This window comes from Fibrobacter sp. UWR3 (genome assembly GCF_900143055.1).
Taxonomy (GTDB): domain Bacteria; phylum Fibrobacterota; class Fibrobacteria; order Fibrobacterales; family Fibrobacteraceae; genus Fibrobacter.
The window spans coordinates 1-57,671 of sequence record NZ_FRCW01000013.1 but is presented as its reverse complement, the minus strand read 5'-3'; the positions used below and the strand labels follow the sequence as shown (position 1 = coordinate 57,671).

General features: G+C 56.7%; 46 protein-coding genes, 1 tRNA gene and 1 pseudogene (1 of these 48 running past the window's edge). 27 read left to right on the top strand and 21 right to left on the bottom strand.

The window, feature by feature from the left end:
- The 3 genes from BUA44_RS14015 to BUA44_RS14005 all read left to right on the top strand — a co-directional run.
- Positions 1–736 carry the 3' portion of a hypothetical protein gene (locus tag BUA44_RS14015; RefSeq protein ID WP_072813282.1) on the top strand. Its footprint begins 188 nt before the window's first position, so the window shows 736 of its 924 coding nt (coding positions 189–924); the start codon falls outside the window, past its left edge; the stop codon is at positions 734–736.
- Between the two features lie 71 nt (positions 737–807).
- Entirely contained in the window at positions 808–2,538 is a 1,731-nt protein-coding gene (locus BUA44_RS14010) for a maltotransferase domain-containing protein (RefSeq protein WP_072813281.1), read from the top strand.
- 90 nt (positions 2,539–2,628) lie between these two features.
- Complete coding sequence (locus BUA44_RS14005) at positions 2,629–3,384, top strand: acyl-[acyl-carrier-protein] thioesterase (RefSeq protein WP_072813280.1); 756 nt, start codon at positions 2,629–2,631, stop codon at positions 3,382–3,384.
- Between the two features lie 68 nt (positions 3,385–3,452).
- On the opposite strand, the gene BUA44_RS14000 is transcribed toward BUA44_RS14005, so the two are convergent.
- The 4 genes from BUA44_RS14000 to BUA44_RS13985 all read right to left on the bottom strand — a co-directional run bounded on the left by BUA44_RS14000 (position 3,453) and on the right by BUA44_RS13985 (position 9,551).
- Positions 3,453–4,253, bottom strand: coding sequence for a hypothetical protein (locus BUA44_RS14000; RefSeq protein ID WP_143152019.1), 801 nt, complete (start codon positions 4,251–4,253; stop codon positions 3,453–3,455).
- 90 nt (positions 4,254–4,343) lie between these two features.
- The gene (locus BUA44_RS13995) at positions 4,344–6,866 is read right to left on the bottom strand and encodes a hypothetical protein (protein WP_072813278.1); all 2,523 of its coding nucleotides are present in this window, start codon (positions 6,864–6,866) and stop codon (positions 4,344–4,346) included.
- A gap of 1 nt (position 6,867) precedes the next feature.
- The gene (locus BUA44_RS13990) at positions 6,868–8,136 is read right to left on the bottom strand and encodes a hypothetical protein (RefSeq protein WP_072813277.1); all 1,269 of its coding nucleotides are present in this window, start codon (positions 8,134–8,136) and stop codon (positions 6,868–6,870) included.
- 212 nt (positions 8,137–8,348) lie between these two features.
- On the bottom strand, positions 8,349–9,551 hold the full coding sequence (locus BUA44_RS13985) for a sensor histidine kinase (RefSeq protein WP_072813276.1): 1,203 nt from the start codon (positions 9,549–9,551) through the stop codon (positions 8,349–8,351).
- A 191-nt stretch (positions 9,552–9,742) separates the two neighbouring features.
- Here BUA44_RS13985 and BUA44_RS13980 point away from each other — a divergent pair, with 191 nt between their 5' ends.
- From BUA44_RS13980 to BUA44_RS13955, 6 genes are all read left to right on the top strand, one after another.
- Entirely contained in the window at positions 9,743–10,606 is an 864-nt protein-coding gene (locus BUA44_RS13980) for a sigma-70 family RNA polymerase sigma factor (RefSeq protein ID WP_072813275.1), read from the top strand.
- A gap of 103 nt (positions 10,607–10,709) precedes the next feature.
- Complete coding sequence (locus tag BUA44_RS13975) at positions 10,710–12,497, top strand: S41 family peptidase (RefSeq protein ID WP_072813274.1); 1,788 nt, start codon at positions 10,710–10,712, stop codon at positions 12,495–12,497.
- Between the two features lie 7 nt (positions 12,498–12,504).
- On the top strand, positions 12,505–13,287 hold the full coding sequence (locus BUA44_RS13970; RefSeq protein WP_072813273.1) for an MlaE family ABC transporter permease: 783 nt from the start codon (positions 12,505–12,507) through the stop codon (positions 13,285–13,287).
- Between the two features lie 5 nt (positions 13,288–13,292).
- The gene (locus tag BUA44_RS13965) at positions 13,293–13,613 is read left to right on the top strand and encodes a DciA family protein (protein ID WP_072813272.1); all 321 of its coding nucleotides are present in this window, start codon (positions 13,293–13,295) and stop codon (positions 13,611–13,613) included.
- Positions 13,614–13,658: 45 nt separating this feature from the next.
- Positions 13,659–15,599 carry a DNA topoisomerase (ATP-hydrolyzing) subunit B gene (gene gyrB, locus BUA44_RS13960; RefSeq protein WP_072813271.1) on the top strand — a complete coding sequence of 647 codons (1,941 nt, stop codon included), beginning with the start codon at positions 13,659–13,661 and terminating at the stop codon, positions 15,597–15,599.
- A 4-nt stretch (positions 15,600–15,603) separates the two neighbouring features.
- Positions 15,604–16,608, top strand: coding sequence for a polyprenyl synthetase family protein (locus tag BUA44_RS13955; protein WP_072813312.1), 1,005 nt, complete (start codon positions 15,604–15,606; stop codon positions 16,606–16,608).
- Between the two features lie 103 nt (positions 16,609–16,711).
- Here the strand turns inward: BUA44_RS13955 and BUA44_RS13950 are convergent, their stop codons facing one another.
- The 5 genes from BUA44_RS13950 to BUA44_RS13930 all read right to left on the bottom strand — a co-directional run bounded on the left by BUA44_RS13950 (position 16,712) and on the right by BUA44_RS13930 (position 25,475).
- Positions 16,712–17,644 (bottom strand): magnesium transporter CorA family protein, encoded by a 933-nt coding sequence (locus BUA44_RS13950; RefSeq protein WP_072813311.1) that lies wholly within the window; start codon positions 17,642–17,644, stop codon positions 16,712–16,714.
- Between the two features lie 160 nt (positions 17,645–17,804).
- Positions 17,805–20,447: a protein translocase subunit SecDF gene (locus tag BUA44_RS13945; protein WP_072813270.1), complete on the bottom strand. Its 2,643-nt coding sequence runs from the start codon at positions 20,445–20,447 to the stop codon at positions 17,805–17,807.
- Between the two features lie 741 nt (positions 20,448–21,188).
- Positions 21,189–22,220, bottom strand: a complete 1,032-nt coding sequence (locus BUA44_RS13940) for an FISUMP domain-containing protein (RefSeq protein ID WP_143152018.1) — start codon at positions 22,218–22,220, stop codon at positions 21,189–21,191.
- A gap of 8 nt (positions 22,221–22,228) precedes the next feature.
- Positions 22,229–23,488 (bottom strand): glycoside hydrolase family 13 protein, encoded by a 1,260-nt coding sequence (locus tag BUA44_RS13935; RefSeq protein WP_072813268.1) that lies wholly within the window; start codon positions 23,486–23,488, stop codon positions 22,229–22,231.
- 13 nt (positions 23,489–23,501) lie between these two features.
- Positions 23,502–25,475, bottom strand: a complete 1,974-nt coding sequence (locus tag BUA44_RS13930) for a 4-alpha-glucanotransferase (protein ID WP_072813267.1) — start codon at positions 25,473–25,475, stop codon at positions 23,502–23,504.
- Between the two features lie 60 nt (positions 25,476–25,535).
- Between BUA44_RS13930 and BUA44_RS13925 the strand changes: the two genes are divergently transcribed.
- The 5 genes from BUA44_RS13925 (at position 25,536) to BUA44_RS13905 (ending at position 29,048) form a co-directional block, all read left to right on the top strand.
- Positions 25,536–26,036 carry a hypothetical protein gene (locus BUA44_RS13925; protein WP_097034781.1) on the top strand — a complete coding sequence of 167 codons (501 nt, stop codon included), beginning with the start codon at positions 25,536–25,538 and terminating at the stop codon, positions 26,034–26,036.
- Position 26,037: 1 nt separating this feature from the next.
- Entirely contained in the window at positions 26,038–26,769 is a 732-nt protein-coding gene (locus BUA44_RS13920) for a hypothetical protein (RefSeq protein ID WP_072813265.1), read from the top strand.
- Positions 26,753–27,517, top strand: a complete 765-nt coding sequence (locus BUA44_RS13915) for a hypothetical protein (RefSeq protein WP_143152017.1) — start codon at positions 26,753–26,755, stop codon at positions 27,515–27,517. Before BUA44_RS13920 ends, BUA44_RS13915 begins: the two co-directional genes overlap by 17 nt.
- Positions 27,510–28,637, top strand: a complete 1,128-nt coding sequence (locus BUA44_RS13910) for an AI-2E family transporter (RefSeq protein WP_072813262.1) — start codon at positions 27,510–27,512, stop codon at positions 28,635–28,637. Before BUA44_RS13915 ends, BUA44_RS13910 begins: the two co-directional genes overlap by 8 nt.
- Positions 28,638–28,748: 111 nt before the next feature.
- Complete coding sequence (locus tag BUA44_RS13905; RefSeq protein WP_072813260.1) at positions 28,749–29,048, top strand: HU family DNA-binding protein; 300 nt, start codon at positions 28,749–28,751, stop codon at positions 29,046–29,048.
- 180 nt (positions 29,049–29,228) lie between these two features.
- Here BUA44_RS13905 and BUA44_RS13900 read toward each other — a convergent pair.
- The 4 genes from BUA44_RS13900 to BUA44_RS13885 all read right to left on the bottom strand — a co-directional run bounded on the left by BUA44_RS13900 (position 29,229) and on the right by BUA44_RS13885 (position 35,639).
- Positions 29,229–29,302 (bottom strand) — tRNA-Val (locus BUA44_RS13900).
- Between the two features lie 71 nt (positions 29,303–29,373).
- Positions 29,374–29,889: a hypothetical protein gene (locus tag BUA44_RS13895; RefSeq protein WP_143152016.1), complete on the bottom strand. Its 516-nt coding sequence runs from the start codon at positions 29,887–29,889 to the stop codon at positions 29,374–29,376.
- Between the two features lie 7 nt (positions 29,890–29,896).
- Positions 29,897–30,343, bottom strand: coding sequence for a DUF6941 family protein (locus BUA44_RS13890; protein WP_072813255.1), 447 nt, complete (start codon positions 30,341–30,343; stop codon positions 29,897–29,899).
- 25 nt (positions 30,344–30,368) lie between these two features.
- Entirely contained in the window at positions 30,369–35,639 is a 5,271-nt protein-coding gene (locus BUA44_RS13885; RefSeq protein WP_072813252.1) for a hypothetical protein, read from the bottom strand.
- A gap of 140 nt (positions 35,640–35,779) precedes the next feature.
- Here BUA44_RS13885 and BUA44_RS13880 point away from each other — a divergent pair, with 140 nt between their 5' ends.
- Positions 35,780–36,688 carry a prepilin peptidase gene (locus BUA44_RS13880; protein ID WP_072813308.1) on the top strand — a complete coding sequence of 303 codons (909 nt, stop codon included), beginning with the start codon at positions 35,780–35,782 and terminating at the stop codon, positions 36,686–36,688.
- Between the two features lie 41 nt (positions 36,689–36,729).
- Here the strand turns inward: BUA44_RS13880 and BUA44_RS13875 are convergent, their stop codons facing one another.
- Together BUA44_RS13875 and pelA are read right to left on the bottom strand one after the other, a co-directional pair.
- Entirely contained in the window at positions 36,730–38,829 is a 2,100-nt protein-coding gene (locus BUA44_RS13875) for a pectinesterase family protein (RefSeq protein WP_255370578.1), read from the bottom strand.
- Positions 38,830–38,892: 63 nt separating this feature from the next.
- On the bottom strand, positions 38,893–40,659 hold the full coding sequence (gene pelA, locus BUA44_RS13870) for a pectate lyase (RefSeq protein WP_255370577.1): 1,767 nt from the start codon (positions 40,657–40,659) through the stop codon (positions 38,893–38,895).
- Between the two features lie 59 nt (positions 40,660–40,718).
- Here pelA and BUA44_RS16165 point away from each other — a divergent pair.
- Both BUA44_RS16165 and BUA44_RS16160 read left to right on the top strand, forming a co-directional pair.
- Positions 40,719–41,318, top strand: a pseudogene (locus tag BUA44_RS16165) (Gfo/Idh/MocA family protein); the annotation flags it as partial.
- 834 nt (positions 41,319–42,152) lie between these two features.
- Positions 42,153–42,977, top strand: a complete 825-nt coding sequence (locus BUA44_RS16160; RefSeq protein WP_369806421.1) for a TolB family protein — start codon at positions 42,153–42,155, stop codon at positions 42,975–42,977.
- Positions 42,978–43,065: 88 nt separating this feature from the next.
- Here BUA44_RS16160 and BUA44_RS13860 read toward each other — a convergent pair whose 3' ends face one another.
- Positions 43,066–44,421, bottom strand: coding sequence for an efflux RND transporter periplasmic adaptor subunit (locus tag BUA44_RS13860; protein WP_072813243.1), 1,356 nt, complete (start codon positions 44,419–44,421; stop codon positions 43,066–43,068).
- A gap of 130 nt (positions 44,422–44,551) precedes the next feature.
- Between BUA44_RS13860 and BUA44_RS13855 the strand changes: the two genes are divergently transcribed.
- The 4 genes from BUA44_RS13855 to BUA44_RS13840 all read left to right on the top strand — a co-directional run bounded on the left by BUA44_RS13855 (position 44,552) and on the right by BUA44_RS13840 (position 48,364).
- On the top strand, positions 44,552–45,481 hold the full coding sequence (locus tag BUA44_RS13855; RefSeq protein WP_072813240.1) for a cation diffusion facilitator family transporter: 930 nt from the start codon (positions 44,552–44,554) through the stop codon (positions 45,479–45,481).
- 157 nt (positions 45,482–45,638) lie between these two features.
- Positions 45,639–46,439, top strand: coding sequence for a hypothetical protein (locus BUA44_RS13850; RefSeq protein WP_072813237.1), 801 nt, complete (start codon positions 45,639–45,641; stop codon positions 46,437–46,439).
- 8 nt (positions 46,440–46,447) lie between these two features.
- A complete protein-coding gene (locus BUA44_RS13845) occupies positions 46,448–46,849 on the top strand; it encodes an HIRAN domain-containing protein (RefSeq protein ID WP_083535420.1) in 402 nt (133 codons plus the stop codon).
- Positions 46,850–46,885: 36 nt separating this feature from the next.
- The gene (locus BUA44_RS13840; RefSeq protein ID WP_083579645.1) at positions 46,886–48,364 is read left to right on the top strand and encodes a M16 family metallopeptidase; all 1,479 of its coding nucleotides are present in this window, start codon (positions 46,886–46,888) and stop codon (positions 48,362–48,364) included.
- Here the strand turns inward: BUA44_RS13840 and BUA44_RS13835 are convergent.
- Positions 48,361–48,585, bottom strand: a complete 225-nt coding sequence (locus BUA44_RS13835; RefSeq protein ID WP_072813235.1) for a DUF167 domain-containing protein — start codon at positions 48,583–48,585, stop codon at positions 48,361–48,363. The genes BUA44_RS13840 and BUA44_RS13835 overlap by 4 nt on opposite strands.
- A 16-nt stretch (positions 48,586–48,601) precedes the next feature.
- Positions 48,602–49,141 carry a DivIVA domain-containing protein gene (locus BUA44_RS13830; protein ID WP_072813232.1) on the bottom strand — a complete coding sequence of 180 codons (540 nt, stop codon included), beginning with the start codon at positions 49,139–49,141 and terminating at the stop codon, positions 48,602–48,604.
- A gap of 110 nt (positions 49,142–49,251) precedes the next feature.
- Here BUA44_RS13830 and BUA44_RS13825 point away from each other — a divergent pair, with 110 nt between their 5' ends.
- From BUA44_RS13825 to yidC, 5 genes are all read left to right on the top strand, one after another.
- On the top strand, positions 49,252–50,343 hold the full coding sequence (locus tag BUA44_RS13825; RefSeq protein WP_072813229.1) for a GGDEF domain-containing protein: 1,092 nt from the start codon (positions 49,252–49,254) through the stop codon (positions 50,341–50,343).
- A 185-nt stretch (positions 50,344–50,528) separates the two neighbouring features.
- Positions 50,529–50,684: a 50S ribosomal protein L34 gene (gene rpmH, locus BUA44_RS13820; protein WP_072813226.1), complete on the top strand. Its 156-nt coding sequence runs from the start codon at positions 50,529–50,531 to the stop codon at positions 50,682–50,684.
- Positions 50,685–50,699: 15 nt separating this feature from the next.
- Complete coding sequence (locus BUA44_RS13815; RefSeq protein ID WP_072813224.1) at positions 50,700–51,071, top strand: ribonuclease P protein component; 372 nt, start codon at positions 50,700–50,702, stop codon at positions 51,069–51,071.
- A complete protein-coding gene (gene yidD, locus BUA44_RS13810) occupies positions 51,058–51,306 on the top strand; it encodes a membrane protein insertion efficiency factor YidD (protein ID WP_072813221.1) in 249 nt (82 codons plus the stop codon). Before BUA44_RS13815 ends, yidD begins: the two co-directional genes overlap by 14 nt.
- Positions 51,303–53,171: a membrane protein insertase YidC gene (gene yidC / locus BUA44_RS13805; protein WP_072813218.1), complete on the top strand. Its 1,869-nt coding sequence runs from the start codon at positions 51,303–51,305 to the stop codon at positions 53,169–53,171. Before yidD ends, yidC begins: the two co-directional genes overlap by 4 nt.
- 140 nt (positions 53,172–53,311) lie before the next feature.
- On the opposite strand, the gene BUA44_RS13800 is transcribed toward yidC, so the two are convergent.
- The 3 genes from BUA44_RS13800 to BUA44_RS13790 are packed head-to-tail and all read right to left on the bottom strand — an operon-like array spanning position 53,312 to position 57,350.
- Positions 53,312–54,253, bottom strand: a complete 942-nt coding sequence (locus BUA44_RS13800) for a rhamnan synthesis F family protein (protein WP_072813216.1) — start codon at positions 54,251–54,253, stop codon at positions 53,312–53,314.
- A gap of 12 nt (positions 54,254–54,265) precedes the next feature.
- Positions 54,266–56,581, bottom strand: coding sequence for a ribonuclease R family protein (locus tag BUA44_RS13795; protein WP_072813214.1), 2,316 nt, complete (start codon positions 56,579–56,581; stop codon positions 54,266–54,268).
- A gap of 1 nt (position 56,582) precedes the next feature.
- Positions 56,583–57,350: a lysophospholipid acyltransferase family protein gene (locus tag BUA44_RS13790; RefSeq protein WP_072813212.1), complete on the bottom strand. Its 768-nt coding sequence runs from the start codon at positions 57,348–57,350 to the stop codon at positions 56,583–56,585.
- A gap of 105 nt (positions 57,351–57,455) precedes the next feature.
- Here BUA44_RS13790 and BUA44_RS16020 point away from each other — a divergent pair, with 105 nt between their 5' ends.
- Positions 57,456–57,587, top strand: coding sequence for a hypothetical protein (locus tag BUA44_RS16020; RefSeq protein ID WP_255370576.1), 132 nt, complete (start codon positions 57,456–57,458; stop codon positions 57,585–57,587).
- Positions 57,588–57,671 lie beyond the last annotated feature (84 nt).

The window sequence follows — 57,671 nt, the reverse complement described above, 5'->3', positions numbered from 1 at the left end:
TGCTGCGCAGAAGCAGGACATGGAAGCCCGCAAGAAGTTCGAAGAGGAACAGCGCCAGGACGAATACGCGAACTCGCTCCGCCGTCGTAACTGGCTCAAGGACCGCTTGGTTTTCCAGGTCGGTATGGGTTCCCGCTACCCGTTCATGGGTGAAACCGGTATGGGCATGGGCTTCGGTATCGGTGCCGAGTACATTACCCGCTGGGGACTTGCTCTCTATGGTTCGGGCGGTATGCTTTTCAAGGGTGACGACAACGACTTCGAGGGCATTGAACTCGAAGGTGGTTACGGCTACAAGGTGGGTCTCAACTACTACCTGTTCCCCAAGAACCCGCTTCACCTGGGTGTTTCCGCCTCCTACGGTACGGTCTACTTCGACCACAGCGTGGAACCGGATGCCGATGGCGTTCGCCCGATTATCACGGTCAACGGTTTCCAGTTCGATGTCCTGATTACCTACCTCACGAACGAATGGTACTACCTGCAGTTCTCCGTGGGTATGTACTACGCTCCGGAACTCGCGAAGGATACTCCGGAAGAAAACCCGAGCCTGCGCTACCAGTCTGCGGGTAGTTCGAAGATTATCTCTTCCGTCGTTAACGAGGACGGTATGAACAAGACGGGTATCGTGTTCGGCATTGCCATCGGTTATGCCCTGCCGGAATTTTTCCCGGACGATACCGAAAAGCGTCGCCGCCAACGCGAGAAGGAACGCGAACGCGCTTCCCGCCGTTAATCGTGGCATGAAACCGGATTTTCAAGGGACCGCACTCGCGGCCCTTTTTTATTGCTATTTTTTCACTCACTATGGCTACAATCCCTACACGTAAAGACAATCTCGTCATTGAAAACATCCGCCCCCAGATTGAAGGTGGGCGTTTTATGCTCAAGCGTGAACCGGGCGATACCGTCACGCTCACCGCGGACATCTTCCGCCACAGTCACGAAAAGTACGACGCCGCGATTTTCTACCGCCACGTGAGCAAGAAGAAGTGGGAGAAGGCTCCCATGCACTTCGTGGACAACGACCAGTGGGAAGGCTCCTTCACGGTCAACAACATCGGCTACTACGAATACAAGATTTGCGCGTGGACAATAGCCCCGAAGGACGTGCCGACCGAAAGCCCGGTGATGATGCTCCGCGTGGACCCGACCTACAGCCGCATCGGCACGTGGTACGAGATGTGGCCCAAGAGCCAGGGCACCGACCCCAAGAAGAGTGCCACCTGGAAGGACTGCGAAAAGCAACTCGACTACATCGCGGGTCTCGGGTTCGATACCGTTTATCTAGTTCCTATCCACCCGATTGGCGTCACGAACCGCAAGGGTGCGAACAACGCCCTGCATGCAAAGACCGACAAGAAGGGTAAGCCGATTGAACCGGGATGCCCGTATGCCGTGGGTAACAAGAACGGCGGCCACTACGACGTGGACCCGGAACTCGGCAGCATGAAGGACTTCGAGCATTTCGCGAAGACCGCCCGCAGCAAGGGACTCCGCCTCGCGCTCGACATTGCGCTCAACTGCAGCCCCGACCACCCGTATGTGAAGAGCCACCCGGAATGGTTCTACCACGAACCGGACGGCAGCATCAAGTTTGCGGAAAACCCGCCCAAGAAGTACGAGGACATCTACCCGTTCGACTACTACAACGACAACTACAAGGCGCTGTGGCAGGAAATCGAGAACATTATCTTGTTCTGGGCCGACAAGGGCATCGAGATTTTCCGTATCGACAACCCGCACACCAAGCCGTTCCCGTTCTGGGAATGGCTCATCGCCGACGTGAAGGAAAAGCGCCCGGAACTCGTTTTCCTCGCCGAGGCCTTTACCCGCCCGAAGATGATGCACCGCCTTGCAAAGTCGGGTTTCGACATGAGCTACACGTATTTCGCCTGGCGTAGCGCCAAGTGGGAATTCGAGCAGTACCTCAAGGAACTCACGCAGAGCGATGCGAAGGAATACATGCGCGGAATCTTCTTCCCGACGACGCCGGATATTTTCCCGAAGTACCTCGCGTACAAGGGTCCGAACGCGTTCAAGCAGCGCTATTTCCTCGCGGGTACGCTTTCGAGCCTCACCGGCATGTACAACGGCTACGAGCTGTGCGAAAACATCCCCTCGCCGGTCAAGGAAGAACTTGCCGACAGCGAAAAGTACCAGTACAAGGTCCACAACTGGAAGGGCCCGGGTATCCAGGACTTTGTGCGCCGCGTGAACACCGCCCGCCAGGAACACGTTGCCCTGCAGGAATACGACAACCTGGACTTCCACTACTGCGCGAACGACCAGCTGATGGTCTATTCCAAGAAGACTGGTGACGACGTTATCTTGTGCGTATGCAACATGGACATGGACAACGCGCAGGAAGGCATGGTGGAACTCGACATGGCAAAGCTCGGTCTTTCGCAGGATTCGTTCTTCTTCTTGAAGGACCTGATTACCGACGAGAGCTTCGTATGGCGCGGCAACAGGAACTTCGTGCGTCTTGACCCCGCGAAGGCGCCCGGCCACCTGCTCGTGCTCAAGAAAATCTAGCGTAAATTTGCGTGTTATTGCGAGGTCCAAGGTCACGTAAAGTAAGCCCGCGTGCCGTTGCGCTCGGGCTTTATTTTATATATTCAAGATATGATTGATATTTACGCACTTGCAAAGAATCCGCTGGTTTTCCAGAAACAGCGCACTATCACGTCGGCATACATCGACGTCTCGGGCAAGATGGGCATCGCGCAGACGGTGCTCATGGTGCAGGACAACTTCACCGAGAATTTCGGCGCCATCAGGCAGGATAACTTCTGTGTTCACGAGAAGGGCGCCTACTGGGTTATCTACAAGGCGAAATTCAAGTTCTTCCAGCGCCCGTTCTGGCGCGACAAGGTGGTTACCACGTCGTTCCCCGCCGATAACGCGCCTATCCGCACATACGAGAATACGGCCATTACCACGCTGGAAGGCGAACCGATTATCCTCGCCGTGCAGGAAGCGTGCTGCCTGGATTTGCAGCGCCACCGCCCCGTGAAACTTTCTGCGGTCGGTTTCCCGACGGAAGGCGCCCCGGAGCCGTTCATGGACAACAAGTTCACGAAGTTCCCGGTGGAACCCGCGGAATACGTGGAGGTTTACCGCCAGAAGGTGCTGCCCCAGCATATCGACATGTCGCACCACATGAACAACATCGAGTACGTAAAGCTCGCGCTGAACGTGTTCTCTTCGGAAGATCTGGAACTCTGCATTCCTTCGATGCTCGAGGTGCACTTTATGGGAGAGACGCACGAGGGTCAGGAAGTGCGCATTTTCCGTGCCGACAAGATGGGTGCGACCTACATGAAGATTGAGGACGATGAAGGCCGCCAGGTCTTCGAGATGAAAATCAAGATGAAGTAATTGACTTGATGATATGAAAAAACTGCACGGTACAAACCATGCAGTTTTTTTGTTTTGTAGGAGTGATTCTAGAACTGGAACGACTTCCCGAGCGATACCGCGAAGGAGGTGTTGGTGTTCGTGTAGACGGTGCCGTGGAATCCGCTCGGGTGGAAATACGAGATTCCGAGCGTCGTGTTCCATTCCTTCACCTTGTCCGCGAAGGTGACGCCGTACTCGATGGCGAGCGAGCCTGCGCTTTCACCGAGGCGCGGGCCGAACCACAGGGAAGCGGTGGGCCTCCAGTCGGCCCTCTCGTCCAGGTTTTCCACGAGCCTTGCGTCTTCCAGGCGTTCGCGCTTGCTTTCGTAATCGCCTCCGCCCTGGTAGAACTGGATACCGCCCGCGGCTCCCAGGAACAGGTGGTTCCCGAGGTTGAATTCTGCACCCGCGACAATGCGTTCCTGCAGGTTCCAGAACGTATAGTCCTCGTCGCCGTCCTTGGAATCGAGCCAGGCGTTGTAGCCGTCAAAGTTGCAGGGAACGTCGTTGCACCCGAACTGGAGCGTGCCCGCGATTCCCGCGACGCTCGCGTTCACGAACAGCGGGGAAATCGCCCCCGCGGGGTGGAACTCGAAGCTGAGCGCTCCGCCGCCCGCGTTCACCTGCTCCACGTTGAATCCGGAAGCCGCGAAGGTCCCGTAGGCGTCGGCAGAAAGGGTAATCTGCTTTTCGCCATCCGGAGTGGATTTCGGCTGGTGGTATGCGGGGAGCGGCGCTGCCCCCATCGACTGCATCTGGGGCGGAATGCACCCGGTCAGCGCGAAGGCGGCGGCGATACCTGCCGCGAGTTTGCTTGCCGCAAGCATGAATGTCTTGTTTGTTCTCATTGTAACATCCCTTGGCCGGGGTCGCCCCCGGCGCTGTATGTATGTGTTTTCTGAAAGTTATCTTATTTGATGTTACTCGTCAATAGCCGCTTATTGCAGTTTTATGGCGCGGATGACGCAGGTCTCGTTCGCCCTCAGGGCTTGCAAGGTCAAGCGCGACGCGGAATAGCCGTTACCTGCGGTAACGCGCGTGTTGACGATTTCAGGTAGGGGTAAAACTTTGGTAACAAACGCATTTTGCACCGAGTTGTTACCAAGATTCGCCTTTCCGTGCGAATTTGTACCGAAATAGACCTCGCTGTTCTGGCAGGTGCCGCCCAGGTACTCGACGCTCAGTTCCTTGTAGTTGTCAAACGAGAACGTTCCACCGAAATCAAGATGGATGCCTGCGTAGCGTTCCTTGAAGGTAAATGTCGTTGCGTCGACGTTCAGGACCTTGCCGGTCTCGATGCCGGTAGATTCGTTCCAGTTCACGAGCGGGTAGATTGCCGGGAACATGTCGGCGCCCCTGATTGCCGCAGGCTTTTCGCCAAACACCCTGGCCGAGGTAATCAGCCTTGCGTTCCTGAGGGTAACATCGCCCCCGTTGCTGTTGAGCACCAGGCGAAACCAGCGGTACTTTGCCATCGCGCCCTTTGCGGTAGGCATCTGCCAGCGAATCGCGTGGAAGTTGCCGTCCTGCTTTACATTCAGTTCGTCGAGTTGCACCTGTCCACCGCCGCTCTTGTTCGGTGTCAGCAAAAGTTCCGCCTTCATCCAGTTGCTCTTCGGGTTATTCACCCTGATTTCGACCTCGAAGATCGCCCCCTCGGGTACGTCCTTCGCATTGTCGATGGTCATTACCCGCTGCCAGCCGGAGGGGAGCCGGAACTGTACTTCCTCGTCGCTCTCGGTGGCATCGGCGTTGTAGTCGTATCGCATGTAGCCGAACCGCTTTGTCTGCAGAATTCCACCGTTCGCGATAATCTCGGGCATCTTGGAATTGTCCATGCAGCTTGTAGCGGGCGAGAAGATTCCGGTGAGTTTCGCGTTGCGGAACTGCTTTTGCGTGGTGTCGTAGTCGAGTTTTGCCACCTCGCAGAGCAGGCGCCACACGTCGGTCTGCATTCCCTTGAGCACGGTGCTGTCAATCTTGCCGTCCGAATTTACCGGCGGCTCAATATGGCGCCCGCTGATGGGCTCGCCAAACCGCGGGTGGCTTGCATCTACCGCGTACACGGAACCGGCGGTGGACTGTGCTCCGGGCGCCTCGAACGGGAAACCTTCATGCGACTTGCTGAACGCGCAGTCGCTGCGGATGGCAAGGTCGCCGTCGCATTGCAGGTCGATGGCGCTCGCCGTCGGGATAAACGTGCTGCTCGCCTGGTAGAGCGTGTCGGCATCCCACACGTTGTCGAACTCGATGGTATACCCGATGTTGGATATGCCTATGGTGAATTTCATGTCGTCGGGAATGGCATCCAGCATGCCTTCGCGGAGCGCCTTGTAGATGGTGCGCGCGAAGGGGTAGGTGCTGCCCTGGATAAAGTCGTGGCTCGCGGTTCCCTTCGGGCCTGCCGTCTTGTTCTGGTCAAGGAATTTGTACACGTGATTGTGCGAGAATTCCTCGCTTTCGGAGGTGCTGGCCATCATGCGGCTTTCTGCCCTGCCCCAGGGCTCGCTGCCCCTCTTTGCGGCCCTGTTGAGGCTGTAGTACGTTTTTGCGTGCTCGGGCGACTTGCCCTTCATTTGCCCCTGCGCGATGAGTACCGCGGGGAACCCCTTGTAGTTTGCCGCCTTGCGGTATTCGCCGAACAGGAACCTGTCCGTGCTCGTCTTTACCTCGTAGGTGCCGTTGCCCGCTTCGGTATCGTAGAGCAGCAGGTCGCGCGCGCCCGGCGAGGTAATGAGGTCGTTGAACGCCTCTGCCGCAGGCACGGCCGCCTTGTTCGCCCAGAAGTCGAGCGTGGAGATGAGCCCGCGGGGCATTACCGCACCCTGGTGGGGCGAATCGAGCGAGGCGTACAGGCGCACGGGTGCATCGCCCGGCTTGCGCCTGGAATCGTACAGGTACGAAGCGTAGCGCCCGAGGATTCCGCCCTGGCTAATCCCGAGCACGATGAATCCGTCCTCGGTCTTGTTCAAGAAGGGAATGTTCGCGTTGCTGTTCAGGTAGCCGAAGAGGTCGGCGAGGAAGGTCGCGTTCGTCTGGAGCGGCGCGCGCACCGTCTCCTGGAACTGAACCAGTACGGGCGTGTAGCCGAGTGCAGTGAGGATTCCCGGAATGCCGAACGCCTCGGTCTCTTCGTGCAGCTGGTCGAGGGTGCGTGCCTCGTCGGTACTCAGGTGGATGCCGTCGATAATGAAGAACGGGCGGCTGAGCGCAATCTTGAAGCGGGCCGACTCGTCGACGACCGGGTCGATGACGCGGAAGCGCACCATCGGGACCGTGTTGGTGGAAACCTTCTCGCCAGCGGAATCGTAGCACTTCGAGAATACGGGCGAGGGCGACTTCGAAATGCAATTGCCGGAGGCCTTTTCAAAGAAGTGAAAATCCGTGTGCGTTGCGCTGGCGGTGCCTGCGGAGGCAAGCGCGAAGGCGATTGCAGATGCGATGCGGTAGAGCTTGTTCATGTTACTTTACCTCCAGTTTGAGAGTCTGGTTTACGTTCAGGTTTCCGGAACGCATCTTTACCGTGATTTCTTGCATGCCCGCCGTGGCGAATTCGATTTCGGTTTCGCTGCCGGGCTGTACCGCGTTGCACTTGCCCGCGGCGCAAATCTCGACGCTCGGGAGCGTGTTGCGGGTAGTTGCCGTGAAGAACGGGTCGTAGGCAACCTTTACCTTCGACGAGCGCACTTCGGTAACGGGGAGGCCGGCGAGCAGCAGGTGGTAATCCTGGAGCCTGTAGTTCACGAGGGTCGAGTCGGTAAAGTACTTGATGGCATAATCCAGGTCGGCAACGAGCAGCGGGATGCTCCTGTTCCCGCTGGCGGCTGCGATTTCGCCTGCTTCGAGGAAGAGGTTCTTGGGGCTTGCGATTACGCTGTCCTTCAGGCGGTTGCGCTCCACGAGGAACATGCTGTTGTACCAGCCGTCGCGGGACTGCTTTGCGGTAAGCGCCTTCGATTCCTGGAAGCGCACAATCTGGCGGTGTTCCTGCTCGCCGAGTACGAACAGGCTTTGCGTTTTTTGCCGGAGGGCGCTGCGTTCGCCCGCGGTGTACGCGCCTGCGGGGGCGGCCAGCGGGTCACCGCTGAATTCGCGTGCGGGCGAATTCGGCACCACGTCGCGGAAGTAGTAGGGGGTGTTTTCGCCGTCGGTATCCGCCGAGGTGGCGCCGGAGCCGCTCCCCGCATTACCCGCAGCGCAGGTGAATTTTACGTTGTCGATAAACAGCGTGGTGTACTGGTATGCGGGTACACCGAACAGCCCGATGCCCACCTTGCTTGCGGTAACGTCGCCCGCGCCGAGCAGGCTTGCCACGGGCACCTCGATTGCCTTCGTGCTGTTTGCCTGCAGGTTGTAGAACGCGACGTTTCCGCTCCCGGAATTTCCGGTAAGCCAGATTCCGAATTTCACGTTCTGCGTCGCGCGTGCCGTAATCTTGAGCGAACCGCCGTTCAGGCGGAGCGGCAGCTTGTCGAACACGAGGTTTCCCGTCCAATCGGCCTTCGCGCCCTTCTGGCCCGAAAGCCTGATGTAGGGCGGGTTCATGTTGTCGAGGTTTCCCCAGTTCGCGTTCCATTCGGGCGCCTCGGGGAACGTGCGGCCGGTTTCTTCCATCCGCCCGTTTGCACCGGAGCCGTCGTAGAGTACGGTTTCCTTGCAGTTTTCGGCATGCCCGCAGATAGCCATACACAGCCCTGCGATAGCAATGCCCTTCAGAGTCCTATTCTTCATAGGATAGCTCCCATCGTCGATGTATATAAAGTAAATGGCCCGAGGGCCACAGCCTAAGCCCCGGCAGAAACGTTTCCTATTCGCGTTAATCCGCCGTGCCTCATTGTTGGGTCAAAAAAACTACATAAACAAAAAACTCCTGTAAAGGAGTCTTTCAAAAATTTTTTTAGAAAAAATGTCGTAATTTGCGATTAATCGCGTGGCTAGAATGATTAATCGGTGATTATCTCGAGTTTTGCTCTGTAGATGTCGCCTTCAACACCCGTTTCGTAGGTGTATCGCAAGGTGTAGAGCAGGTCAAGGCGCTTCTTGAAGGTCGCGAGCCCGAGCCCGCCCGCGTTCGATTTCGCCTTCCGCGGGTAGTTGGAGTTCTCCGTCTCGAAGGTAATCTTGTTCCCCGTCTGGGTAATCGAAATGTGTGCGAAACTCTTGCCGTCCGGGTTTACGCTGTGCTTGATGGCGTTTTCCACAAGCGGCATGGCGATAAGCGGTGCAATCTGGAAGTTTTCGTCTTCGAGATTTATGTTGAATTTCAGGTCGTAGCTTTCGTCGAGCCTGAGTTTTTCGAGTTCCGCATATTTCTGCAAGATGTCGATGTCTTCCTTGATGGTTATGGTCGCGTCGCTTGTCTGGTAGAGCATCACGCGCAGGAGTTTCGAGAGTTTCGCCATCGATTCTTCGGCACGTTTCGGGTCGATGGTGATGAGCGCCGATATGTTGTTCAGCGTGTTGAAGAGGAAGTGCGGACTCAGCTGGTTCTTGAGGAAGTCCAGTTCGTACTGCAGTTCCACGTTCTTCTTTTCGCGCTGCAAGAACGCCTTGAGTGTCTGGCGTAAGATGATGTTGTAGAAAACGCTCGTGACGCAGACAAACGAAACCATCAATGCGAACGAGATGACGGTGCGGATGCTAAAGTGCCCCTTGATGGTGGAGAAGCAGTATGTCGAGAAGAACTCCGCGATGCCTTCGCCTGCAGAACGGTCGGTCAGGAATAGCGCCACCTCGCGCAACAGGAGCAGGGCGATAAGCAGGAAACTGTTATAGATAAAGTAACGAACATAGTGCTTCTTGAAGATGCAGCTGCGTACGAGGGCTTTTTGGTTGATGAAGAAGATGAGGGCCGTCGCGAGCAGCGGGAGGTAGAACCCGATAATCTTCCGGGAGCTCATGTCGAGCGAGGTGGTGAATGACGGGTCCAGGATGAACGCGAGCGGGAACAGGATAATGAATATCCAGGCGAGGGCTATGGGCACGAAAGGCGGGAACGGGTAGTTGATGGTCCCTACCTTTTCCTTCAGCACGTCGACGAGGAGTTTTTCGCTGCGCTGGAAACTGGCTTCCTGGATTTCCTCGAACGTTTCTCGCTTGGTTTCGAAGAACTTTGTAACGGCTTTTTTCGTCTTTTTTACGGTCATAAGGTAAAATTAAGTCAAATTTGGGCTTTTTGCACCCCCTCTGTGACAATTTCATGACGAAAATGCAGAAAAAAACGACAGAAAGCCGATTTAACTTTTGCGAAGGGCTTTCCCGATAATGACACAGTAAAGAGGAATCGGAGGTAAATTTGAAGATGTAAAGAGATAGGACACGAACAACGAGGTTCATCATGACTAACAACGCTTACACAACCGCTCGCTCGAATGAAAGGGATGTCTACTTCCAGTACCTGAACGATATTTCCAAGTACCCGCTTCTCTCTCGGGAACAGGAAACGCTTCTGCTGAAGAAGATCAGGCAGGGAAGCCGTGAAGCGATGGATTTGCTCGTGAAGTCGAACCTCCGCTTCGTGGTGAACATCGCCAATCTGTACAAGGGTCAGGGGCTCGACGTGTGCGAGCTCATCAGCGAGGGCAACATGGGCCTCATGGAGGCTGCACGTCGCTTTGACCAGAACCAGAAAATCAAGTTCATCAGCTATGCCGTGTGGTGGGTCCGCCAGAACATCACCCGCGCCATTGCCGAGAAGGGCCGTATGGTCCGCATCAGCGCCGAGAAGGAACTCGTGCTCCGCCGCTTCAACAAGAAGGGGGGCAAGTTCCGCCAGGTGGTGGGCGGTACCTACGTTCTCGATACCGAAAGCCTTGCCGGGGTTTCCAAGTACAAGGGCGACGCCATCGAGAAGGTGCTCATGATGGACAACCGTGCCTCTTCGCTCGATGCTCCCGTGGGCGAATCCGGCGAAATGACCCTTGGCGATACTCTCGCATCCGATACTCCCGCGACGGACAACGTTGCCTGCGATAACGAGCGCAAGGACATCTTCGAGAAGGTGCTCCGCGACAATCTCAGCGAGCAGGAACTGGACGTCGTCAAGCTCTACTTTGGGCTTTCGATGGACGCCGACCTCAACCTGAAGGAAGTCGCCCCGATGGTCGGGTTCTCCAAGGAACGCGTCCGCCAGCTCAAGGAATCCGCTTTGGCTAAGCTCAAGAACGACCAGATTCACCGAATCTTGACTGAAGCCGCCTGATTTTTCATTCTCTCTCTCCTTTTTTTTGAAACCGGCCTGTTTGGGCCGGTTTTTTCCGTTTTTGAGCCCTCGCGCCCGCCGTGAAATTGTATCTTTTCGCTATATGGATTTTAATATGAAGTTTTTCCGCAATTCCTTTATGGTCGCCCTGTCGGCGATGTCGCTCTCGTTTGCCGCGGGCGATACCAAGACCCCTCCCGGGGATTTTTACGATGAAGTTTCCCGCCTCAACAAGGTGCTCTCTGAAGTGAACCGCAAGTACGTGGAGGATGTGAACCCCACGGAACTGACCGATGCCGCCCTGAACGGCATCCGCGATATCCTCGACCCGCACACGACGGTGTTTACCCCGAAGGACTACGAGGGCCTCAAGGTCTCGATGGAGGGCAAGTTCGGCGGCGTGGGCATTACGATTAGCCTGCGTGACAATATCCTCACGGTTATTTCCCCGCTTTCCGGCACTCCGGCGTTCAGGCTCGGTATCCGTGCGGGCGACCGAATCAGGAAGATTGACGGCAAGGACACGAAGGGCCTTTCGCTCGACGATGCCGTGAGCAAGCTGCGCGGCAAGATCGGGACCGATGTTACCGTTTCCATCGAGCGCGAAGGCGTTGCCGACCTGATGGAGTTCACGATTACGCGTGCCGAAATCGTGGTGCACGCCGTGCCTTACTTCGGGATGGTCTCGAAGGATATCGGCTACATCAAGCTCGCCACCTTCAGCGACAAGACCAGGAGCGACGTGGAGAACGCCATCCGCGGGCTCAAGAAGCAGGGCATGAAGAAGCTTATCCTCGACATGCGCTACAACCCGGGCGGACTCCTGAACCAGGCTATCGAGATTAGCGAACTGTTCCTCAAGCAGGGGAACGTGATTGTATCGACGCTCGGCCGCACCCAGCGGACCGAAAGCCGTGCCCGCCGTGACGGCATCCTTGGCGCCGACGTGCCGATGGCCGTGCTCGTGAACCAGGGTTCCGCGAGTGCCGCCGAAATCGTCTCGGGCGCATTGCAGGACTGGGACCGCGCCCTCGTGGTCGGCAAGACGAGCTTCGGCAAGGGCTCCGTGCAGACGATTTTCCCGCTCGACAACCAGGGCAACGCCCTCAAGCTCACTACCGCATTCTACTACCTGCCCTTCGGCCGCTGCATCAACAAGCCCGAAAACGGCATCAAGGGCCTCAAGCTGCAAGAAGAGGAGGCCGCCTCCGAAGAAGAGGAGGGCGCAGCCGCCGATACCGTGAAGAAGGATTCCGTGGTGCGTGACACGTTCTACACGAACAACGGCCGCATGATGTTCGGCGGTGGCGGCATTACGCCCGACGTTGACGTGGAACTTTCCCCGATGCCCTGGGTGGTGCAGGTGCAGGAACGCATGGCGATGTACTTCAAGTTCGCCGTGAAGGTGCGCCCCTCGCTCGATGCCGCCAACGTGAAGATTGACGCGAACTGGGTGGTGCCCGATTCCCTGTACACGCAGTTCAAGGAATTCTGCATGAAGGACACGAACTTCGTGAAGGTGAAGAGCAATGCTCTCGTGGGCGTGGACCAGCTCGAGAAGAGCATCGTGCATGAGCAGAACTACATGGGCGACAGCTCTAAGACCGTGACGGATACGACGCTTGCGAACAGGCTTGCCGACATGCGCAAGGCCCTCGAGGCAAAGCGCGACGCGCAGTTCGACGAGAACAAGGACTACATCAAGGACGGCATCAAGCGTGAACTCTTGACCGCGATGGTGAACGACTCCGTGAGCACGGCGTTCTCGCTCAAGCGCGACGAGCAGCTGAAGGAAGCCATCAAGTACCTCTCCGATACGGGCCTCTACAAGAAGACCATTTCGGGCCCGGGCAAGCGCCCCGCCGACAAGCCCAAGCAGAAGAAGAAGTAGGCCTTAGGTGGGATTGCTGAACGGCATAGCGGAAGCGCTCGGTAGGTTTGTTCGTAGGTTCCTGCGGACCGTGCTGAATTACTTCAAGTTCGTGTGGGAACTGTTCAAGAACATTCCCGGCGCGTTCACGAACTTCCATACGACCGTGGAGCAGATGCATCGCGTGGGCGTCACGAGCTTGCCCGTGGTGTTTGCTGCGTCGATGGCTACGGGCGCCATCATGTCGTGGCAGCTTGCCTACCAGTTCGGTGACATGATCCCGATGATGTTCGTGGGCATGGCCGTGGGCAAGTCCGTGATGGTGGAACTCTGCCCCATCCTTACCGCGATGGTGCTTGCTGGCCGCATTGGCGCCTCCATGTGTTCGGAACTCGGCACGATGGCGGTGACCGAACAGCTCGATGCGTATAAAGTATTGGGCCTGAGCCCCTACAAGTTCCTGCTTGCGCCGCGCCTTATCGCGACGGTCATCATGCTCCCGACGCTTACCGTGATAAGCATCTTTATCGGCATCGCCGGCGGCTACGAGGTGGCCCACCTGTACAAGGAAGTCTCGTGGTCGGTGTTCTTTTACGGCGTGCGCATGTTCTACCACAACTGGGACCTTGTCGTGGGCCTTATCAAGGCTACACTCTACGGCTACTTTATTGCAAGCTACGCATGCTTTTTCGGGTTCTTCACCCATAGCGGTGCCGAGGGCGTGGGCAAGAGCACCAAGGCCACCGTGGTGGCCGGCATGACAAGCATCCTCATCGGCGGTTTCACGCTTTCTAAGCTGTTGCTCGTGTAGGTCAAATGCCACCGTTTGTCCGTAGAAAAAAGGGTGTGACGGGAGAGGGCGCTGTCGATATCAGCGTGCTCATTGCGAAGGTTCTCGACAAGGCGCATGTCTCCGAAAGTATGGACTTCAAGACCCTTTCGGACCGCTTTGAGGAAGTGGTCGGGAAGGCTGTTTGCGCGCACGTGCAACCCGTGAAATTGGACAAGCATACGCTTGTGCTGAAAGCGGCTTCTGCGGCCTGGAAAAGCGAACTTTTCATGCAAAAAAATGCTATTATTGACAGGTGCAATGCGCTGCTCGGAAAGCCTGTGGTTAAGGCGATTCGCTTCGTTTGAACCGGCTCCCGAGGCTCGCTCCTGTGAAATGTTTTTAGAGGAAATATGGCAGAAGAATCTGAAGAATTGAAGAAGGCCGAGGAAGATTACAGCGGTTCGAGCATTACCGTTCTTGAGGGCTTGGAGGCGGTACGTGTCCGCCCCGCCATGTACATCGGCTCGACCGACATCCGCGGGCTTCACCATCTGGTATGGGAAGTCGTCGACAACTCCGTGGACGAGGCTCTGGCCGGATTCTGCAACCACATTGAAATTTCCATTTTGCCGGGTAACGGCATCCGCGTGACCGATAACGGGCGCGGCATCCCGACCGACATTCACCCGAAGGAACACGTGGGCACCATCGAGGTGGTGATGACCAAGCTCCATGCGGGCGGCAAGTTCGACAGCAATTCTTACAAGGTTTCTGCCGGCCTGCACGGCGTGGGCGTGAGCTGCGTGAACGCACTTTCGAACAAGCTTATCGTGACGGTGCGTCGCAACGGCCGCGTGGTGCGCCAGGAATTCTCGAAGGGTATTCCCTGCGGCCCGCAGGTGGATATCGGCGAGAGCGACGGCACGACCGGCACGAGTGTCGAGTTCTACCCCGACGATACGATTTTTACCGAGACCGTCTACGTGTACGACACGCTGGCTACGCGCTTCCGCGAACTTGCGTTCCTCATGAGCGGGCTCAGGCTCACGCTTACCGACGAGCGCGACTCCGAGAACCAACGCTCCGAGACGTTCTGCTACCCGGGTGGCGTTTCCGAGTTCGTGCGCTACGTGGACGAACACCGCACTCCGCTCTTTAACGAGCCTATCCACCTGGTGCTCCCTGATGGCCAGTACCCGCTCGAAGTCGCCATGTGGTACAACGACGGCTACCAGGAAAACTTCTTCAGCTTCGTGAACAACGTGAACACCTACGACGGCGGTACGCACGTTACGGGCTTCAAGACGGCACTTACCCGCGTCATCAACAAGTTCGCGGCGGAGATGCCCAAGGGCAAGAAGGATGCGCAGATTACGAGCGACGACATTCGCGAAGGCCTTACTGCGGTTATCGCCATCAAGGTTTCGCAGCCGCAGTTCGAAGGCCAGACCAAGCGCAAGCTCGGCAACTCCGAAATTGCAAGCTACGTGAATAGCGCGTTCGGCGCAAAGCTCGAGGAATTCTTCCAGGAGAACCCGGCCGCCATCAAGGTGATTCTCGACAAGGTGTACAACGCGGCTCTGGCCCGCGAGGCGGCGCACCGTGCACGCAATCTCGCACGCCGCAAGAACGTTCTTGAAAGCGGCGGCCTTCCCGGCAAGCTCGCGGACTGCAGTAGCCGCGACCCGAAGGAATGCGAACTGTTTATTGTCGAGGGTGACTCTGCAGGCGGTTCCGCGAAGAGCGGACGCAACCGCGAATTCCAGGCTATTCTCCCGCTGCGCGGTAAGATTCTGAACGTGGAAAAGGCAAGCCTCCACCGCGTGCTCGATACCGAGGAAATCCAGAACCTGGTGAACGCCATCGGTACGGGTATCGGTACGGAGTTCAAGATTGAAAAGCTCCGCTACGACAAGATTATCATCATGACCGATGCCGATGTGGACGGCTCTCACATCCAGACGCTCCTCCTCACGTTCTTCTTCCGCTACATGCGCCCGCTTATCGATGCAGGCCACATATTCCTTGCAATGCCCCCGCTGTTCAAACTGAAGGTGGGCACGAAGGACCGCTACCTGTTCGACGAGAACGAGAAGGACAAGGCGATGGCCGAAGTCGAGGACAAGAAGAACGTGACCATCACGCGATTCAAGGGCCTTGGCGAAATGTCTGCCGAGCAGCTGAACGACACGACCATGGACCCGAAGAGCCGCTTCCTCAAGCAGTGCTACGTGGAAGATGCCGTGCTCGCCGACCAGATTTTCAGCATGCTCATGGGCGAAGACGTGGAACCGCGCCGCAAGTTCATCGAAAGCAACGCCTACAAGGTGTTGAACGACCTGGATGTCTAGCGAGATGAGCCCGTCGAAAGCCGATTTTCAGGTAGTGCTGGGCCAGGCCCGCGAACTGGTGAAGGACCAGCTCGCCATGACCGAACAGGTGATTATGCAGGTGGCCGAGAACGCCCCCGCGGGTATATCTGATAGGCTGGTTTCGCTGTTTGGCCGCAAGGGCAAGCGCATACGCTCGACGCTCCTGTGCCTTATCGCGAACTGCGGGGCAAATGCGCCCGACAAGGCCCGCGTGGCCCATGCCTGCGCGAGCGTGGAACTCCTGCACCTTGCAAGCCTCGTACACGACGATATCATTGACGGTACGGAACTCCGCCGCGGGCAGATTACCGCCCACAAGGAATGGGGTACGCAGATTGCCGTGCTGGTGGGCGACTACGTGCTTTCGCAGTCCATGCGCTGCGTGATTGACGAAGAGGCGAGGAACATTCCGGTAATCATCTCCGATGCTGCCGACAAGCTTATCGTGGGCGAAATCATGGAACTCGACCACTGTGGCGAGATGACGCTTTCGCGCGGGATGTACAACGAGATTATTGACCGCAAGACTGCCGCGCTCATCGAGGCTGCGGCACGCATCGGCGGCATCATGGCGGGTTTCGACAAGCCGCTCGTGGATGACTGTGCCAGGATGGGCGCGCACTTCGGGCTTGCGTTCCAGATTATCGACGACCTGCTCGATTACGGGTTCGGCTCGAAGAACCTGGACAAGGCGAAGTTCACCGACCTCTCCAACGGGCTCATAACGCTCCCGCTGCTGTACTACTTCGAGGACTGCAGTGCGGAAGAACGTGCCGAGATGGAATCGCTTATCAAGCGTGTCGCGACAGACGATGTCGCGGGCGAGATAATTGCATGCCTGAACGCGAAGAAGAGTTTCGAGAAGGCGAAGGCCGAAGCCCAGGAACACCTGGAGCAGGCGTTGCAGATTGCGGACAAGTTCCCGAAGAACAACTTTACCGACGAGATTGTCGCCATGTTTTCGAGCATGAGCGACCGCGGGAACTAAGCGCCTGCGGCGCAATTAGTGAAACATTGTAGATAAGGCGCGCTTGATGTGAAGTGTGAAATGAGAGATTGTTCATTTCACATTACACATTCCACATTTCACATTATTTTCTGCGCATCCAGAAGGCGAGGAACACAATCACAGAAAGGATACAGACGGCGATGATGCCCCAGAAGGCTATGCCCGAGCCGGTGAGCGCGTCGCCGTTCATGCCGAAGGGCAACTTCACGTTCATTCCGAACAAACTAGCGAAGAACGTCGGGAGCGATATCGAGATCGTCACGATGGTCAAGTTCTTCATCAGCTGGTTCACGTTGTTGTTGATGACGCTTGCGCGCGCATCCATCATGGATGTCAAGATGTTTGCGTAGATGTTTGCCTGCTGCAGGCTCTGGCCGTTCTCAATCTGGATATCTTCGAGCAGCTCACGTTCGGCTTCGGTCCAGTTGAGGCTCCTGCCCATCTGGAGTTTCTTCAGGAGCGTGTCGTTGCTGTTGAGTGCGCTCACGTAGTAAATCAAGCCCTTGTTCAGGCTGAACATGCTGAGCAGGTACTTGTTTTCCATCGAGGTGTTGAGGCGCAGTTCCAAATCGTCGTTGATGCGGTTGATAATGCGCAGGTGTTCGTTAAAGTGAGATATCGCGAAACTCAGTACGCGGAGCACGAACGTGTTGAGGCTGTCGATTTTCGAGAAGCGGCGTTCGTCCATCACGGGGATGTCGCTGTCGGTAAGGAGCAGCACCCAGTCCTTGAAGATGAATATGCCGAAGGATTCCACGCGGAACTGAAAGTTGTCCTCGGCGGAATAGTTCTTCGGCTTCTTGAACACGATGGTCGTGAAGTCGTCGTCGTACTCGATACGGGAAAGCTCGTCGGAGTCGAATGCGGAGGCGATGGTATGCTCGGTTATCTCGTATTCCTTGACCAGGACGCTGCGCTGTTCCTGGCTGAGGGAGCCCATGATGACGATGTCAGCCGCATCTTCGTTCGGGGCGCCAACAATGCGGCCCGATTCGATTTTGTAATACTTGAGCATACCGCCCCCTTTGATCGAACGCACGCCAATATAGAAAAAACTCGCGGAAACCGCAAGTTTTGTAATAAAGAAAAAAGCCCCGGCATGGTGCCGAGGTTTTTTAGATCCTCGCCTTGGTTCGACTACGCTCACCACAGGTCGCGAGGATGACAATCGGGTATTACACGCCCTTCTTGAAGCGGTTGGACCACCACAGAACAATCGGAGAGCAGATGCACACGGAGGAGTAGGTACCGATGAGGATACCGAAGCACTGCACGAGGCCGAAGTCGCGGATGGAGGAACCGCCCATCACGGCGAGGATCACGCACACGAACAAAGTCGTGAGGGAGGTCACCATGGTACGGCTGAAGCACTGGTTCAAGGAGCGGTTGATGGTTTCGCCGAAGTTCGCGGAACCGTAGACGCTCGTGTTTTCACGGATACGGTCGAAGTTCACGATGGTATCGTTCACGGAGTAACCAATCATTGTCAGGAGCGATGCGATGAGGGCGCCGTCGAAGGAGAGGCTGAATGCCGAGATGAAGCCGAGCGTGATGATGGTATCGTGCACGAGGCCGAGCACTGCGGCCACGCCGAAGCCAAGACCGAACTTGCCGAAACGGAACCACACGTAGAGCAGGATTCCGAGCCAGGCGAGGATTACGGACAAGATAGCGTTGAAGCGGAGTTCTGCACCGATGGTCGGACCCACGGTGTCCTTGGCAACGATTTCGCACTTCTGGCCGGCGGCCTCGAAGGCCTTGGCCATGGTGGTTTCGAAGTTAGCGTCGTCGGTACGGAGGCTCACCTGGTAGGAGTTCGCGGAAGTACCGCCCAGAGAACGGACCTTCGTGCCGGAGATGCCTGCCGCGGAGAGGGCCTTGTTCAGGTCGGTCTCGTGCTTGGCGTTGTCCTGGTACTGGATGGTGTAGACCTGGCCGCCGGTGAAGTCGATGCTGAAGTCGAATCCCTTGATGGCGATGCATGCGATGGAAGCGATGATGAGAATGGTCGAAATGAGGCCGAAACGCTTGCGGTGCGGGATAATCTGGAGGTTCGCCTCGTTGATGGCCTTGATGCCGTTACCGATGGAGAGCGTGGTGGCGTCGCGCTTGGCGAGTTTCCAGTCGAGCACTGCACGGGTCACGGTGATGGCGCAGAAGAGCGAGGTGAGGATACCGATAGTAAGCGTAAGACCGAAACCCTTCACGGAGCCGGTACCAATCTTGTAGAGGATAAGGCCGGTAAGCACGGTGGTGAGGTTGGAGTCGAGAATCGCGGTAAATGCACGTTCGTAACCCTTCGCCACGGCAGCGCGGGCGGTAAGGCCGTTCTTGAGTTCTTCACGGATGCGTTCGTAGATAATCACGTTCGCGTCGAGAGACATACCCACGACGAGGATGAAGCCTGCGATACCGGGGAGCGTGAGGGTCGCGTTGAAGAGCGACATCACGGCGGCGGTCACGAGCGTGTTGATAATCATACCGAGGCTTGCGATAAGGCCGCCCAGGCGGTAGTAGGCCACCATGAAGAGCAAGCAGATGATGAGACCGATAGCGCCGGAACCGAAGCCCTGGGAGATGTTCTCTTCACCGAGGGTGGCACCCACGCTGCGGCTTTCGATAATCTTCATCGGGGCCTTGAGGGCACCCGCGCGGAGCACGACGGCGAGGCGGTTGGCTTCGGCCATGTCGTCGAGGCCGGTAATCTGGGCGTCGCCGTTCGGGATGCGATCCCTGATGACCGGGGCGCTAATGACCTGGTTGTCGAGCACGATGGCCATCTGCTTGTTGATGTTCGCGGCCGTAACGGCGGAGAACTTCTTGGGGCCGATGCCGCCGAAGCGGAGCTTGACGGCAACTTCACCGGCGCTCACACCGTCAGCAACACGTTCCGGGCGGGCATCGACGATGTCGTCGCCACCCATTTCTGCACGACGCTTGAGGAGGTAGAGGCGCTTGGCCTTGACCGGGGAATCGCGGTTAATCTTTTCGAGGCCGCTACCGAAGGCAAAGGCGACGTCACGCGGGATGAGCTTCTTGACGCCTTCGAGTTCAAGAATCTTCTTGACCTTCTCGATGTTCTCTTCGGCGATGAACCCGCCGTTGCCGAACTGGAGGTAGTAATCGCTGAAAGCCTTGCCGACCTCGGATGCCGGTACGGTTTCGGCGGCGGAGTCAGAAACGGTGGAATCTTCAGCCTTTGCCGTCTGGACGGAACCGCCGAGCAGTTCTTCGTCGGAGAGGGCCTTGGCGGTATCCTTGGCAGAATCGACCTTGGCGACCGTAGAATCCGCGGCGGCGGAGTCGGCAACCGTAGAATCGCTGGCCACGTCGGTGGTCTGGCGGGTCAGGTACTGGTTCAGGAGCGTCGTTACCGTATTGAACTTTTCCGCCTCGGCGAGAATCTTGAATTCAAGCTTTGCGGTGGAACCCACGAGGGCCTTTGCGGTAGAATCGTCTACGCCGGCAAGTTCGACCAAAATACGGTCGTCGCCGGAGGGCGAAATCTGCGGTTCGGAAAGACCGTACTGGTCAACGCGGTTACGGATGATTTCGAGGGACTGCTTCTGGATGTCCTGGATATCGTCGTCTTCCTTGAGACCGGACTTGTCGATCTGGAGCGTAATGCTCGTACCGCCGGCGAGGTCGAGGCCGAAATTGATGGACCTGGAAGAAAGTTTCGGATTTTCCTTGAGGAAGGCCTTCTTTTCGTCACCCTTCTTGGAGTGAACCTGAATAGAGGGCCAAACCGTGTAGGCCGAGAGTGCAATGACGAGGAGAATGAAGAATTCTCGCATGCCGAATTTATGTTTGTTCATCTGTAATCCCTTAATAAGGCATTAATACGCATTTAGTTGCGGGTCAAATGTAGAAAAATAGTAGGCAGAACTTAGAACTTAGAACTTAGAAAAGTATGCTATTATAGAGTAAAAGGGGGGGGGGGAGGCCTCCCCCGCGACCCTTCTCGTCATCCCCGGGACCCATCTCGTCATCCCCGCGACCCTTCTCGTCATCCCCGCGCAGGCGGGGATCTTTTCAACGCGTCCAAGTCGTCTTCCAGTGCCCCCTCGCCTAAGGGGTTCCACCCCCTAAAACCCCCAGAAGTGAGTGCCGCAGCCAATGCACTTGTGCAATTGGCTATGGCCGAACGCACGGGGGTTCTGCAACCCCCCGTAAGTGAATATTGTTTGCTTCGAGGGGCATTTCGCACGCAAACAAAATCACTTCGTTCCATTGTTTGCTTTGCAAAACGCCCTCTCTCCGCAAAAAAACACGAGTGTGTTTTTGGAACGGGACCGCTTATTGCAGGAACATGCAAGAATCAGGCGCTGCGAAAGCCTTGTGATTGTTAATCACTGCGGCCTTCGCGAACCGCGGGTATCTTATTAAACTGCAAGGAGATGTTTCTAGGCATCCATCATCAGGCGCGGTTCAAGCGATTCGATTTTGTAGTTGTTACGAGTGTTTTTTTTCTTGTTGACCTTTTTGGACATACGAACCCCAATGGGCTGTTCAAGACAGCCTTGTTTATTTGTTAAAAATTTTGTTTAGATTAACGGTTATTCAACCATCACGCAACGAACAGAGAAACCATAAGTTTTATACTGATTTTCCATAGAAAATCCCGCAGAGGACTTTCCTTGAGATCCAGCGAAAGCGCCCTCATCAGGATAATCAAACGACTCTTCTGGATAAAACCAATATGTAGATTCTTCTACACTTGTAAACTTATAACCCCAATTGTATCCAGCCCCAATCAAGCTGTATCCGCTATAGTTGTACCCGCCAAATCCCATGGCACGCACATCCTCAACCCCATGCCTATTTCCATCTGCATGAACTACAATGTAAAAATCATCGTAAGTCAGCAAACGCCAGCCTTCCGGGCAGATTCCCCGGTGGTTCGGCTTAATCTGGTCAACGCAGCTCTTGGTGTTGCATTCGCTCGGCAGTTGCATCGCCTCCGCCCACTGGTAGAGGCCACCATATTCCTCACAATTTGATTCATCATTTTCATAGCAATAGCGTTCAATCTTGGAGTCATTTGATTGGTCCTTGTCTCCAGAGACCATTTCCCCGATGTTCAGATTTTCCACCATTACCGTTACAGAAGCGGCTTCACCGTCCTTATTTGTTCCATTGATGGTCAAATAAAAGTAAGAGCGTCCGTTTCTTCTGTCCGTAAACTTTCTATAGGCGCCCGCTTGTAAACTATCAGCACCAAGAGACCGATTGCAATAAGCATATCCTGGAGTACAAAGTCTCGCAGTATCAAGTACAAAAGACGAACTAGACTTTGCACTAGACGAAGATTTCGCAGAACTACTAGACGCAACGCTGGAAGAGGACTTGACGGAGCTGCTGGATAGATCCTCGACCGGAGCCGAGGATGACGAGCGCACGCTGCTACTCGACAGATCCTCGACCGGAGCCGAGGATGACGACTGCGCGGAACTGCTACTAGACGACTCCTCGTCACGCGGGGCGAAACTGCTGTCGTCGTCGCCGCAGGCGGCAAGTGCAAATGCCATGGTCAAAAGCAGGATGCCGGCAAGAGATTGTTTGTTGATTGTCATACTCCTATTCCTCAATGCTAATATTACTTTATCTTAAATTTGGGCTCGCTCCCGGTGAGCGTTACGGCTAGCGCCATCTTCTTTTTGCCGAGGGTGCGCGTGACGGTAAAGCCCGCCTTGTCGCTCTCGATTTGCACCTTCCCGTCGCGGAGTACGGGGTTTTCGCGGCGCATGCGGGTGAGCTCGCGGATAAACTTGTAGATGGGCAGCGCCTTGCGGGCCTTCAGCTGGTCCCACGGGAATGCTCGCCTGCAGTCGGGGTCCTTGCCGCCTTCCATGCCGATTTCGTCGCCGTAGTAGATGCAGGGGGCTCCGGGCATAAAGAACAGCAGGGCGAGCGCGAGCCTAATGCGTTCGGGGCTCGTGCGGGGTTGCGATGCGATGCGGGTGGTGTCGTGGCTCCCGAGCAGGTTCATCGGGGTACCGAAGCGGTTCTCGGGGAACGCGCTGCGCACCTTCTCGCAGAATTCCCCTGTGGAAATGGGATTCTCGTCGAAGAGGTACTGCATTACCGCCTTGCGGAACGGGTAGTTCATGACGCCGTCGAACTGGTCGCCTTTGAGCCAGCGCTCGGGATTGTCCCAGATTTCGCCCACGATGTAGGCCTCTGGGTTTATCGCCTTCACGCGCCTGCGGAATTCCTGCCAAAAACTATCGTCGTCGATTTCGTTCGGTACGTCGAGCCGCCAGCCGTCTATGCCGCGCTTTGTCCAGTATTCGGCGACGCTGAACAGGTATTCGCGCACGTCCGCGCAGTCCGTATTGAATTTCGGGAGGGCGGGGTAGTTCCACCAGCATTCGTAATTCGGCTTGCCCGAGTAGGCGTGTATGGGCCAGCTGTGCACGTGGAACCAGTCGACGTAGGGGGAGTCTTCCCCGAGTTCCATGAGGCTGTTGAACTGGAAGAACCCGCGGGAGCAATGGTTGAACACTCCGTCCAGGATGACACGGAGCCCGAGGGCGTGCGCCTTCTTTACAAGGTTGTCGAAATCCTTGAGCGTGCCGAGGACCGGGTCTATCTCAAAGTAGTCCACCGTATGGTAGCGGTGGTTGGAATTGCTCTTGAAAATCGGGCACAGGTAAATCGCCGTCGCGCCGAGATCTGCGATGTACTTTAGTTTGTCGGTAATGCCCGCGAGGTTCCCGCCGAACATGTTCGTGCGTGTGGGCTTGCTGTCCCATTGCACGAACTTGCCTACGGCACTGTATTTGGGGCTACGACAGAACCTATCAGGGAAAATCTGATAGAAGATAGCGTCTTTGACCCAGGCAGGAACGTTCATGGGCGGCGCGGGATTAGATTTTCCACATGGGGCGGCGCCTGCGGGTGTCGACCAGCTTGCGGATTTCGGAATTGAGCGAGTTGTTCGACTCGAGTTCCTCGACGGTTACGGGAATCCTGTACGTCCAGTTCTTGCCGCCAACGGTACCCGGGATGTTCACGCGTTCCTCTTCGGCGGGCACTTCGGAAAGTGTCGAGGAAAGCGCGAAGTAGTCCTGTACGGGCAAAATGCAGAACAGGCTGTTCGTGGAGAACACGTGCGCGAGGATGTCGCGGACCACCGGAGGCGTGAGCGTTTCGGGCGCGGTGCCGGAAAGCTGCGCGTGCGACCAGTAGAGGTCACGGTCAAAATCGGGCTCCGTCCAGAGCCCGCGCAGGCTCGAGGTATCGTGGCAGCTCGTGGTGCACACGGAGAGTCGCGGGTATTCCGCCATGTCGTAGTACGGGCTGTACGGTGCATCCCAGTTGCGGGCCCAGCGTTCAATACGCAGCGAAAGAATATTGAGCTTCTTGAGCACCACCGGAACGCAGTGCGGTACGGCACCGAGGTCTTCGGCGCATACGAGCATGTCGGTCTCGTTCGCGAGTACGGAGAGCAGCTTGGTGGCGTTCTGTTCCCACAGGCCTTCCTGCGCGGCTTCGTTCTCGTGAATGAGGCGCTTGAGGGTTTCCTGCTCGTTCTGCGGGAGCGTGGCGAGCACGGGCTGGTTGTACCAGTACCAGAACGGGTAGAACGTGTTCTCGTCGCCCGCCGGGATAAATATGCGGTTCCAGTAGACCTTCAGAAGCGCATCCTTCACGCTCTGCGGTTCGTCGAGGCTGGTAATGGCGCGCTCGCTGTAGAACTCGGGCTTGAACACGAAGCGGGTCGCCTCGTTCGGGAGGTTCTCGAAGTACACGGAAATGAGGTTCTCGGTCTCGTCGCCCAGGAATTCGCGCAGCTGGTCTACGGAGTAGTTCGGGCGGCGCAGGTATTCGAGGGTCTCGCGGCTGAAGCCCGCGCTGTGGAGCAGATCCCAGGTAAGCGGGATGCACGGGTTGAACCTGCCGAGGATGCCTGTAACTTCGCGCTGCGGGATTGACCAGATGCGGAAGAAACCGAGCACGTGGTCAATGCGGTAGGCATGGTAGAACTTGCTTGCCTGTGCGAGGCGGTCCTTCCACCAGCGGAATCCGTCCTTCTCGAGCACGTCCCAGCGGTAGGTGGGGAATCCCCAGTTCTGCCCGCTGTAGCTGAACATGTCGGGAGGTGCGCCCGCGCGGTCGTCGAGCGAGAAGTAGTTGCGGTTGGCCCACACGTCGGCGCTGTCCTCGTTGATGAGGATAGGAATGTCGCCCTTCACGTGGATGCCGAGCTTCGAGATTTCGTTTACCGCGGCGGTAAACTGCATTTCGGCGATAAACTGCATCCATGCCTGGTAGAGCATCTCTTTCTGGTTCTTGCTCCAGAGTTTCTCGATGTCTTCGGCGGTCGGGTTCTGGTATTTTTTCCAGTCCTTCCAGCTCGATTCTCCGTTCTGCGCCTTGAGCATGGCATACGCGCAGTACCCCTTTGCCCAGGCGTTCGCGTCAATCCACTTCTGGAGTTCCTTGTCCTTTTTCAGCTGGTCGTAGCGGTTGTTGAAAATCTTCTTGAGGATGTTGCGCTTCCAGGTAGAAATCTTGTAGTAGTCTATCCGTTCCTGGTTGTCGAATTCGTCTTTCGCCTGCTCGATTTCGTCTTCGAACTCGCTGGAGCCGCTCACCGCCTGTATGTTGATGAACACGGGGTTCAGGGCGAACGCGCTGCGTGCGCTGTAGGGGCTTGCCTCCGCTCCGGTATCGTTTACCGGCAAAAGCTGGATAATGTTGAAATCGCACAGTTTGCACCACTTGGCAAACGGGATAAGGTCTAGATATTCGCCGATGCCGACCCCGGACTTGCTGCGAAGGCTAAACAGGGGGATGGCAACGCCACTCTGGAATGTAGAAATGTCACCGTAACGCATACGATAAATATAAATATTAGTTGCGGGCGGTTATGCTACATATTTGCTATATTCCCTTACATGAGTAATTGTCCGTTTTGCAAAACAGAGGTGGTGGCGTCGAAGATAGGCCATCTGGACCTGCGCATTTGCCCCAAGTGCTTCTCGACGTTTTTCCCGTGCGACCAGACGATGGCGCTGCGTGGCGACATTCCCGACCGTTCCCGCGAGATGTGGTATAATGCCCTCAAGGCAAAAAACGCGCCCGATCCCGACATGGCTGGGGCCTGCTGCATAGACCACGGCGAGCCTCTTGTGGACGGCAATATTCCCGACTACGGGATTCCCGGCAAGGTGACGACCTGTTGCAAGATGTTCCACCTGCCGCCCTCGCAGATGCTTGCGATTCTGAAGCGTACGCTGGATTCGCCATTCCAGAAACCGAGCAGCGGGAAGCATCATTTCTTCTTTATCCGTGCAATCGATGCGCTGGTAAACAAGTGGTTTGGAGAAAAAATGCCCGAGGTCGACCCCTTGGACGAGATACAGTACAACCTCCACCTGAAGAAGATATTCGAATAAGATGAAAAAGACATACGCGGTTCTAGCGCTTATCGCTATTGCGATACTTGTCGCCTACGCATTGCTCCCTGATCGTTCGTTCAAGGAAGACCTGTTGCCCGTGCCCGAAGGCGTAACGCTCGATGGTTATGACGACCGCTCCGATGGAGGGGCATCGGAAGCGAGCCTCAGTGTGAATGGCGGTGAAGCCGAATTCTCGTGCATGCTCGGGGCCGACTCCGTGAAGTTCGCGTGGTGCGGGCTCCTGTGGAACCTTGACCCGCAGGGTAAAAAGGATTACCGGAACTGGACCTTCGTGGATACCGTTTTCGTGGACGTGGAGGCCCGGGGCATAAGCGAAGTCATCGTGAAGGTGTGGACGTTCGACCCGGACGTGACCGACATCGAGAAGCCCGCGACGTTCAAGCTTTTGCTGAAGGAAGTTCCCGTGAAGGAGGGCAGGCAGCGCGTGGCCGTCCCGATGGAAGAATTCTATACGCCCGATTTCTGGTACGAGACCGCCCAGGTGTCGAAGGAATACAACAAGCGCCACCAGGAAAAGGTCGCGCGCGTCGAGATTGTGCCGGGCTGGAATCACCCCCGCGGGAAAAAGTTTACGCTTAAGTTATATGAAGTTTCTTTCTGGGGGATAAGCAACCTGTATTTCGGCATAGTGCTTGTCTCGTTTATCTTGCTGACTATTGCTGCCGTGGGGCTTCGCCACAAGACGGGGAACGATGAATCTAAGAAGTAAGGTTGTCTTACTTGCTGTTTTTCTGGTAGCGCTCGGCGTGTGGGCGTGGGCGTTCGGCGCATTCCGGCAGATGGGGTGCACGTTCTTCCCCTATGGAGCGTATCCGCTCTATCCGCTTGACGATTCCGCCTTCGGCGGCACCTCCACCTGCGATGTGGTTGCGGGCGATTCGCTGCTCGGCGTAAACATTAACGTGCGCTCGGGTGTCGCGTACCCGGCGGTGGGTGTCGGGTTCAACCTCAATTCGGTGAACAGCCGCCCCGTAGGGCATTTCGACTTTTCGCGGTTCGATTCCATGGAAGTCGTGTTCGCTACAAAGTATATGCGTTCCGTTACGGTGCGTATCCTGACGGACGACCCGGTATATACTAAGGAAGGCTTCCGCGAAACCTTGCGCCCTGTGGTCATGAGCGTCCCGGCTTCGCGTTCATTTACCAGCGAGCGCTTTGCAATAAACAAGTTCAGGACCGCCGTGTGGTGGATTTCGGCCATGGGCATGGAAGAGGATGACGGTCGCACGTACCTGCACCGCGCGCTTTCGCTCGAGGTGGTGAACGGCGACGGGGTAATGCGCGGGATTCCCGACGAAATCGAGGTGAAGTCGGTTCGTGCGTGGGGAATCGACCGGAATTTTGAACGTGCCATGTTTATTGTGCTTGCCCTGATGGTTGCCGTATTCGTGGTTCTTGAACTGAAATTTTTCGGGGTGATTGGACGCCCCGCGAAAAACGGGAGGAAAGATGTCTAAGCACTGGACGCTCGATCGCGTTATGCGGTTTATATTGTGGACGGTCGGCCTCGGGATTTCGCTTGCGCTCGTGTACTACCTGCGCGGAGTGCTGTTCCCGTTCTTTGCCGCGTTCCTTATCGCCTACATTGTCGACCCGATTGTGAACAAGCTGCAGACGCTGGTAAAAAAGCGCGTGATTGCCGTTATTATCGTGCTGCTTGCGTTTGCTTTGATACTTTTCGGCGTAGGCAAGTTGTTTATTCCACAAATCGTGCACGAAGTCCAGACGCTTGGCGTTTTGATTGCAAGGATGTTCACCGACTCTGAATGGTCTTCGCGACTGAACGAGTTCCTGCCCGCCAACCTGTGGGAAACGGTCCGCGAGATGGTTTCTTGGGACAAACTAGCAGCCGCCATGCAGCACATGGATTTCTGGAGCGAAGTGCAGAATATCGCCTCGAAGGTGTTGCCCGGCGCGTGGGGCGTGCTCTCGTACACGGGTACGGTTGCCGTGTGGTTCTCGAGTGCTGCGATTATATTCATGTATCTCGTGTTCATCATGCTCGACATGCACAAGATTCGTAACGGCATCCTGAATGCGTTCCCGGTGCGTTTCCGCCGTAAGGCTAGTTTGTTTGCAATGGATACAGACAAATTCATGGGTAACTACTTCCGAGCTCAGGCGCTGGTTGCACTTATCGTCGGAATCCTTTACGCCATTGGCTTTGGCGTGATGGGACTGCCTATGGGGGTCGCATTCGGGCTTTTCTCCGGAGCACTCAACATGATACCGTACATGCAGCTCACGACCATCCCGCTCGCACTACTACTGGCGGTCGTCCACGCTCTCAACACCGGACTGCCGTTCTGGGAAGTTGCGCTCATCATCTGCTCCATTTACCTGGTGGTGCAGGTTATCCAGGATTTTTTCCTTGTGCCGCGCATTGTCGGAGGCTCCATGGACCTGCCTCCGGTGGGCATTCTCCTGTCGCTTTCTATATGGGGTAAGTTGTTGGGCTTCTTAGGTTTACTTGTTGCCATACCCTTCACCTGCATATGCCTGGTGTACCTCAAGAGGTTCCACGAACACGCTGCCGAAGCGGAGTCTACGGAGGTCGGACCACCGCCCGAGGCTTGATTTTAAAGGGCTCAGAAAAAGACACTTTTTTTAAAAAAAGTATTCCACATGCTTAAAAAAAAGGTATAATATCACCATACAATTAATCTCAACAACTCAAGGAGTTAAAAAATGAACAAACAAGAACTCATCGACGCCATCCTCGCCAACAAGGAAGCTGGTATTGAATCCAAGGCTGCTGCTGCTCGCGCTCTCGACGCTGTGCTCGACGGCATCGCCGCTGGCATCAAGAAGGACGGCAACGTCCAGCTGATCGGCTTCGGCACTTTCGCTGTCAAGGCTCGCGCTGCCCGTACCGGCCGCAACCCGCAGACTGGCGCCACCATCAAGATCAAGGCCTCCAAGACCGTCGGCTTCAAGGCCGGTGCTGCTCTCAAGGCTGACGCTGCCAAGAGCAAGGCTAAGAAGTAATCTTAGTTTGCCTTAAAAGCAATTCAAGGGACCGCTCTCCGAGCGGTTTCTTTTTTTTTGAGATTAGGGAGGGCGAAGCCCTCCCTAGTCGTAAACGTACCGCAGGTGCCCACGCAAATAATCCGCGCAGATCTTAACTTCACTATAAAAAAAGACCCTGCTTTGCAGGGTCTTTTGCAGTGGTCGATACAGAACTCGAATCTGTGACCTCCACCATGTCAAGGTGGCGCTCTAACCAACTGAGCTAATCGACCATTAAGGTAGCCCAATAGTAGAAACTTGTACCCGTTTTGTCAAGGGGCGATTTTACCCCTTTTTCGGGGGTCTAGCGGTATTCTTCGGGTATCCAGTAGCGGAATCGGCCGGTGATTTTCAACTTGGGGAGCGTGTCGATGCAGTGACCGTTCCGGCAGTCCGCTGTGTAGAGTTCCAGGTCGGCGGTCCAGGTGGAATCGTCCTTCTGGTCAATGTGCACGGTGCTGTTTTCGGCGAAAATGCGCCCCTGCTCGGAAAATTCCATGCTAAACCACGAATATTCCTGCACGGGAGCGTTGTTGCCCAACTTGGGGTTGTTCACCATGAAGGCAATCTGGTCCCCGCGACTGCTTTCCTCGAGTTGCGTCTTTACGTACAGGTAATGGTGGCTGTTTCGGATAAAGGGTATTTCCACATCGTCCGGACCGAGCTCGATGGTGTGGCTCTCGCCGTCATTTACTTTATACTTAATGTAGCCTCCGCCCTTCACCTCCCAGCTGTCGTTTATACTGCTGCAGGCAAGGAGCGTGAACGCCCCCGCCATCAGGGAAAATGCCGCTAGCCGTGAACGGATTTGCGGGAGCATCGCCTGCCTAGTTCCTTACCTCGCCATCGGCGGGCGGGTTGGCCTGCTTTGCGCGCGGGTCCTCGAGAATGTAGAGCGGCAGGAATATGAGTTCCTCGTCGTCGACGATGAGCCGCACGATGTACTTGTCGGGGCGGGTAATCTGCAGGCGCTGCATGTTGAGCACCAGGTTGATTGCCGCGGTATCGAGCCCGGTGGCGACCGGCTCGAAGGGAATGTTCGATTCCATTACCGGCACGATGGGGTGCCCGCAAACATCTTCGATGGAGAGCGCCAATTTGTGCGTGCCTGTTTCGGCACGCTGGTAGCGGATGCGGAAGGCCGCCGCGCACTGCGGTATCACGAAGGGGAACTTTGCGGGGAACACCCTGTCGAATGCGCCCAGTATATTGAGCCTTCCGCCAATGCCGTTCGCGGTGGCCGCATCACAAATCGCTGCAATTTCGATATTCATTAAAATCTCCGATATTTAAATGTTTCTAGTGAACCGTCCAGGAATCTGCCACGTACTTCATGACGATGGGCCCGAAGTTCTTACCGCTGCCGCCCGCGTTTTCCCAGGCGAGCATCGAGATGTACACGCCTCCGTTGCCTGCGACTGCGATGCTTGGGACAGAGCCTCTCAGGTAGTAGTTATTGTTGTTGTAGAACACGGCCTTGAAGTACGGGAGCTCGTTTTCGCCCATGAGTTTCCAGGTGTTCCCTTCGAGCTTGAACACGTGGCTCTGTGCGAGCGAGGGCTTGCCCTTGTCATCGACGATGGCGTATAGCTTGCCGTCGAAGGTGTTGATGCTGATGTGGTAGGCGAGCAGGCCTTCGTGGATGGATGCCCCGAATACGCCCGACTTGTCCCACGTGATGGAATTGGTGCCTACGCTTCCCTTGTACACATACGGGCCGTAGTGTTCAGTATCGCGGTTCAGGAATCCCATGTAGAGCGTGTTGCCCGAAACGGCGAGGTTCACGCCATTTACGTTGCTCGAAATTTCGGAATCCTTTTTCTTCACGCTGTAGTCATTGCCGAACATCACGTAGTAAGCCTTGTAACTGGAGGTGGTGTCGACATAGATTGCTGTAAGCGCACCGTTTTCCGTGAAGGCCGCTTGCAGTTCGCGGACCTTGATGGAGTTCCTGGTCGGGATGCTCACCTCGGTCCATGTGGTCCCGTTCCAGTGGCCGAATTTGGGTTGCTTGTTCTTCAGGATGTAGCTTACGACCGGACGGTCCGTTACACCGGGCTTGCATACAAGGCTCACGCTCGCCGCATTTTCGGTAACTGTGCTACCAACGCTGGCCCATGCGGATGTGCCGCTGGCGGACTTGTACACGTTGAGCTTGCCGGCGCTGGTGAGTACGGCGAGGTAGAGGTTCGAACCATCGCTTGCCATCTTGATTGCGGAAATGGAATCGGCTGCGGTAATCCCGCTTGTGCTGAGCGCATTCCAGGTAGAACCATCCAGGTATTTGGTCACGACGGTCGTGCTGTTCTTGAGGTAGGCGATGACGGGCTTGTTCCCTATGGTTTCGAGAACCGGTGGCGTCGTCATCTTGGCCGTCTCGAGCACGGTGTCGCTGGTGGCGAGGTTGCGCCATGCCTTGCGGAAGTATACCTTGCGGCAGACTTCTTCGGCGCGGTGCCTTGCGTAGAACGCCTGCGTCACGTATTCCGCGGAACTGTCTCGGTAGTCGAGGCAGATGGTCATGGAGTTCTCGCGGGTGCTGCGGATAAACGCGGAGTTGAACTCGAGCGTGCTGGTATCGAGAGAACCGTCGCGGTTACCCTGGTAGTAGTTGCCGTCTACGTTGCTGAAATTCCACCAGAAATCCTGCATGCTTGCGTTGCCGATGGTCCCGAGCGTGGAGTTCTGTCCGCCCCATTCGGAGGTGTAGAAGTAGTAGGGCTCGCCCTTGTCGAAAGATTCGTCACCGCTCCACAGGTAAACGGTATCGGCCGCGGTAATCACGCCCACGGGAGAAACCTTGATGATGTTGATGAAGGTCGTGTCGCTGAATTCAGCCTTGGTGCTCGATTCTTCGGCGGTGACCACGCAGTATATGTCCTTGCCGTCTATCGTGAAGCTGCCTTCGCGGTAGTCGTAGAAACTTGAACCGTTCGCGTAGTAGTCGTACTTGGTGACCTTCGACTCGAGAGTCTTCTTGGTTGCCTTGTCGAAGCATTCCCAGGTGAACCAGCTGATTCCCTGCCACACGTTGTTGACGGATGCGTTGAGCTCGAACTGTTCGCCCGCGGTAATGAAGATTTCTTCGTCCTTCACGTTGATGATGGGCAGTTCGGTGGAGAAGTTGATGTTCATGGTGTCCATCGCGGTGTTGCCGTCGTTGTCGGTCGCGCGGGCGATGCAGTAGAACGTGGCTACGGCGGCGGGTGCCTTCCAGACGGTATCGAACTGCGAGACGGTTTTCCAGCGGTTCGCGATTTCGGCGGGTGCGCCGCAGCTCCATTCGCGCTTCACGATTTCGCCCGGATAGTCGGGGTAGTCGTAGGCGGTCGCGTTCAGCACGATGTTGTAGCCTTCGCGCACGATTGCCGACTCGTTCGCGACAATGACCGTGGGCGGCGCCTGGATGATGTTGATAAGCGTGGTATCGCGGGCGGTGTTGCCGTCATCGTCGGTCACGCGGATAATGCAGCGGTAGTTATCCTGAGCCGTTGCGGGCATTACCGCGGAGAAGCTGGGAGAGTTCGGGCTCGAGTAGGTGAACCCGATGTTGCTTGCCCCGGCAGAACCGCAGCCCCATTCGTATAGCGCGATTTCGCCGTAGCGGTCGTTCGCGATGGCGTCGAGCCTGATGGTATCCTTGATGGTGACGGTGTAGTTCCCGAGCACCTGGACCGTCGGCGGGTCCTGCAGCACGGTGAACGTCGCCGTGTCGCGGGCCTTGTTGCCGTCGTCGTCGGTTACCTGGATGGCGCAGTACCACGTGCAGGCTTCGGGCGGCATGGTGACGGTGGGCGCGCTCGCCGAGATATCGGTCCAGTTGTTCTTCAGGTTGCTCTTGACGCTGTCACAGGCGAGCTCGTAGCCTACAAGTTGCCCGAGGGTATCGACCGCAACGAAACTGATTTGCGTCTGGTCCTTGATGGTGAGCGTCTTGTTCTTCTGGTTTATCGAGATGAACGGCAGGTCCTGAAGCACCCTGAAGGTAAGCGTGTCGCTTGCGGTTTCGCCGTCATCGTCGGTCACGCGGACTATGCAGCGGAAGTTGTTTGTCGCCGTGCCCGACATGAGGAGCTTTACCGGGACGTCGGTGATGCTCTTTGCGGGCGGGTCGATTTGCTTTTCCTCGTCGAAGGTGAACATGGTGCCGTTGGTGCAGCCCCAGTCAATCTTTGTGATGGTGCCGTACTTGTCGCTTGCGCTTACGGTAACGTCTGCGTAGGAATTGATCTTGTGGCGGTCGTCGTTGCTTTCCTGCTTTACGCGGATGGTGGGCGGGTCGGGGATTACGTTCACGAGGAGCGTGTCCTTCTTGTGTTCGGAATCGGCGTTGGTTATTTCGACAATCAGTTTTTTCTGGCCCGTAGTGCTCCAGGAAATTTTGCCTTCCGTCGAGTTGTCTGTCGGGCAGGGCGTCCCGCTGTCACATGTCCAGGCAAGGGAGAATGTTTGGACGTCGGGATCGCTGTTGTTGCCGAATGCGAATAGGGTGTAACTGATCGAGTCGTTGATGGAAACGGATGTATCGTTTGTCGGCGATTCAAAGTAGACAATCGGGCCGTTATCGAAGAAGCCGAAACGAACCTTGTTTGTCTGGATGTTGTCGTCTGTCTTCGCGACCATCTCGTAGAATGTTCCCTGCTCGAAGCCTGAGGGCATCATCGACAGGTCTATCACGAGTGTTGCGGTGCTATCGGTCGGGTTCACCTCGCTGCGGAAGGTCGGGCCATTTTCGATGTTGCTCATCCAGTTCAAGGAATCCGGCATCGGGATGGCGTTCTCGACCTTTGCGGTGAACGTGATTGCCTGGGTGGAATTCACCATCTTCGATGTCTTGCCGTCGATGGAAAGTGTAATCAGCGATGCGTCTACACGGAAGTTCATTCTTGCGGTATCGGAAACGAGGCCCGCGCTGTCCTTCACGACCAGCTTGAATGCGTGGTTCCCGTCAAGGAGCCCGGTGTGGTTCCTGCTCCAGCTGTTGGTGGTGAAGTACGAGGGTTCGACCTCTTTGCCGTCGAGCCATGCTGTTGCGCTAGCCACCTGCGAACCGAAGTCGTAGAGCTTGAAGGCGAACTGGAAGTCGCGGACATTCAGCGTGTCTATCGGGTCGAATGTGATGATGGGTTTTGATGTGTCGCGGAGGACCAAGGTGTCGAGGAATACCGTGTCGTCGGGGAACACCTGGCGCTTTTTGAGCAGCGTGTCGGCGAAGCGGTAGCCCGAGGTGTCGGTCGCAAGGACGTTGTATATGCCCGGCTTAAGGTTGATGTCGTACACGCCCCTCTCGTTCGTGTGCGTGTAGAACTTGTTACCGAGGGTGTCTTCGGCAGTGATGCGGATGGTGGAGTGGCGTCCGGTCCATCCCTGGTACTTGGCGTAGCCCCAGATGTTGCCGTCGATATCCTCGAGGTTCGCGTTGCCGCTGGTCTCGCCCAGGTAGAACTTCCAGGGGCGTTCCTTGTCGCCGTCCTTGACGTGCTTTGCGTACACGGTGTCGTAGCCGTCGGTCACCCACACATCCCAGTAGATGATGCCCGCGAGGTTGACTTTGTTGCGAACGAGGGAATCCGGCGTAATTTCGATAATCTCGAAACTCTTCTCGACGATGTTTGCGGCGATGAGGCTTTCTTCGGGGTCGGTAAAGATAGGCGGATTACGGCCGTCGGGGCTCTTTGCCATGCGGATGAAGTAGCGCAGCGAACCCGGGTTGTCCTTGTCTTCGGCGCGGTAGTAGAGCGCCTGGCGCTTCTTGTTGCTGAGCGAGGCGTTGTCGACCGGCTGCAGCATCTCGATGGTGGGGGGCTGGTTGAAGTGCAGGTACACGGTGTCGAGGGTCTCGTTGCCGTCGTCGTCGATGGCGATTACAAAGATGGTCTGGTTCCCGAGGGAATCCACGTCGCCTTCGACATAGGGAATGGTAATCGTGAGGCTGTCCGTGCCTTCAATCTTTTCGGCCTTCCAGACCTTCGCGGTGTCCTTGCCCTTCGCGTCGAGGTCCACCTTGAATTTCTCGATGGTGCCGCAGGTGTCGATGGCGCGTACGGTGAACGTGGCTGGCTTCTTGTGGCGGGCCCTTACGGTATCGCGCGGGACGTCGAGCAGGGGAGGCGTGTCGATGACGCGGATGTAGAGCGGGCGGCGGTGGATGCCGGCGGTATCGATGGCGTTGTTACCGTCTACGGCACGGAAGATGGGGAAGTACACGCCCGCGCTGTCGTAGGACCAGCTTTGCACGCGGGTGTTTTCGCTTGTGATGACGGTGTCGCCAAAGATCCATTCGAAACGGTAGATCTTTTCGGCATAGAGCGGCAGGAAGCCCATGAAGTAGACGGAGTCGTTCACGGTGACGGTGATGGTATCGGCGATAGAGTCGGCGGGCATGTCTGCGTGCCTGATGGAATCCGCGAAAGCCTCGGCGTTATCGAAGGGCTTGTCGAAAGCGAATACTATGGAATGATTGTTCCTGAGGCGGGGATTTTCCACGATGGAGGATTCTCTTGAACAGCCGTAGAGGACGGCGATGCATGCTGCCAGGGCAAGAATCAGACAAGAAATTCTCAAACGCATATAGGATTCCTTTTTTAAACACGAAACAACGGGGCGCTCGGGGGAGCGTCCTGCATTTTTAAATTTATCTTTTTAATTCGGAAAAACAAACACCCGACTTTGTTTATATATTCTAGTATGTATTGTTTTTGAGGTTTTTTATGCAGGAAATCCCCCTCTGGTACTGGCTTTTGGTGTTTTTTGCCCTCGGCGCGTGCGTCGGGAGCTTCTACAACGTGATTGTTTACCGCATGCCTCGCGGGATTTCGCTCATAAACCCGCCGAGCCACTGCCCGCTGTGCAAGAAGCATATCCCTATCCGTTACAATCTTCCTATCGTGGGGTGGCTATGGCTCCGCGGGAAGAGCGCCTGCTGCAAGCAACCCATCAGCGTGATTTACCCGATTGGGGAGGCTCTCTGCGGTTTGCTTGGGGCGGTTGCGCTGTTTGCGGCTGTCGCGGTGATAGGCGGCGTGCCCGTGTCGGCCGCATTTTTCACGGCGCCGGTCACTGAGCCCGCGGTGTGGGCGTCGGCGATCGCGATGTTCTGGCTTTTGCTCGGGGCATACCCGGTATGCGCCATCGATTGCAAGTACAAGTTGATTCCCGATTCCATCTCGGTGGGCGGGATTGTTGCGGGCCTCCTGATTTCGATTATTCCCGGCGGTGTCACTCCGTTCCAGAGCCTGCTCGGGGCGGTTGTTGCGGGTGGCGGGCTCTACCTGGTGGGCTGGACTGCGACAAAGCTCCTGAAGAAGGATGCCATGGGGTTCGGCGACGTGAAGCTCCTTGCGGGTTATGGTGCCTTGATGGGCGTGACGGGCGCGGTCGAGACGCTGATTGTGGCCGCTATTCTCGGGATTGTCGTGATGGTGCCCTATGGCAAGATTGCCGCTCGTCGCAATGCCGCTGGCCAGGATGCCGCTGGCCAGGATGTCGCTGGCCAGGATGCTGCCGAGACCTCGGGCCAGATTCCCTTCGGGCCGTTCCTTGCGGTGGCGGCGCCGCTCATGTACCTGTGGGGTGAGCAGTTATTTAACTTGTACGTAAAGTTCGTTTTCGGCGAATAAGGCGATTTTGCCAATTTCGGGAAATTCTGTTTTCGGGAATATTATTTCACGCGGATCGTTTTTTGCATGTTGCGCGAGCCGTCGTGCACCCTCAGGATGTATATCCCGCGGGGAAGGCCTTTCGTGCTGATTGCCGCGTTGCCGATGCTTTCACGCACCAGCTTGCCGGTCGCACTGAAAACTTGCACGCGGGTTGCGGGCGAGTATTCCAGATGGGGATCCGCGAGGCCGCTGGCGAGCCCGCCGATTGCAGTCGTAGAGTCGGGGGGCTCGGGCTGCGTCACTTTCACTGCGGTCAGTTCCAGCTGGTCGAGGTTCGGGCCGTCGTTGCCCCCGATGGTCGCGAACGTGATGGTGCTCGCGCCCTGAGGTAGCGTGATGGAGACTTCCTTCGTCACGTAGGTGGTCCAGCTTTCCGTCGCCTCGAATGCAACTTCTTGCGATTCGCCGGCTTCACCCTTGATGGAGAGACTGCGCGTGCTCTTGCTCCCGTTCGCGTACGTCAGGGTGAGCTTGTATTCGCCTTCCGCATCGGCATACACGGGCACCTGCACGCTTGATGTTCCTGCGTTGAAGTTCACGTAGCCCGCACCTGCGAAACCTGCGTTGCTGCTCTCGTTGATGCCGTTCTCGATGGCGCCTTCTTCGGCCTGGAACTTGCCCGAGCCATCGCCGGCGAACGAGGGGGCGAGTTCGATATCACCTGCCGCAGTAATGCTAGCCTGCGGTTTGCTCGCGTCGATACCCGCGGCGCTCTTGCCGCTCCAGCCGGCGAATTTCCAGCCGGAGTTGGGAGTGGCGGTGAATGTCGCCTTCTTGCCTTCCATGACCTTGTCGCCAGCGATGTTAGAAATGACGGTTCCACCGATGGCTTCGCCAAGCGTCACCTTGTAGTAGGTGGCGTTCGCGTCAATGGTCGTAACCTCGTTGGAGTATGCGCCGAGACCGCCCATGCTGTTGGCGGCGCGCACCGTAATCTTGGAGCCCACCGCAACGCCTTCGAGCGAGAAACTCGGCGTAATCACGTTCGCCTTGTACTTGCCGTTCACGAAGATTACCCAGGCGCGGGCGTTGTTGTCGTCGGCCCAGGTAATTTCGGCGCCTTCCTGTGCAATTTTCGGGGCGCTCACCTGCGCGGTCAACTTGGTCGGGTCCCAGCTGTCGTTACCCTTGAGCACGTTTGCGAGAGTGTACTTGGCGGCATCGCTTGCGTTCCACACCGTCTTGAGAGTCACATCCCAGTTTGTTCCATTTTTCGTACCCTGAAACCTAGTCTTGCGCTGGCTCGTGTTCACCGCATTGCCGTTACCGTCCTTGCTGTTGTATTCGCCAAAGACCTGCGGGGCGGAATTCATGTCGGGCCCCCAGCCTTCGGCCTTAGGCTGCGCAATCATCTTCGTGTTCAGGAATACCGTCTTTGCAGCACCCCACGAACGCCCGAGATAGAATGTCCCGTTGAAACTGTTGTTCGTTACGGTAATTGTTGCATTGTTGAATACGTAACCCCATTCGGTATTGTTCTGCGAAGCGGTAATGTAGCCACCGCTACGGCGCATCACCAGGTTCGTGCCTTCAAAGAACACGTCGCCGTCACCGCAGATAAAGTCTACCGTGCCTTCGATTTGCCCGCCTTCCCAGTAGCTACGGCCCTTGCCTCCGTTCAACTTGGTGTAGTAGGTGTCCTGGGTGCTTAGAAGCTTTACGTTCTTGTAGACAAGTTTGTCGCCCACAGTCATCAAGGCATCGTGCCTGCAGGCGCTACCGCAATTGTTCTCGTTGCCGTAATTTGCCTTGTTGTAGAGCGTGATGTCTTGCATGTAGACGCCGTTCGCGCTTACCTTGAGTGTCGCCGTAACGCTGATGCCCTCGTTGATGGATTTGTTGTAGAGTACCGTCTTGTCGGCGCTCTGGCCCACGAGCGAAGTGTTAGATGCCGTGAAGGTTGTCATCTGGTTATTGTCGCCGGTAAGGCTCCCGATGTTGTATTCGCCATCGGGGAAGAATATGACGTAGTGGCTCGATTCGCTTGCGCCTGCGGACTTGGCCGCATTCATGGCCGCCTTGAAGTCACCGTCCACGCCGACGACGAAATCGATTTTCTTTTTCTCGACCGCGGATGCGCTCACCGTGAAAGCGAGCATCGCTAAAAGAAATTTGGATGTCCAGTTGTTCTGCATATTTCTTTTCCCTTGTCGTCTTGAATTCTATCGCTGTGCTCCGGAATGGCTGCTGCCGTTTACGCGGAACACCTTGCCGTTGCCGCGCCTAAGGAACACGCCCGCGCTGTTGCCGTGGATGCCGAAGTCCACGTAGTAGCGGTCTGCCGTTCTCGCCGGTCTTGCCGCGCGGACATCCCGCACGCCGATAGCTGTCGTGCCCGAGTCGCCCGGAGTCGTGCCGGTATCGCCCACATCAACCTTGCCCGCGAGCAGGTTCTCGCTCATCCAGCCAATGTAATCGATATTCGCCATGCCGTCTTTTGAGAGGCTCGTGAACTTGAGTTCGCTGTAGCCCGCGGGCAGTTCCACTTCGACGGATTGCGTCTTCCAGGTGGTCCAGCCGCCGGTCGATTCCATGCTCCCGCTTTCGATGAGCGTCCTGTCGCCGGCAGTAACGCTGAAACCGCGTTCCGCGTTCCCGCCGTTCGCAAAGCTGATGTAGAGCGTGTACTTGCCTTCGGTCTTTGCTGTCACGCCGTAGGTCACGAAGCTCCCCGTCGCGTTGGCCACGTTCGCGTAGCCTTCGCCCACGAACCCGGTATTGGTCGCTTCCTTCACGCCGTCAATTTCAACAAAGTTCACGCCGTCGATAAACATCTTGCAGGAATCGCTCCCGCACATGGCTGCCGGCGGGGGAGGTTCCACGTAGGTGCCCGCCACCTTCTCGAGCGCCGCAAGGTACGCCGATTCCGCGCTCAGGATTGCGGAGCCGTAATCTCCCGCCCACTGGTAACCCGTGCGGCGTTCCTCGCTGATTTTCATGAAGTCCTGCGTCTTGGTGCTTGCGCCGTCGCGGTCGCAGAAAAAGTAGTCGTCGTTGTTCACCTCGTAGAAGCGGTACCACAGCACATTTCCGTCGCGCTGCTCGAAAGTCCCCGCCTTCTTGTTGAAGTACAGCCCGACGACGCGGGTCTTCTTGTACCAGGCGATTGCGCCCTTGACCGCCTTCTGGATGGCTTCGGTCTGTTCGGGCCAGTTCATCAGGAACCATACCACGCCGGCGGATTCGCTGCCCGACTTGGATTCCAGTTCGTAGGCACGTGCGGGGCGCGGTGCGTAGTTTGCCGTATCGTGCTGGGCGCACCATACCGTCAAGTTTCCGTTGTTCACAATCTGTGCCTTGAGCAGGTAGTCTATGGCCTTGTCGAGGGCGGACTTCATCTTGTTCCGGGTCGCGTCGTCGATGATGTCGCTATCGAAGGGCGAAGTCCTGTTCGCGATATCCATCATCGTGACCATCGCACGCACCATCGCGTTGTCGTTGAGCGTCACGTGGTCGCTGTAGTTGCCGCGCTTGGGCCAAACCTGCGGGAGGCCGCCCGTGGATCGCTGCATGGTGAGGATAAAGTTCAGGGCCTTGTTGAAACTCGACTTGAACGTCGCCTTGTAATTGCTGTTCGTTGTTTCCTTGTAGCGCACCGCCAGCAGACGCATTTCCTGGATGGTCGCGTTGTTGTCGATGGTGCCGAGGTCACCGCCGTCCTTGGAACGCCATTCCGACTTGTTGCCGCTCGTGTATGCGCTCTTGTACTTGTCGGCCATCGCCTTGTAAAAACCGCCGTTGCTGATCTGCCACGTGGTCATGTTGTAGGTGTACTGGTCGATATCCATACCGGAGGCGGCCGAAGTCAGCTCCGAATAGCCGCGGTAGCTGTTAATCTTGGAAACGGCGGTAGCGGGCGGCTCGTAGCTAGCCCCGAAGGCGAACGCAGCGCTCAGTCCGATACCGGTAATTGCGATTTTCCTTGACATGCCCATAAACATCCCTTGTCCCGGGCGGGGACCAATACGTTGTTAATCTAACATAATATATGTCAAAATTGCCTGCGGGGAACGTTATTTTTATTTACAAGTTGTCCATAGACAACGCCAGAAATGGCGAAATTTGCCCAAAAAACGGGTTGGGAACGTCTGCCCATGTTTACGCAAGAGTCCATTTATATGTGAAAAATGCTCCTGTCGCTAGCCTAAAGAGAGTATTTTTACAAAACGAAACACGAAAAGTCATTCTGGAGCGCCCGTCGGGAGCGAAGGAATCCAAGAGGAACAAGATGAAGGTCCTGAAATTTGCAATTCTCGGGTGTGGCCATATCGCCACGAAGATGGCCGCTGCGGTCAAGACTCTCGAAAAACGCGGTATGGGCGTGGAATGCTACGCGGTGGCTTCGCGCACGCTTGACAAGGCAAAAAAGTTTGCCGATGATTACGGGTTCGGTCGCGCATACGGCAGTTACGAGGAACTCGCGCAGGATTCTGCGGTGGACTTGATCTACATCGCGACACCGCATTCCGAACACTACAACAACATTTTACTTTGTCTGGAACACGGCAGGAACCTGCTCGTGGAGAAGGCCTTTACCGCGAATGCCCTGATGGCATCCGAAGTGATTGCCCTTGCCGAAGAGAAGGACGTGTTCATGAGCGAGGCGATGTGGACCCGATTCCTGCCTGCGGTGCAGATGGTGAAGGACTGGATTCTGGCCGGGAAGATTGGCAAGGTGGAAAGCGTGGAGGCCGACTTCTCGATGCCGCTTTCACATATCGGGCGCCTGCAAAAGCCCGAACTTGCGGGCGGTGCGCTGCTGGATTTGGGTATTTACAGCTTGACGTTCGCGGACATCTTCCTAACTGATCCTGAAATTTGCAGGGAGATCCCCGCCTCCGCGGGGATGACGTCGGGTGCGGAATGCGCGGGCATGACATCGGGTGCGGAATGTGCGGGGATGACATCGGGTGCGGAATGTGCGGGGATGACATCGGGTGAGGACTGCGTCGCGAATCATATCGTGCAGACGAAGACGAAGTGTGTCAAGTTCCATACGGGCGTGGATGCGACGGACTGGATCGACCTCGTGTATGCAGGCGGGCAGGTCGCTCATCTCAAGACGTCGATGGTGGCGTCGCTCAAGAACGAGGGCGTCATCTACGGAACCGCGGGCTTTATCCGTGTGCAGAACCTCAACGACATGGTGGAAATCCAGCTGTTCGATGTTGCCGGGACGCTTGTGGAATCGGTGAAGCCGCCCCGCATCGAGAACTGCTACGAATATGAGGTGCTGGGCTGCAAGGCGGCCCTCGAGAAGGGGCTCAGGGAATGCCCCGAGATGCCCCACAGCAAGACCATGCAGATGATGACGCAGATGGATAACCTCCGCGCCGCATGGGGGGTAAGCTACCCGTTCGAACTCAGCCCGGGCGAAGTCTGGAACCGCAGTGGCGACAAGTCGTTCCTTGAAGTTTATGACATCGAGACCGGCGAATCCAAGTTGCTCAAGAAATTCGACTGCGTTATCGAGGCGCCCAACTGGAGCGCCGACGGGAAGTTCCTCACGTACAATAGCGAAGGCCGCATTTACCGTTACGAGATAGAGACGGGCGCGATTACCGAGGTCCCGAGTTACTTTGTTGACAACTGCAACAACGACCACGTGCTCTCTCCCGATGGCGAAGGCTTGTACGTGAGTCACCACACCAAGGAAGACGGCCTTTCGCGCATCTACAAGATTTTCTTTGACGGCCGCATGCCGGTACTCGTGACCCCGCTTGCCCCGAGCTACCTCCACGGTGTTACTCCCGATGGAAAGATGCTCGCGTACTGCGCCGAACGTGCAGGTGAATATGACATCTACACGATTCCTGCTGCAGGCGGGAACGAGACGCAGCTCACGACCGCATTCGGACTGAACGACGGCCCGGAATACGATTGCGATGGCGAATACATCTGGTTCAACTCCGTACGCACGGGCCGCATGCAGGCTTGGCGCATGAGGGCTGACGGTTCCGAGCAGACGCAGATGACGTTCGATGCGCACTCAAACACCTGGTTCCCGCATATTTCGCCCGACCGCACGAAGGTCGTGATGCTTGCCTACCACGAGCGCGACGTGCGCCCTGGCGAACACGTGCCCAACAAGAACGTGGAAATCCGCCTGATGACGGGCAGCGATGATACAGGATGGAGCGAACCCCGCACTATCCTCAAGCTCTTTGGCGGGCAGGGGACGATTAACGTGAATTCCTGGGCCCCCGACAGCAGGCGCTTCGCCTACGTGCGGTACGAGCGCGGGTAACCCGCAATAAAATTCCAGTATAAACAAAACAGTCCGCTTCGGGCGGACTTGTTTGTATCTGGATGACGGGACTGGCGATGCGCCGGCCTTATTTCTTCTTCCTGCCCGGCGGTGTGGGCATGAACGGGTTCGAGGCCTTTGCCTTCTCGGTACTGGCGGCGCTGACGCTTTCCTGGCTCACCACGACGGAATCGCCGACGGATAGCCCCCTCAGAATCTGGATGTTCACGCCGTCGCTGATGCCGGTCTTGACCCTGCGGGGGGCCGCCTTCCCGTCGATGCTGACCCACACGTGGTCGCCCGCGGGTTTCTTCGCTCCGGCGCGTTTCTTGAACGTCTTGCCCGGAGGCCCGAACTTTCCGGAGCCGCCGGTACCGCTACCCGGCGGGCCGAAACCTCCTGGAGGCGGAGGCGGGAAATCTCCCTTCGCAAATGCGCTGTCGCCTGCGAGCGAGTCGCGGCCCATACGCGGCGGGCGCGGCATGTCCTTCGGGTCTGCCATCGGGGTACCGTCTGCGGGAGTAAACTTGAGTGCCTTCACGGGAATCGCGATGGCGTCCTTCACCTCTTGCGTCACGATGGTGCAGGTCGCCGTCATGCCGGGCAAGAGCTTCTGTTCCGGGTTCTCTGCGGTAATCACCACCGTGTATGTCACCACGTTGCTCGTGGTCGTCGGGTTCAGGCGTACTTCCTGTACCGCGCCGTTGAACGATTCTCCCTGGAACGCGTCGACGGTGAATATCGCCTTCTGGCCCTGCTTCACCTGGCCAATGTCGGCCTCGTCGATGGCGGCCATCACCTTCATCTGGCTTAGGTCCTTCGCGATGACGAACAGGGTTGGCGTGCTCATGGAGGCGGCCACCGTCTGGCCCACTTCTACCGCGCGCTTCAGGACCACGCCGTCAATCGGGCTCTTGATGGTCGCGTAGCTCAGGTTGAGCCTTGCCTGGTTCACCTCGTTCTTGCTGCGTTCCACGGCGAACTTTGCCGCGTTCATGTTGTATTCGGCAGTTTCCAGTTCCACGGCGCTCGCGGAATTGCTCTCCGAGAGTTTCTTCACGCGGTTGTAGGTCGATTCCTTGTACTTGTAGTCGTTTTCGGCGCTCCGGTAGGCGATTTCTGCCTGCGTGAGTGTCGCCTTGAGCTTCGACTTGTCGAGTTCGGCTATCACCTGGCCCTTCTTGACCTTGGAATTGAAATCCACGTAGATTTTCGCGATGTCGCCCGAGACCTGCGTACCCACTTCCACCTGGTCGACCGGCTCTAGCGTTCCCGTTGCCGAAATTGTCGTCGAAATCGTAGTCTGCGTGACCTTCGCGCTCACGAGCGGGCCCGCGGCGTCACTTGCCTTTTCCGTAAAGAAGAAGAACTTCACGCCGTAGGCGATGCCCGCAAGTACCGCGAGCACGATGGCGATTTTCAGCAATTTCTTCAAGATTTTCATAGATGCAGCCTAAAAAATAGAAAGTATTGCCCTTTTTCCGGGTATTTTGATGCCCGGCGGGCCAAAAAGGTTGCATGGGAAGCGAAAAACGCCTTCATTTGCTTATAAAATAAATTTTATATTAGGTCGCATGACGCGCATCAGAAAGAAAGACGACAGCTCCGAGGTCCGCAGCGTAACGCTGGTGGGGCTTGCCTGGAACGTGGTTCTTTCCGTGGGCAAGTTCTTCGCGGGCTATTTTGGGGGCTCTCAGGCGCTTGTTGCCGACGCCATCCACAGTGCATCGGATTTCATTACCGATATCGCGATAATCATCGGTTCCAAGTTCTGGAACGCGCCCCCCGATGCGGACCACCCGTACGGGCACCGGCGTTTCGAGACGCTCATCTCGGTGGGTATCGGGCTTGCCGTATGCGCGGTGGGTATCGGGCTCGGCTACAATGCCGTAATGGCCCTTGTAAACGGCGAGCAGTCGCACCCCGAGTGGATTGCGGCCGTGATGGCGGCAGTCTCCATCGTCGTGAAGGAGGCCCTCTTCCGCTATACGCGGGCGAAGGGGCGTGCCATGCGTAGCGAGGCCGTGGAAGCGAATGCTTGGCACCACCGGAGCGATGCGTACAGTTCCATTCCTGTTTTGATTGCGGTCCTGTTCGGGATAATTTTCCCGACGCTCTGGTTCGCGGATTCCGTCGGCGCGATTATCGTTTCTTGCTTTATCCTGCATTCCGGCTACGAGATTGCCTGGCCCGGGATTCACCGCGTCGCCGATGTGGGCGCGAGCGAGGAGGTCGCGCAGAAGTTGAAGGAAGTGGCGCTTGCCTGCCCGAACGTCATCAGCATACACGGGTTCCGCACGCGCTACGTGGGTTCTGACCTGCATGTGGATTTGCACGTGGTGGTGCCTGCCGAAATGACCCTCCTTGCGGCGCACGATTTGGCCGAGGATGTGGAACGTAGGCTCATCGACGCGGGCGAGAACGTGGTGGATGCGCTCGTGCACATAGACCCGTACAGCGAAGAGCGCGTAAGGCGCGGCGAAATCAAGACGCTTGAGCGCTAGGTCGCGCGGGCCGTCGTTTTCGATATTCCCGTCACCCTCGAAAATGTGGTACTACGATTCCAGTATTGAAAAATATTTTGCGGAAATTATCAAAATGACATTTTATGACGCTAAATTATTTTAGATTTGAACATGAAGAAATCAACAGGAGGCCGGTATGAACGACTTGATTTTACATCCTGAATATGAATCGCTACGGGCGGAGGTTGCCCGCCTCCGTGAAGAGATTGTCGTGGTGCGTACGCAGCTGGACCGTGCGACCGGCGTGGAAACTGAAGTTTTGAAGGCAGAATATGGCAAGCGGTTCGGTAGGCTCGAACTGGAACTGACGCGCAAGTACTACAGGTTCCGCCTGCTCCGGCGCCGCATTGACCTGGTGCGTTCTTACCTGAACCGCGGTGCCGAACCCGACATGGAGGCGATTGACGCGATTCTCGATGCCGAGGCGGAAGAGTACAACCAGGTCTTGCGCAGGAAGGCCGCCGATGCGGAACGGGCTTCCAAGATGACATTCCGCGAGTACAGCGACGAGGAGGCGGTACACGCCAAGAAACTCTACCAGCAGGTGGTTCGCGCACTGCACCCCGATTTGCACCCGGGTGCGACTCCCGATGACATCGCCTGCCTGCAACAGGCCGTGGAGGCCTACAACTCGGGCGATCTCGCTACCCTCGAGGCCATCGCCGTGCTTGTGGAATGCGGCGAGAAGAAGAACGATGAACCCTCGTGCATTGAATCCCTGCGCAAACGTTGCGAACAGTACCGCGACACGCTCTCGAAACTCGCCCTGCGGTTGAAGAAGGTGCGTTCCTCCTTCCCGTTTGACCAGGCGGAGTTGCTCTCGAAACCGGAGAACGTGATGAAACGCATTCAGGACCTGAAGGAGGAATGCACGAAGCTCGATGACCGCATCGCCGCGTGCGAAATTCACCTGCAACAACTGAACGGCGCCGTATAGGAGGCATTATGACGACAGAACTTGTAAATGCGGGTACGGCGGGCGGCATGCTTGCCTTGTTGCACGGCGAGGGAGGGCTCTCGATTCCGGTTCCCTTCGCGAGGTCGATACGCCTTCTGGATTCCTTCGTGACGGGCACGTTCTTTGTGAAGGGTATAGAATCCCTTGCACAAAAACTGCGCGAGGGCGACCGCCTTACCCTGTTGCGGGAACCTGACAACCGCTACGACAGGTATGCAATCGTGGTGAAGGACGGCGCGGGCAACAAGCTCGGGTACATCCCGCGCAAGAACAACATTGTCCTTGCGAATCTGATGGATGCGGGCAAGTCCATATACGCGACCCTTACCGGCAAGAGTTCGGCGTATTCCTCGGTAAACCTTTCCATCGGGATTTTCATGGAGGAATAATCCCGGCTCCCTGCAAAAAATGTGTAAATTTAGGGCATGAACGCCATCTTGAAATATGCACTGAAATGCGCCTCGGTTCCGGCGCTTGTCGTTTCGCTTGCAATGCCCGCACAGGCGGGCGTGAATCTCCCTGTCCACAAGGAGGTTCTCGACAACGGGCTTACGGTGCTGTTGCACCCGAACAGGCAGGCACCCACGGTGAGTTGCCGCCTGTTCTATGTGACGGGCTCGGTGCACGAGGTTCCGGGCAAGTCGGGCCTCGCGCATATCCTGGAGCACGAACTCTTCAAGGGCACCAAGAAGGTGGGCGTTACCGACAGTATTGCCGATGCGGCGTTCATGGCGCGCGAGGACAGCCTGCAGGCGCTTATCCGTCCGGCAAGGCTCGCGGGCGATACCGCGACCGTCAAAAAACTCACCGCCGAGCACGATTCCCTCCTGAATGAACAGCGCAAGCTCTTTGTGAAGGATGAACTCTGGGGCGCCTACCAGTCCGCGGGCGGAACGGGCCTCAATGCGTTCACGACCGACCTCATGACGGCCTACATCGTGACTCTCCCGAAGGACAAGATCGAACTTTTCATGTGGCTGGAGTCCGACCGCATGCAGAACGCGGTATTGCGCGAGTTCTATTCCGAGCGCGACGTGGTGCGGGAAGAACGCCGCATGCGTTACGACGACAAGCCCACGGGCCGCTTCTTCGAGACGATGAATTCGCTTATCTACGAGGCGTTCCCCTACCGCGTGCCGACCATCGGGTGGCCGTCCGATATCATGAACCTCACTCGCGAGATGGCCGACGAGCATTACCGCAGGTACTACAAGCCGCGCAACGCGATTCTCGTGCTGGCGGGCGACCTGGATACTGCCTCCACGATGGAGATGGTGAAGAAGTACTTCGGCAATATCCCTGCGGGCGAGGCGTTCCCGCCGATTACGGTACGTGACCCGGAACAGGTGGGCGAGAAGCGTTTTACGCAGGTGCGCCCCGATGCGCCGAACCTGTATTCGCTCGTGTTCAAGACGGCCGAAGTGGGCGACCCGAGTCTCTATGCGCTCGATATCGCGGAAGGCGTGCTGAACGGGCGCTCGGGCAGGCTGTACAAGCGCCTGGTGGAAGAGGAAAAACTCGCGGTGAGCGTAAAGGCGGGCAACAGCCCGAACAAGTATGTCTCCGAATTCTCCGTGATGGCGAGTATGAAACTCGATGCGGATGTCGCGAAGGTCGAGAAGATTGTGTGGGAAGAACTTGAACGGCTTAAGAACGAACCCGTGAGCGAACGCGATTTCCAGAAGGTGAAGAACCACGCCTACGCGGGGCTAATCCGCAGCTTTACCGACATGGAGAACGTGGCGACGATGCTTGCCTGGTACGAGATGTACGGCGACTACCACATATTCCTCAATTGGGCTGACGCCCTCGAGAAGGTGACTCCCGCGCAGGTGCAGGAAGTCGCGAAGGCGACCTTCGTCCGCGACCGCAGTGTCGTCGGCATCTTGAAGAAAAACCGCTAGAGTCCGGAAATTTCCACGACCTTCTTGTTGTTCGTAGAACCGAGCACGACCTTCACGTCGCGCTTGTGCACCTTGAAGTGTTCTGCCAGCAGTTCGCAGATGGCCTCGTTCGCCGCCCCTTCGACCGGGGGCGCCTTCACTTCGACCTTGTAGCTGCCGTCGGGGAGGGCGGTTACGCTCTCCCGTTTGCTTCTCGCATGTACCTTGATGTTTATGCGCATGGGTGGCGTGTGACCGTTAGGCGAGCACGTTGCCTATGGAACCGATCGGCTGGGGTGGCTCGCTGCCCTGGTTGCGCTGCGGTGCGGGGGCCTGGAATTCGCGCTGGTCGTTTTCCATGGCGGCGAGGAGTTCCTCCTGCCCGCGGATAAGGGCCCTGCAACGGATAAAGTAGTTGCTGCGGAGCTGCTTCAACTGCTCGATTTCGGCGCGCAGGTCTTCAGCCTGCTTCTTGGTGGACTCCACTTCGCGGACCGCCCTGGCCTTCGCCTCGGCGATGATGAGTTCCGCTTCCTTCTCGGCGCTGGCCTTTACCTCGTCCACGGTGCGCTGCATCGTGATGACCGCGTCCTGGATGGTCTTTTCGATTTGGCGGTAGTAGTTCACGCGTTCTTCGGCTATCTTCAGGCGTTCGGTCAGGTCGGTACGGGTGCGCGACAGCTGTTCGAATGCGGTGGCTGCCGTATCCAGGAATGCTTTGACTTCTTCGGCGTCGATGCCACCGAGGGATTTCTTGTGGAATGTCTGGTTGCGGATATCGAGCGGTGTGAGTTCCATGAAAGCCTTCCGTTTTTCGTTTCTACAGGGAAAAATATAAAATTTTCAGGATTTTATATGGCAATTACATGTTTTTCAAGTTATATTATGGGGTTAGAAAGGAGCGGCCCATGATTGCGGTTCTGAAAAAGAAGTGGAATAACCTCGAAACCCTGGAACAGAAGCTGTTCTGGATTATCCACGTCATCTTTACGGTGGTGTCTTTTTCGGGCGCACTCATCACCGTGGTCGAGGATGTGAGCAACCTCGCCGAACTGATGTGCTTCATTGACTTCGTGATCTGCATCCTGGTTGCGCTTTTCGTGATGCGCACGTCGCTTTATTCGGTCGGCTTTTTCTTGCTGATATTCTTCTACACGGCCGTTTCGACACCTCTCCTGTTTTTCCTCTGTTCGGGGGTCGATAGCGCCATGCCCTATTACATGCTGGTGGGCCCTTTCCTGAGCAGCTTTATCAGCAACCGCAAGATACGGTTCACGTCTGCGGTGTTGACCATGCTTGTAGGCGTGACTCTCTATGTCTTGGCGTGGTTCTTCCCGCACCTGCTGATGCCGCCCCCGAGCAAGGGAATCGTGTACCTGGACTTCTCGGCCAACTTCGTGCTTGTGGGTGGAGCAATCTTCTTCATCTGTTCCTTCGCCATCAATGCCTATGTTCGTGAACGCGTGCAGCGCGAGCGTCTGGTGGCCAAGCTCGATTACCTCTCCAAGCACGACGACCTGACTGAACTCTACAACCGCCGCTTTGTAATCCAGTACCTCGAGAATATCGTGTGGCACAGCCGCGACCGTTACTACATGTTCATGTTCACGATCGACGACCTCAAGGCCCTGGGCGATTCGTTCGGGCATGTCGTGGCCGACCGTATCGTGTGCAACGTGGCGCATGCCCTCTGGGAAACGGTAAACGAGGGCGTTGGGGAATGCGGTGCGCGATATGGCGAGGAAACCTTCCTGTTCATTATGGCTGCCGATTCCGACGTGGATGCCTTCATGCGGGCGGATGCCTTCCGCGAGAAGATAAGCGGGTTCATCTGGAACAACACGCCCGATGTGCGCATATCGATTAGCGGGGGGATAGTGCCTTGCCGCGACGAGAACGAGTTCGACCGCGAACGCCTGCTCAAGAAGGTCGATGCCCTGCTGGACGGGTTCAAGTCGCGCGGCAAGAACCAGGTGCGCATCTTCATGGATGTCGGCTAGCCGGGGCCGCGGGCTGCGCCTTCAAGCCTCCTCTATGTTGATAAATTGTTGATTAGTTGGGGCTGTCCCTGTGGTAATCCCCGTTTCGGTGGCGAAAAGGGCATTTCGTGGCTCTCGACCCCTTGATTTATGCGGGTATTTTACTATTTTTGGGACTCAAAATTTTGCACTAAAAAGGTTTTATCATGAAAAGAACATTCCAGCCTCACAATCGTAAGCGCGTCAACAAGCACGGTTTTATGGCCCGTATGGAAGACCGCTGGGGTCGTGCCGTTTTGAGCCGTCGTCGTGCCAAGGGCCGCAAGCGCCTCACCATCAGCGATTCCATCTACAAGAAGTAAGCCGGGGTTGGCCTAATGGCCGCTCTGCGTTCTTATCGGCTGCCCAGTCAGCCGGCTTATCGGCAAGTAGCCGTCCAGGGAAAGTTCATCCGCACGCCATCACTCTCGATGCGTTGGATTGAAAGCCCGGACGGTTTTTGTCGTTTTTGTTTTTTGGCGAAAAAGAAGAACGGCAACGCGGTCTACCGCAACAAGTGCCGCAGGATTTTGCGCCCGCTGTTCTTCGGGATGGTACCTTCGATAAAGAAGCCCGTCTGGGCGATGGTCATCGTGACCGACCCTTCGGACGTGATGACGGCGGAACGCCTCCGGGAATCCGCCTTCAAGATTTTCCGCAAGATGGAATGGCGGACCGATGCCGCGGGAGCTCCGGATGTCGAAGGCTAGGGATTTCGTGGTGGAGGCGCTGGTGTTCCCGATAAGGCTTTACCAGCGGATACATCCCTATTTTTTTCGGGGAGTGTGCAGGTTCTACCCGACATGCTCCCAGTATGCGATAGAGGCTTTCCGGGTCCACGGGCCCTTCAAAGGTTTCTATCTTGCGGTTTTTAGGATTCTGAGATGTAACCCCTTCTGCAAGGGCGGTATCGACCCGGTCCCGCCCAGAAAGGAAAAGAAATGAACAAGAATACCCTTATTGGCTCCATCCTGATGGCCCTGATTGTCTTCGGCTGGATGTACATGAACAAGCCGAACGAAGAGGCGATGGCGAAGGCAAAGGCGAAGAAGGCCGCGGCCCTCGTCCAGGATTCCGTAGCGGCCGCCAAGCCCGCCGGTAACCTGGTACTCCCGTCCAATGTGGCCCCCGAAGAGAAGGCCGCGCCGGTGCTCTCTGCGGTGGCGCCTGCCGAGCCCGCTGCCGTGGATTCCGCGGTTGCCGATTCTGCCGTAGCCGACAGTGCCGCCGCGGTTGCCCCGAAGGCGCCCGAACGCCGTACGGTGACGGTCGAGACCGACAGGTTCGTGATGACCCTCGACGGCAAGGGCGGCAAGATCAAGAGCCTCATCGTGAAGGCGCTGAAGGATACCGCGGGTAACTACCCCGAACTCTTCCTGGATACGGCGGAAGGCGCGCTCGACCTCACGATTGACGGTGCGAACCTGAGCGACGCCGTGTTTGCGACGGACGCTCCCGAATGGATTACGGTGGATAGCGATACCAGCGTGCAGTTCACGTTTACCGACGTTCAAGGCAGCCAGGTTGTCCGCAGCTATGGCTTTACGAAGGACGGCCCGGCCGTGCGCCAGGAAAACAAGTTTGTCGGGTTTACCCCCTCGAAGTACGAACTCGCCTGGAACGGCGGCATGAAGGAAACCGAGTCCATCCCGAAGAGCAAGGGCTTCATGGGAATCGGTTCCGGCGGAACGTACTACTACAGCGAAGTGATTTTCAATGCGGACAACTCTGTGGAACGCGAAATGAGCCGCGATTCCCTCAAGAGGTTCAACGGGGAAAAGAGCAAGATTGCCTGGGCGGGCCTTCGCCGCAAGTACGTGGCCATGACGGTGCAGTTCGACGAAGCTGTGCCTGTCGTCATCGATGCGACGCGCATGGAAGTGAAGGACAACGAGGGCGACCCGGGTACCTACAAGATTTCTCTCAAGGATGATCTGCGCGGAAGCAATACGCTTGCCTACAACGTGATGGTGCTCCCGCTCAAGTGGGATGAACTTGCCGCGCTGAACCAGCAGTACGAAAAGGTTATCGTGACGGGCTGGCAGTGGTGCGGTGCCGACGTGTGGTTCGTGTGGATTTGCAAGATGCTCCTCAAGCTCCTGAACTTCCTCTACGGGCTTATCCCGAACTATGCGGTGGCGATTATCCTGCTTACGATTATCGTGCGTGCGGTGACCACGCCGTTCACCCTCAAGCAGATGAAGGCGACCCGTGGCATGGCTGCGCTCAAGCCCCAGATGGACGAGATTAACGTGAAGTACAGGAGCGACCCGCAGAAGAAGCAGGCCGCCATGATGGAACTCTACGCGAAGAACGGCATAAACCCGCTCCAGAGCTGCACGGGCTGCCTCCCGATGCTCATTCAGATGCCGATATTCATGGGCCTCTTCTTTGTGCTCGGGCGCGCCATCGAACTGCGTGGCCAGCATGCGTTCCTGTGGGTGACGGACCTGAGCCGTAGCGACGTGGTGTGGAGCGGAATTTCCATTCCTATCATCATGCCCTCGGGCCTCGCGATTCTCCCGTGGATAATGGTGGCGACGATGTACTTCCAGACGAAGGTCACCATGGGCAGCAATGCCGCGATGGACCCGGCCCAGCAGAAGATGATGATTTGGATGATGCCCGCGATGATGCTCCTGTTCAGCGCAGTGATGCCCTCGGGCCTTGTAATCTACATGATTGTCTCGAACATCTGGGGCATTGTCCAGTACAAGTTGATCAACCGTAACCTTGCCCCCGCAGGCGCGACCTCCGACAAACTGAAGGGCAAGGACGTGAAAGACGCCGAAATCGTCAAGAAGAAATAATTAAGCAATAGTCCGGCGATAAACCGCGCCGCTAGGCGCCCACGCAAATAATCCGCTATACCATAGGTATATGATTTGAATGATGCGGATTATTAAGTGCCGGGAGAGTCTTAGGGAGGGGGTGGACCCCCTCCCTTGTCTTATCTGTACTCGTCACCTTCGAGGGTTTTGCCGAGCATTTTGTACTTCGCCTTGATGGCGGTGCGGAGCAGCGGCCACCCGACCTTGTCGAAAGCCCCTTCCCACACGAGGTCTGCCCCGTGCTTCAGGCTTGAATCAATCGGGGTAGGAATCCACGTTTCGTCGAAATCGGGTGCGAGGCCGGCGCTCTTGATGATGCCGGCATAGTCCACATTGAGCAGTTTCTTGTACCCCATGCGGATAAAGTGCTTCTTTTCGCTGAAGGTGAACCGGCGCTGCAAAAGTTTCCGCTTGATGAATCCCGCCCCCTGCTCGATAAGTTCTTGCGAGGCGAATAGCGGTTTATCCTTGGTGCGGTAGATGCTGTCGATGCTGACTTCAGCTTCTGCGAACTTTTCGCTGAGGCCCACTTCCATGAGCCTTACCGTGCTCTCGAAGTCCTCCTGCTCGGGCGTCTCGAAGAGGTGCATGAAGAATGCCCCGAGTGCGGGCTGCTTCATATACAGGAAGAACGACTGCAGGTGCGGCGCAATCTCGTCGCTCTGCGTGAGCGATACCACGTCGGCATCGCGCTTTTCCGCTTCGGCGAAGAACTTCGCGAAGTTGTCCTGGAAGTAGACGATGGAGTCGTTCAGGACCAGAAGGCGGTCGAGGCTTCCTATGGCGCCCTGTGACCCGTTAGAAGCCGGGCTCTGTACCTTGAGTTGCAGGTAGCGGTGCCACATCCCGAAATCGAACCCGTGGTTTTGCGTGAGGAAGAGTTCGATATCGTTGTCGGCGATGAACTTGAGCGATTCTTCCGAAAGGGGGCGCTCGTTCGTCAGCAGTACTACGTGAAAGTCTGTCTGTGCAAGGTGCGAGAGTGCAAACCTCACGTAACCGGGGAGGGTTTCCCCGGTCTGGTAACTTGCATAGAGCGCGACTTTCTTGTATGCTGCCATAACTATTCCTGTTTACCTTCTCCCGCGCTTGCCACGGCCCCCGCGTGCGTCGGTCTTGCGTGCCCGCGGCTTGCCGCCGCCGGCTCCGCGACCGCCCCTACCTCCACGGGCGAACTCGCCCCTGTCGGCAAAGGCCGCCTTGCGCCTCTGCTCGCGATTGCGTGCACGGGGCGGCATGTAGCCGTTGTCAAAATCGTCTTCGAAGTCGTCGGGCTGGCTCACGTAGCCGAGCGCTTCGGCGGCCGCAGCGCGGTCCGCGCGTTCCTGCACGTCGCGGGATTCGCCCTGGCGGCGGCGCTTCTTGGGTTCGCTCGAAATCTTCTCGAGGATGCTGAAGTCCGCCTGGCCGCGCAGCGGGTCCACGCGGAGGAGGCGCACCTTCACGATGTCGCCACGACGGAACGTGCGCCCGCTTTTTTTGCCGAAAGCGAGGCCCTGGTCCGGATTGAACACGTAGAAGTCGTCACCCGCGATGTCGCGGAACCGCACCAGGCCCTCGGCAATGGGGTCCTTGATGCTCACGTAGATTCCCCATTCCTCGATACCCGTGACGCTTGCTTCGAAGTCGTCGCCGATGCGGTTCTTCAATATCCAGCAGCTGCACACCTTGATGGAAATGCGTTCCACCTTCATGTTCTTGATTTCGTTTGCAGAAATCAGGTCGCAGACCTCGATCACGCTGTTCGCGCGCTCGGCGTTGATTTCCTTGCCCTTGCGCGCAAGTTCGCGATGGCACCAGAGGTCGGCATAACGGCGGATAGGGCTGGTGAAGTGGCTGTAGTCCTGCCAGTTCAATGCAAAGTGCCCGAAGCTGTTGCTGTCGTAGTGCGCCTTCTGCATGCTGCGGAGGATACGGTTCATGAGCGTCTCGTCGTCGCCGGCGCGCTTTACCAGGTGCTGGTACAGCTTGAAGGCGACCGGGTTCAGGTTGGTATCGCCACTGCGGGGCTTGCCCAGGTCGCGCAGCATCACGGGTGCATCCTTGAACAGGTCGGGGTACATGTAGTACAGTTCCATGATGTCCTTGGTGTCGGGCGCCTCGTGGATACGGTAGATGCCCTGCAGCTTGCGCTTGGAAAGTTCCTTCGCACAGCAGTTGTTCGCGATGAGCATGCACTCCTCGACCCACGAGTTACTCTCGTCGGTCTCGCGCGGCACAATCTGCACGGGTTCGCCTGCCTCGTTGAACTTGCAACCGTATTCGGTGCTCTTGAATTCGAGCAGGCCTTCCTTGGTGCGGTTCTTCTTGAGCATCGCGGTCACTTCGGCGAGCGCCTTGATGGAATCGTCGCCCGCCTCCATCATCTTGACCGCTTCCTGGTAGGTAATGCCCTTCGATACGTTCACGATACTCCTGTGGAAATCCCTGCTGAGCACGTTCGCCTGCTTGTCAAGTTCCATCATGCAGGTGAATGCGCAGCGGTCCACGCCTTGGTGCAAACTGCACACGCCGCTCGAAAGCTTTTCGGGGAGCATGGGCACCGCCGTCCACGGCAGGTACTGCGTGTAGCTGCGTTCAAGCGCTTCCTCGTCGAGGTCGCTCCCTTCGGGTACATAGTAGCTCACGTCGGCGATATGCACGCCGAGCCTGTATCCGTTCTCGGTGCGTTCCACGCTGATGGCGTCGTCATGGTCCATGGCGCCTTCGGGGTCGATGCAGAGCACGTCGAGCTTGCGGTAGTCGACACGACCCTTGAAATCCTTCGGACCCGGTTCCTTGATGCCTTCCACGAACTTCTTGATGGCGGGCGAGAAGTCCTTGGGCAGGTTGTTCTCTTCCATGAACTTCGTCTTGACTTCATCCCACGAAATGTTCATCGCCTCGGCGCTGCGGTCCACCTTCGCGAGGTAGCTGTGCTTGAGTTTCGGGTGCGGGTACAGCGTAAAGCTGATGGTCTCGCCTTCCTTGCCCGGCGCCTGCCTGCGGTGGCACATCTCGTACACCTTGCCGGTCTCGAGTTCGTGCACTTCCCACTGCTCGTCGCCAATCTGGTGCAGTATGCCGCGCTTCACGCGGGTCTCGTTTTCCTTGTCGTTTTGCCTGCGGCTGCGGGCGGCGGGCCTGCGGTTGTCTTCCGCACCCTGTTCCGCAATCTTCTTGAAGCGCTTCTCGCGCTTTTCCTCGAGGCTCTCGCCGTCGCCGAGCTGGTATTCCTTGTGGCTCGTGCGCTTCAACAGCCCGCGTTCCACCATGTCGGCAAGCATCTGCTTGAACGCCATCTTCTGCTTCTTGGGGAGCCCGAGTGCTCCACGCAGCTGGCTCCCGACCATCGGCTCGTCGCGCAAAATTGCAATAATCTGTTCTTCACTGGGTAAACGCTGTGCCATATCAGGCCTCCTTTGTGCCGCTTTCGGCATCTAATTTCGCTTGTGCAAGTTCCGCTTGCTTGTAGGGCATCGCCGACTCCACCAAATCGTGCAGTTCGTCGCGCAGTTCTGCCATGCTCTTGTCCGCATAGTCACTGGCCTTCACCATCGGGTGGATAACCATCCTGACTTCGCCACCACGGATGGACCACTTGACCTTCGGGAGAATTTCCCCAGTGTTCACGAGCGTGATGGGCAAGATGTCGAAGTTCTGGTCCTTCGCCATGCGGAAGATTCCGTTCTGGAACTTGAGCATGTGGCCGTCTTCGGTGCGGTGACCTTCGGGGAACACGGCGAAGTTGTAGCCCTTCGCGATGCGTTCCGAGACAAGCTTTCCCATGCCGGCATTCATGCGCGGGTTCTTGTGCACGGGAATGCAGCCGATGGTGCTAATGACCCAGCCGAAAACGGGTGCCTTCCAGAGGCTTGCCTTCGCCATGAAGGCCGCGTTGCCTATCGCGGGCCAGATGACGTTTATGTCGAGGAAACTCTGGTGGTTCGCCACGATGACAAAACCCTTGCGGCCTTTCGGGATGTTCTCTTCGCCTTCTATCTTTATCTTGATTCGGAACAACTTAAAAGCGATGTTCTTGAAGAAGAACTGGCAGACGTTCGTGATTTCTTCCTTGTGTCCGCGAATGTATCCTTTGTAAATAATGTAGGGTACGCCGAGGATAATCATGCCGACAAAGACGACGAGGTAGTAAAGGGTTGCAAGTATTGCGCGCATAAACCAATCCGTGTTGTATTTCTGCTCATAATGTATATTTTTTAGACCGGAAGGGGAACGGAAAATGCTAATTTTCGCCATCATTCCATTCAATAAGGAGGAAATATGAAAAAGTTCGTACTCGCCCTTGCGGCGCTAGCCACGTCGGCACTCGCTGTTTCTCAACCCCACACGCATGACGGGTTCTTCTTGAATCTCACATTGGGCTTGGGTTACCAGAATTTCGGGTCTATATGACAAAAAGGTACCTGAAAAACAGGTACTTTTTGATTATATGACATTTGGGTACCTGAAATCGTCCGCAAGCCTTTATCTACTTGG

What these genes read in the sequence shown, in the direction of transcription:
- BUA44_RS14010 (WP_072813281.1), top strand. Translation starts at nt 808, where the DNA reads ATGGCTACAATCCCTACACGTAAAGACAATCTCGTCATTGAAAACATC.
- BUA44_RS14005 (WP_072813280.1), top strand. Translation starts at nt 2,629, where the DNA reads ATGATTGATATTTACGCACTTGCAAAGAATCCGCTGGTTTTCCAGAAA.
- BUA44_RS14000 (WP_143152019.1), bottom strand. Translation starts at nt 4,253, where the DNA reads ATGAGAACAAACAAGACATTCATGCTTGCGGCAAGCAAACTCGCGGCA.
- BUA44_RS13995 (WP_072813278.1), bottom strand. Translation starts at nt 6,866, where the DNA reads ATGAACAAGCTCTACCGCATCGCATCTGCAATCGCCTTCGCGCTTGCC.
- BUA44_RS13990 (WP_072813277.1), bottom strand. Translation starts at nt 8,136, where the DNA reads ATGAAGAATAGGACTCTGAAGGGCATTGCTATCGCAGGGCTGTGTATG.
- BUA44_RS13985 (WP_072813276.1), bottom strand. Translation starts at nt 9,551, where the DNA reads ATGACCGTAAAAAAGACGAAAAAAGCCGTTACAAAGTTCTTCGAAACC.
- BUA44_RS13980 (WP_072813275.1), top strand. Translation starts at nt 9,743, where the DNA reads ATGACTAACAACGCTTACACAACCGCTCGCTCGAATGAAAGGGATGTC.
- BUA44_RS13975 (WP_072813274.1), top strand. Translation starts at nt 10,710, where the DNA reads ATGGATTTTAATATGAAGTTTTTCCGCAATTCCTTTATGGTCGCCCTG.
- BUA44_RS13965 (WP_072813272.1), top strand. Translation starts at nt 13,293, where the DNA reads ATGCCACCGTTTGTCCGTAGAAAAAAGGGTGTGACGGGAGAGGGCGCT.
- gyrB (WP_072813271.1), top strand. Translation starts at nt 13,659, where the DNA reads ATGGCAGAAGAATCTGAAGAATTGAAGAAGGCCGAGGAAGATTACAGC.
- BUA44_RS13955 (WP_072813312.1), top strand. Translation starts at nt 15,604, where the DNA reads ATGAGCCCGTCGAAAGCCGATTTTCAGGTAGTGCTGGGCCAGGCCCGC.
- BUA44_RS13950 (WP_072813311.1), bottom strand. Translation starts at nt 17,644, where the DNA reads ATGCTCAAGTATTACAAAATCGAATCGGGCCGCATTGTTGGCGCCCCG.
- BUA44_RS13945 (WP_072813270.1), bottom strand. Translation starts at nt 20,447, where the DNA reads ATGAACAAACATAAATTCGGCATGCGAGAATTCTTCATTCTCCTCGTC.
- BUA44_RS13935 (WP_072813268.1), bottom strand. Translation starts at nt 23,488, where the DNA reads ATGAACGTTCCTGCCTGGGTCAAAGACGCTATCTTCTATCAGATTTTC.
- BUA44_RS13930 (WP_072813267.1), bottom strand. Translation starts at nt 25,475, where the DNA reads ATGCGTTACGGTGACATTTCTACATTCCAGAGTGGCGTTGCCATCCCC.
- BUA44_RS13925 (WP_097034781.1), top strand. Translation starts at nt 25,536, where the DNA reads ATGAGTAATTGTCCGTTTTGCAAAACAGAGGTGGTGGCGTCGAAGATA.
- BUA44_RS13920 (WP_072813265.1), top strand. Translation starts at nt 26,038, where the DNA reads ATGAAAAAGACATACGCGGTTCTAGCGCTTATCGCTATTGCGATACTT.
- BUA44_RS13915 (WP_143152017.1), top strand. Translation starts at nt 26,753, where the DNA reads ATGAATCTAAGAAGTAAGGTTGTCTTACTTGCTGTTTTTCTGGTAGCG.
- BUA44_RS13910 (WP_072813262.1), top strand. Translation starts at nt 27,510, where the DNA reads ATGTCTAAGCACTGGACGCTCGATCGCGTTATGCGGTTTATATTGTGG.
- BUA44_RS13905 (WP_072813260.1), top strand. Translation starts at nt 28,749, where the DNA reads ATGAACAAACAAGAACTCATCGACGCCATCCTCGCCAACAAGGAAGCT.
- BUA44_RS13895 (WP_143152016.1), bottom strand. Translation starts at nt 29,889, where the DNA reads ATGCTCCCGCAAATCCGTTCACGGCTAGCGGCATTTTCCCTGATGGCG.
- BUA44_RS13890 (WP_072813255.1), bottom strand. Translation starts at nt 30,343, where the DNA reads ATGAATATCGAAATTGCAGCGATTTGTGATGCGGCCACCGCGAACGGC.
- BUA44_RS13885 (WP_072813252.1), bottom strand. Translation starts at nt 35,639, where the DNA reads ATGCGTTTGAGAATTTCTTGTCTGATTCTTGCCCTGGCAGCATGCATC.
- BUA44_RS13880 (WP_072813308.1), top strand. Translation starts at nt 35,780, where the DNA reads ATGCAGGAAATCCCCCTCTGGTACTGGCTTTTGGTGTTTTTTGCCCTC.
- BUA44_RS13875 (WP_255370578.1), bottom strand. Translation starts at nt 38,829, where the DNA reads ATGCTCGCTTTCACGGTGAGCGCATCCGCGGTCGAGAAAAAGAAAATC.
- pelA (WP_255370577.1), bottom strand. Translation starts at nt 40,659, where the DNA reads ATGTCAAGGAAAATCGCAATTACCGGTATCGGACTGAGCGCTGCGTTC.
- BUA44_RS13860 (WP_072813243.1), bottom strand. Translation starts at nt 44,421, where the DNA reads ATGAAAATCTTGAAGAAATTGCTGAAAATCGCCATCGTGCTCGCGGTA.
- BUA44_RS13855 (WP_072813240.1), top strand. Translation starts at nt 44,552, where the DNA reads ATGACGCGCATCAGAAAGAAAGACGACAGCTCCGAGGTCCGCAGCGTA.
- BUA44_RS13850 (WP_072813237.1), top strand. Translation starts at nt 45,639, where the DNA reads ATGAACGACTTGATTTTACATCCTGAATATGAATCGCTACGGGCGGAG.
- BUA44_RS13845 (WP_083535420.1), top strand. Translation starts at nt 46,448, where the DNA reads ATGACGACAGAACTTGTAAATGCGGGTACGGCGGGCGGCATGCTTGCC.
- BUA44_RS13840 (WP_083579645.1), top strand. Translation starts at nt 46,886, where the DNA reads ATGAACGCCATCTTGAAATATGCACTGAAATGCGCCTCGGTTCCGGCG.
- BUA44_RS13835 (WP_072813235.1), bottom strand. Translation starts at nt 48,585, where the DNA reads ATGCGCATAAACATCAAGGTACATGCGAGAAGCAAACGGGAGAGCGTA.
- BUA44_RS13830 (WP_072813232.1), bottom strand. Translation starts at nt 49,141, where the DNA reads ATGGAACTCACACCGCTCGATATCCGCAACCAGACATTCCACAAGAAA.
- BUA44_RS13825 (WP_072813229.1), top strand. Translation starts at nt 49,252, where the DNA reads ATGATTGCGGTTCTGAAAAAGAAGTGGAATAACCTCGAAACCCTGGAA.
- rpmH (WP_072813226.1), top strand. Translation starts at nt 50,529, where the DNA reads ATGAAAAGAACATTCCAGCCTCACAATCGTAAGCGCGTCAACAAGCAC.
- BUA44_RS13815 (WP_072813224.1), top strand. Translation starts at nt 50,700, where the DNA reads ATGGCCGCTCTGCGTTCTTATCGGCTGCCCAGTCAGCCGGCTTATCGG.
- yidD (WP_072813221.1), top strand. Translation starts at nt 51,058, where the DNA reads ATGTCGAAGGCTAGGGATTTCGTGGTGGAGGCGCTGGTGTTCCCGATA.
- yidC (WP_072813218.1), top strand. Translation starts at nt 51,303, where the DNA reads ATGAACAAGAATACCCTTATTGGCTCCATCCTGATGGCCCTGATTGTC.
- BUA44_RS13800 (WP_072813216.1), bottom strand. Translation starts at nt 54,253, where the DNA reads ATGGCAGCATACAAGAAAGTCGCGCTCTATGCAAGTTACCAGACCGGG.
- BUA44_RS13795 (WP_072813214.1), bottom strand. Translation starts at nt 56,581, where the DNA reads ATGGCACAGCGTTTACCCAGTGAAGAACAGATTATTGCAATTTTGCGC.
- BUA44_RS13790 (WP_072813212.1), bottom strand. Translation starts at nt 57,350, where the DNA reads ATGCGCGCAATACTTGCAACCCTTTACTACCTCGTCGTCTTTGTCGGC.
- BUA44_RS16020 (WP_255370576.1), top strand. Translation starts at nt 57,456, where the DNA reads ATGAAAAAGTTCGTACTCGCCCTTGCGGCGCTAGCCACGTCGGCACTC.